The organism is Pseudomonas sp. MDT1-16 (assembly GCF_054898115.1).
Map to the genome: position 1 here is coordinate 287615 of NZ_CM142717.1, position 55243 is coordinate 342857.

56 protein-coding genes (2 of these 56 cut by a window edge) are annotated in these 55243 nt (G+C 58.4%); 23 read left to right on the top strand and 33 right to left on the bottom strand.

Translation table 11 applies throughout. The annotated features are described in order from the left end of the window. A protein-coding gene (locus ACYZT3_RS01275) for an ABC-type transport auxiliary lipoprotein family protein (RefSeq protein ID WP_282379656.1) crosses the window boundary here: on the top strand, window positions 1-439 show its 3' portion. Its footprint begins 188 nt before the window's first position; 439 of the gene's 627 nt are visible here — the last part of the coding sequence; the start codon falls outside the window, past its left edge; it ends in the stop codon at window positions 437-439. A gap of 52 nt (window positions 440-491) precedes the next feature. Here ACYZT3_RS01275 and ACYZT3_RS01280 read toward each other — a convergent pair whose 3' ends face one another. The 5 genes from ACYZT3_RS01280 to ACYZT3_RS01300 form a co-directional block, all read right to left on the bottom strand. After that, entirely contained in the window at window positions 492-1721 is a 1230-nt protein-coding gene (locus ACYZT3_RS01280) for a nucleoside recognition domain-containing protein (RefSeq protein WP_462031342.1), read from the bottom strand. Window positions 1722-1823: 102 nt separating this feature from the next. Next, a complete protein-coding gene (gene gltP, locus ACYZT3_RS01285; RefSeq protein WP_462031343.1) occupies window positions 1824-3155 on the bottom strand; it encodes a glutamate/aspartate:proton symporter GltP in 1332 nt (443 codons plus the stop codon). A 704-nt stretch (window positions 3156-3859) separates the two neighbouring features. Beyond that, complete coding sequence (locus tag ACYZT3_RS01290; protein WP_462031344.1) at window positions 3860-4324, bottom strand: inhibitor of vertebrate lysozyme family protein; 465 nt, start codon at window positions 4322-4324, stop codon at window positions 3860-3862. A gap of 2 nt (window positions 4325-4326) precedes the next feature. Continuing rightward, the gene (locus tag ACYZT3_RS01295; protein ID WP_282379648.1) at window positions 4327-4491 is read right to left on the bottom strand and encodes a DUF1328 domain-containing protein; all 165 of its coding nucleotides are present in this window, start codon (window positions 4489-4491) and stop codon (window positions 4327-4329) included. An 81-nt stretch (window positions 4492-4572) separates the two neighbouring features. Beyond that, window positions 4573-4860 carry a hypothetical protein gene (locus ACYZT3_RS01300; RefSeq protein WP_282379646.1) on the bottom strand — a complete coding sequence of 96 codons (288 nt, stop codon included), beginning with the start codon at window positions 4858-4860 and terminating at the stop codon, window positions 4573-4575. 433 nt (window positions 4861-5293) lie between these two features. Between ACYZT3_RS01300 and algB the strand changes: the two genes are divergently transcribed. Both algB and ACYZT3_RS01310 read left to right on the top strand, forming a co-directional pair. After that, entirely contained in the window at window positions 5294-6640 is a 1347-nt protein-coding gene (gene algB, locus ACYZT3_RS01305; RefSeq protein ID WP_282379644.1) for a sigma-54-dependent response regulator transcription factor AlgB, read from the top strand. Between the two features lie 10 nt (window positions 6641-6650). Continuing rightward, the gene (locus tag ACYZT3_RS01310; RefSeq protein WP_462031345.1) at window positions 6651-8441 is read left to right on the top strand and encodes a KinB sensor domain-containing domain; all 1791 of its coding nucleotides are present in this window, start codon (window positions 6651-6653) and stop codon (window positions 8439-8441) included. A 12-nt stretch (window positions 8442-8453) separates the two neighbouring features. Here the strand turns inward: ACYZT3_RS01310 and ACYZT3_RS01315 are convergent, their stop codons facing one another. The 7 genes from ACYZT3_RS01315 to ACYZT3_RS01345 all read right to left on the bottom strand — a co-directional run bounded on the left by ACYZT3_RS01315 (window position 8454) and on the right by ACYZT3_RS01345 (window position 15788). Then, window positions 8454-10064: an EAL domain-containing protein gene (locus ACYZT3_RS01315; protein ID WP_282379640.1), complete on the bottom strand. Its 1611-nt coding sequence runs from the start codon at window positions 10062-10064 to the stop codon at window positions 8454-8456. Between the two features lie 76 nt (window positions 10065-10140). Continuing rightward, a complete protein-coding gene (locus ACYZT3_RS01320; protein WP_282379637.1) occupies window positions 10141-10920 on the bottom strand; it encodes an N-acetylmuramoyl-L-alanine amidase in 780 nt (259 codons plus the stop codon). A 103-nt stretch (window positions 10921-11023) separates the two neighbouring features. Next, window positions 11024-13105: a GGDEF domain-containing protein gene (locus tag ACYZT3_RS01325; protein ID WP_462031346.1), complete on the bottom strand. Its 2082-nt coding sequence runs from the start codon at window positions 13103-13105 to the stop codon at window positions 11024-11026. Continuing rightward, a complete protein-coding gene (locus ACYZT3_RS01330) occupies window positions 13102-13980 on the bottom strand; it encodes an endonuclease/exonuclease/phosphatase family protein (protein ID WP_462031347.1) in 879 nt (292 codons plus the stop codon). The genes ACYZT3_RS01325 and ACYZT3_RS01330 overlap by 4 nt, the downstream gene beginning before the upstream one ends. 14 nt (window positions 13981-13994) lie before the next feature. Beyond that, window positions 13995-14639, bottom strand: coding sequence for a thiol:disulfide interchange protein DsbA/DsbL (locus ACYZT3_RS01335; RefSeq protein WP_282379631.1), 645 nt, complete (start codon window positions 14637-14639; stop codon window positions 13995-13997). A gap of 200 nt (window positions 14640-14839) precedes the next feature. Next, window positions 14840-15451, bottom strand: a complete 612-nt coding sequence (locus ACYZT3_RS01340) for a c-type cytochrome (RefSeq protein WP_282379629.1) — start codon at window positions 15449-15451, stop codon at window positions 14840-14842. Window positions 15452-15497: 46 nt separating this feature from the next. Beyond that, window positions 15498-15788: a c-type cytochrome gene (locus tag ACYZT3_RS01345; RefSeq protein WP_282379627.1), complete on the bottom strand. Its 291-nt coding sequence runs from the start codon at window positions 15786-15788 to the stop codon at window positions 15498-15500. Between the two features lie 191 nt (window positions 15789-15979). On the opposite strand from ACYZT3_RS01345, the gene yihA reads away from it, so the two are divergent. Further along, the gene (yihA, locus tag ACYZT3_RS01350; protein ID WP_046044882.1) at window positions 15980-16621 is read left to right on the top strand and encodes a ribosome biogenesis GTP-binding protein YihA/YsxC; all 642 of its coding nucleotides are present in this window, start codon (window positions 15980-15982) and stop codon (window positions 16619-16621) included. 303 nt (window positions 16622-16924) lie between these two features. On the opposite strand, the gene polA is transcribed toward yihA, so the two are convergent. Continuing rightward, window positions 16925-19696, bottom strand: a complete 2772-nt coding sequence (gene polA, locus ACYZT3_RS01355) for a DNA polymerase I (protein ID WP_282379622.1) — start codon at window positions 19694-19696, stop codon at window positions 16925-16927. 74 nt (window positions 19697-19770) lie between these two features. Between polA and ACYZT3_RS01360 the strand changes: the two genes are divergently transcribed. Then, window positions 19771-20061 carry a DUF2782 domain-containing protein gene (locus tag ACYZT3_RS01360; protein ID WP_282379620.1) on the top strand — a complete coding sequence of 97 codons (291 nt, stop codon included), beginning with the start codon at window positions 19771-19773 and terminating at the stop codon, window positions 20059-20061. Between the two features lie 58 nt (window positions 20062-20119). After that, the gene (locus ACYZT3_RS01365) at window positions 20120-21070 is read left to right on the top strand and encodes a homoserine kinase (RefSeq protein WP_282379618.1); all 951 of its coding nucleotides are present in this window, start codon (window positions 20120-20122) and stop codon (window positions 21068-21070) included. Window positions 21071-21162: 92 nt separating this feature from the next. Here the strand turns inward: ACYZT3_RS01365 and ACYZT3_RS01370 are convergent, their stop codons facing one another. Continuing rightward, on the bottom strand, window positions 21163-22083 hold the full coding sequence (locus ACYZT3_RS01370; RefSeq protein ID WP_462031348.1) for a zinc ABC transporter substrate-binding protein: 921 nt from the start codon (window positions 22081-22083) through the stop codon (window positions 21163-21165). Window positions 22084-22149: 66 nt separating this feature from the next. Here ACYZT3_RS01370 and zur point away from each other — a divergent pair, with 66 nt between their 5' ends. From zur to ACYZT3_RS01390, 4 genes are read left to right on the top strand one after another with little or no spacing between them, the layout of a single operon-like run. After that, the gene (gene zur, locus ACYZT3_RS01375; protein ID WP_282379614.1) at window positions 22150-22632 is read left to right on the top strand and encodes a zinc uptake transcriptional repressor Zur; all 483 of its coding nucleotides are present in this window, start codon (window positions 22150-22152) and stop codon (window positions 22630-22632) included. Next, complete coding sequence (gene znuC / locus ACYZT3_RS01380) at window positions 22632-23417, top strand: zinc ABC transporter ATP-binding protein ZnuC (RefSeq protein WP_462031349.1); 786 nt, start codon at window positions 22632-22634, stop codon at window positions 23415-23417. The genes zur and znuC overlap by 1 nt, the downstream gene beginning before the upstream one ends. Further along, entirely contained in the window at window positions 23410-24198 is a 789-nt protein-coding gene (znuB, locus tag ACYZT3_RS01385; protein WP_056738429.1) for a zinc ABC transporter permease subunit ZnuB, read from the top strand. Before znuC ends, znuB begins: the two co-directional genes overlap by 8 nt. Before the next feature lie 37 nt (window positions 24199-24235). Beyond that, the gene (locus ACYZT3_RS01390; RefSeq protein WP_462031350.1) at window positions 24236-24952 is read left to right on the top strand and encodes a PA5502 family lipoprotein; all 717 of its coding nucleotides are present in this window, start codon (window positions 24236-24238) and stop codon (window positions 24950-24952) included. 120 nt (window positions 24953-25072) lie between these two features. On the opposite strand, the gene katE is transcribed toward ACYZT3_RS01390, so the two are convergent. Continuing rightward, a complete protein-coding gene (gene katE / locus ACYZT3_RS01395; protein WP_462031351.1) occupies window positions 25073-27262 on the bottom strand; it encodes a catalase HPII in 2190 nt (729 codons plus the stop codon). A 214-nt stretch (window positions 27263-27476) separates the two neighbouring features. Here katE and ACYZT3_RS01400 point away from each other — a divergent pair, with 214 nt between their 5' ends. The 3 genes from ACYZT3_RS01400 to ACYZT3_RS01410 all read left to right on the top strand — a co-directional run bounded on the left by ACYZT3_RS01400 (window position 27477) and on the right by ACYZT3_RS01410 (window position 30005). After that, on the top strand, window positions 27477-28484 hold the full coding sequence (locus ACYZT3_RS01400) for a methionine ABC transporter ATP-binding protein (protein WP_462031352.1): 1008 nt from the start codon (window positions 27477-27479) through the stop codon (window positions 28482-28484). Further along, a complete protein-coding gene (locus tag ACYZT3_RS01405; RefSeq protein WP_462031353.1) occupies window positions 28484-29158 on the top strand; it encodes a methionine ABC transporter permease in 675 nt (224 codons plus the stop codon). Before ACYZT3_RS01400 ends, ACYZT3_RS01405 begins: the two co-directional genes overlap by 1 nt. 73 nt (window positions 29159-29231) lie before the next feature. Next, a complete protein-coding gene (locus ACYZT3_RS01410; RefSeq protein WP_462031354.1) occupies window positions 29232-30005 on the top strand; it encodes a MetQ/NlpA family ABC transporter substrate-binding protein in 774 nt (257 codons plus the stop codon). A gap of 173 nt (window positions 30006-30178) precedes the next feature. On the opposite strand, the gene ACYZT3_RS01415 is transcribed toward ACYZT3_RS01410, so the two are convergent. From ACYZT3_RS01415 to ACYZT3_RS01435, 5 genes are read right to left on the bottom strand one after another with little or no spacing between them, the layout of a single operon-like run. After that, entirely contained in the window at window positions 30179-30814 is a 636-nt protein-coding gene (locus ACYZT3_RS01415) for an SCO family protein (RefSeq protein ID WP_282379595.1), read from the bottom strand. Next, on the bottom strand, window positions 30811-31710 hold the full coding sequence (gene cyoE / locus ACYZT3_RS01420; protein WP_282379593.1) for a heme o synthase: 900 nt from the start codon (window positions 31708-31710) through the stop codon (window positions 30811-30813). Before cyoE ends, ACYZT3_RS01415 begins: the two co-directional genes overlap by 4 nt. Then, entirely contained in the window at window positions 31698-32777 is a 1080-nt protein-coding gene (locus tag ACYZT3_RS01425) for a COX15/CtaA family protein (RefSeq protein ID WP_462031355.1), read from the bottom strand. The genes cyoE and ACYZT3_RS01425 overlap by 13 nt, the downstream gene beginning before the upstream one ends. Window positions 32778-32787: 10 nt before the next feature. Next, window positions 32788-33381 (bottom strand): hypothetical protein, encoded by a 594-nt coding sequence (locus tag ACYZT3_RS01430; protein WP_462031356.1) that lies wholly within the window; start codon window positions 33379-33381, stop codon window positions 32788-32790. After that, window positions 33347-34087, bottom strand: a complete 741-nt coding sequence (locus ACYZT3_RS01435; RefSeq protein ID WP_282379588.1) for an SURF1 family protein — start codon at window positions 34085-34087, stop codon at window positions 33347-33349. The genes ACYZT3_RS01430 and ACYZT3_RS01435 overlap by 35 nt, the downstream gene beginning before the upstream one ends. Window positions 34088-34157: 70 nt before the next feature. Between ACYZT3_RS01435 and ACYZT3_RS01440 the strand changes: the two genes are divergently transcribed. Beyond that, window positions 34158-34361, top strand: coding sequence for a twin transmembrane helix small protein (locus ACYZT3_RS01440; protein ID WP_282379586.1), 204 nt, complete (start codon window positions 34158-34160; stop codon window positions 34359-34361). A 4-nt stretch (window positions 34362-34365) separates the two neighbouring features. Here ACYZT3_RS01440 and ACYZT3_RS01445 read toward each other — a convergent pair whose 3' ends face one another. The 4 genes from ACYZT3_RS01445 to coxB all read right to left on the bottom strand — a co-directional run bounded on the left by ACYZT3_RS01445 (window position 34366) and on the right by coxB (window position 38660). Then, entirely contained in the window at window positions 34366-35253 is an 888-nt protein-coding gene (locus ACYZT3_RS01445; protein WP_282379584.1) for a cytochrome c oxidase subunit 3, read from the bottom strand. 25 nt (window positions 35254-35278) lie between these two features. Beyond that, the gene (locus tag ACYZT3_RS01450) at window positions 35279-35830 is read right to left on the bottom strand and encodes a cytochrome c oxidase assembly protein (protein WP_282379582.1); all 552 of its coding nucleotides are present in this window, start codon (window positions 35828-35830) and stop codon (window positions 35279-35281) included. 27 nt (window positions 35831-35857) lie between these two features. After that, window positions 35858-37450 (bottom strand): cytochrome c oxidase subunit I, encoded by a 1593-nt coding sequence (gene ctaD / locus ACYZT3_RS01455; RefSeq protein ID WP_461975856.1) that lies wholly within the window; start codon window positions 37448-37450, stop codon window positions 35858-35860. An 82-nt stretch (window positions 37451-37532) separates the two neighbouring features. Next, window positions 37533-38660: a cytochrome c oxidase subunit II gene (gene coxB, locus ACYZT3_RS01460; protein WP_282379578.1), complete on the bottom strand. Its 1128-nt coding sequence runs from the start codon at window positions 38658-38660 to the stop codon at window positions 37533-37535. Between the two features lie 371 nt (window positions 38661-39031). Between coxB and ACYZT3_RS01465 the strand changes: the two genes are divergently transcribed. After that, a complete protein-coding gene (locus ACYZT3_RS01465) occupies window positions 39032-39682 on the top strand; it encodes a hypothetical protein (RefSeq protein WP_462031357.1) in 651 nt (216 codons plus the stop codon). A gap of 108 nt (window positions 39683-39790) precedes the next feature. Here the strand turns inward: ACYZT3_RS01465 and ACYZT3_RS01470 are convergent, their stop codons facing one another. Beyond that, entirely contained in the window at window positions 39791-41317 is a 1527-nt protein-coding gene (locus ACYZT3_RS01470) for a SulP family inorganic anion transporter (RefSeq protein WP_282383013.1), read from the bottom strand. A gap of 82 nt (window positions 41318-41399) precedes the next feature. Next, window positions 41400-42131 carry a carbonic anhydrase gene (locus ACYZT3_RS01475; protein WP_282383015.1) on the bottom strand — a complete coding sequence of 244 codons (732 nt, stop codon included), beginning with the start codon at window positions 42129-42131 and terminating at the stop codon, window positions 41400-41402. Between the two features lie 411 nt (window positions 42132-42542). Here ACYZT3_RS01475 and ACYZT3_RS01480 point away from each other — a divergent pair, with 411 nt between their 5' ends. Further along, window positions 42543-43127, top strand: coding sequence for a hypothetical protein (locus ACYZT3_RS01480; RefSeq protein ID WP_282383018.1), 585 nt, complete (start codon window positions 42543-42545; stop codon window positions 43125-43127). Window positions 43128-43250: 123 nt separating this feature from the next. On the opposite strand, the gene ACYZT3_RS01485 is transcribed toward ACYZT3_RS01480, so the two are convergent. Continuing rightward, complete coding sequence (locus ACYZT3_RS01485; protein ID WP_282383020.1) at window positions 43251-44309, bottom strand: PA0069 family radical SAM protein; 1059 nt, start codon at window positions 44307-44309, stop codon at window positions 43251-43253. A 240-nt stretch (window positions 44310-44549) separates the two neighbouring features. Between ACYZT3_RS01485 and ACYZT3_RS01490 the strand changes: the two genes are divergently transcribed. Together ACYZT3_RS01490 and ACYZT3_RS01495 are read left to right on the top strand one after the other, a co-directional pair. Next, on the top strand, window positions 44550-44855 hold the full coding sequence (locus ACYZT3_RS01490; protein WP_282383023.1) for a hypothetical protein: 306 nt from the start codon (window positions 44550-44552) through the stop codon (window positions 44853-44855). A 295-nt stretch (window positions 44856-45150) separates the two neighbouring features. Beyond that, on the top strand, window positions 45151-45795 hold the full coding sequence (locus ACYZT3_RS01495) for a phosphatase domain-containing protein (protein WP_462031358.1): 645 nt from the start codon (window positions 45151-45153) through the stop codon (window positions 45793-45795). Between the two features lie 9 nt (window positions 45796-45804). Here the strand turns inward: ACYZT3_RS01495 and ACYZT3_RS01500 are convergent, their stop codons facing one another. From ACYZT3_RS01500 to prlC, 3 genes are all read right to left on the bottom strand, one after another. Next, the gene (locus ACYZT3_RS01500; protein ID WP_462031359.1) at window positions 45805-47847 is read right to left on the bottom strand and encodes a M3 family metallopeptidase; all 2043 of its coding nucleotides are present in this window, start codon (window positions 47845-47847) and stop codon (window positions 45805-45807) included. A 114-nt stretch (window positions 47848-47961) separates the two neighbouring features. After that, on the bottom strand, window positions 47962-48249 hold the full coding sequence (locus ACYZT3_RS01505) for a YheV family putative zinc ribbon protein (RefSeq protein ID WP_462031360.1): 288 nt from the start codon (window positions 48247-48249) through the stop codon (window positions 47962-47964). Next, entirely contained in the window at window positions 48246-50324 is a 2079-nt protein-coding gene (gene prlC, locus ACYZT3_RS01510) for an oligopeptidase A (protein ID WP_462031361.1), read from the bottom strand. Before prlC ends, ACYZT3_RS01505 begins: the two co-directional genes overlap by 4 nt. A gap of 62 nt (window positions 50325-50386) precedes the next feature. Here prlC and ACYZT3_RS01515 point away from each other — a divergent pair, with 62 nt between their 5' ends. From ACYZT3_RS01515 to ACYZT3_RS01525, 3 genes are all read left to right on the top strand, one after another. Then, window positions 50387-50932, top strand: a complete 546-nt coding sequence (locus ACYZT3_RS01515) for a gamma carbonic anhydrase family protein (RefSeq protein ID WP_282383035.1) — start codon at window positions 50387-50389, stop codon at window positions 50930-50932. Between the two features lie 26 nt (window positions 50933-50958). Beyond that, window positions 50959-51609 (top strand): HAD family hydrolase, encoded by a 651-nt coding sequence (locus tag ACYZT3_RS01520; RefSeq protein WP_282383038.1) that lies wholly within the window; start codon window positions 50959-50961, stop codon window positions 51607-51609. A gap of 204 nt (window positions 51610-51813) precedes the next feature. Further along, the gene (locus tag ACYZT3_RS01525) at window positions 51814-52272 is read left to right on the top strand and encodes an REP-associated tyrosine transposase (RefSeq protein WP_462031362.1); all 459 of its coding nucleotides are present in this window, start codon (window positions 51814-51816) and stop codon (window positions 52270-52272) included. A gap of 129 nt (window positions 52273-52401) precedes the next feature. Here the strand turns inward: ACYZT3_RS01525 and ACYZT3_RS01530 are convergent, their stop codons facing one another. After that, window positions 52402-53493, bottom strand: coding sequence for an aminopeptidase (locus tag ACYZT3_RS01530; protein WP_462031363.1), 1092 nt, complete (start codon window positions 53491-53493; stop codon window positions 52402-52404). Window positions 53494-53552: 59 nt separating this feature from the next. Here ACYZT3_RS01530 and ACYZT3_RS01535 point away from each other — a divergent pair, with 59 nt between their 5' ends. Continuing rightward, window positions 53553-53975 (top strand): PA0061/PA0062 family lipoprotein, encoded by a 423-nt coding sequence (locus ACYZT3_RS01535; protein WP_462031364.1) that lies wholly within the window; start codon window positions 53553-53555, stop codon window positions 53973-53975. Window positions 53976-54015: 40 nt separating this feature from the next. Beyond that, the gene (locus tag ACYZT3_RS01540; RefSeq protein WP_282383049.1) at window positions 54016-54438 is read left to right on the top strand and encodes a PA0061/PA0062 family lipoprotein; all 423 of its coding nucleotides are present in this window, start codon (window positions 54016-54018) and stop codon (window positions 54436-54438) included. A 6-nt stretch (window positions 54439-54444) separates the two neighbouring features. Here the strand turns inward: ACYZT3_RS01540 and ACYZT3_RS01545 are convergent, their stop codons facing one another. Both ACYZT3_RS01545 and ACYZT3_RS01550 read right to left on the bottom strand, forming a co-directional pair. Beyond that, window positions 54445-54678 (bottom strand): DUF1161 domain-containing protein, encoded by a 234-nt coding sequence (locus tag ACYZT3_RS01545; RefSeq protein ID WP_282383052.1) that lies wholly within the window; start codon window positions 54676-54678, stop codon window positions 54445-54447. A 157-nt stretch (window positions 54679-54835) separates the two neighbouring features. After that, window positions 54836-55243: the 3' portion of an OsmC family protein gene (locus ACYZT3_RS01550; RefSeq protein WP_282383054.1), read on the bottom strand. It continues 24 nt past the right edge of the window; the window shows 408 of its 432 coding nt (coding positions 25-432); the start codon falls outside the window, past its right edge; its stop codon occupies window positions 54836-54838.

Sequence of the window (55243 nt, forward strand, 5' to 3'; positions counted from 1 at the left end):
CAGCCCGAAGATCGCCGTGATCCCTCAGGGGGATCTGATCAGCAGCTACAAGGCCTCGCGCTGGAGCGACCCGGCACCGGTGTTGCTGCGCAATCGTCTGTTGGACGGTTTCCAGCGTGATGGTCGAGTTTCATTGCTGAGTACCGATGACAGCAACTTCCAGGCAGATCTTGAACTGGGCGGTAGCCTGCAGGCGTTCCAGACCGAGTACCAAGGCACGGCTGCAAGCGTGGTCGTGCGTCTGGATGCACTGCTGGTGCGCGGTTATGACCAGCGAATCCTCGCCAGCCGACGCTTTGAAGTACGCCAGCCATTGAGCGATGTGAAGGTGCCGGCGGTGGTGGCCGGGTTCGGACAGGCCAGTGATCAACTGACGGCGCAGGTGGTGGCTTGGGCGGTTGAGCAAGGACAGAAAGTTGCGCCGCCCCTTAGGCCCTGAGGCCAACGCAAACCCAATGTGGGAGCAAGCTCGCTTCCACAGGGGATCTCGGCTAGCCGAAGAACCAGTAGCAAACCCCGATGGCGCCTAGAACGCCAGCAAGCTCCGCCAGCAACGCACACCCCACCGCATGCCGCGCCCGCTGGATCCCCACTGCGCCGAAGTACACCGCCAATACATAGAAGGTCGTTTCGGTACTGCCCTGAATCGTCGCCGCCACCAGCGCCGGGAAGCTGTCCACGCCAGACGTTTTCATGGTTTCGATCAGCATCGCCCGGGCGGCACTGCCGGAGAACGGCTTGACCATGGCGGTCGGCAGCGCATCGACGAAGCGCGTGTCCCAACCGGCCCATTCCACAAAATGCCGAATCCCGTCCAGGCCAAAGTCCAGCGCTCCGGATGCCCGCAGCACGCCGACGGCACACAGCATCGCCACCAGATACGGCAGCAGGTTCTTGGCCACGTCGAAGCCTTCTTTGGCGCCTTCGATGAACGCTTCGTAGACCTTGACCTTACGTAACGCGCCGATCACCAGAAACAACATGATCAGCCCGAACAGCGTCAGGTTGCCGAGGATCGATGACAGGCCGGCCAGAGCGGTCGCCGAGAGCGTCGCCAGCAGCGCCATGAAGCTACCGAGGGCCAGGGCACCGGGAATCAAGTACGCGAGCACCACCGGGTCCCACAGGCGCAGACGCTGCATGAACGCCACCGACAGCAGGCCGACCAATGTCGAGCAACTGGTGGCGAGCAGGATGGGCAGGAACACCAAGGTCGGATCGGGCGCACCTTGCTGCGCGCGGTACATGAAGATCGTCACCGGCAGAAGGGTCAGGGAGGAGGCGTTGAGCACCAGGAACAGGATCTGCGCATTGCTGGCGATGGTGTCGCTGGGGTTGAGTTCTTGCAGCGCCTTCATGGCTTTAAGGCCGATCGGCGTGGCGGCGTTGTCCAGGCCCAGGCCATTGGCGGCAAAGTTCAGCGTGATCAGGCCGATGGCCGGGTGACCCGCCGGGACTTCGGGCATCAGGCGCAGAAACAATGGGCCGAGCGCCTTGGCCAGCCACTCGACGATCCCGGCCTTCTCGGCAATCCGTAGAAAGCCCAGCCACAGGGTCAGGGTGCCGAACAGCAGGACCATCACCTCGACCGACAATTTGGCCATGGCGAAAATGCTTTCCACCATCGCCGCGAAGATCCCGGCGTTACCGCCGATCAGCCATTGCGCCAGCGCCGAGATGGCGGCCACGATGAAGAAGCTTAGCCACAGGCCATTGAGCATCAGTTAAATCCCCCGAAGAATGCGGCGAATGATAGCGGGGTAGCCAGAAACGACAAACCCCGGATTTCTCCGGGGTTTGTTTTGGCTCTAATGCAGGATGACTCAGTGGCTGGTGACTTCACCGACCGGCAACTTTTCCTTGCTGCGCCAGTGCGGCAAGGAGTTCCAGTAGCGTTCGCCCTTGGCATCGTCGTACATGCCTTCCCAACGGGAGATGACCAATACGGCCAGGGCATTGCCGATCACGTTCAGCGCGGTTCGCGCCATGTCCATGATGCGGTCGACACCCGCGATAAATGCCAGGCCTTCGAGTGGAATGCCGACGCTGCCCAGGGTGGCCAGCAGCACCACGAAGGACACACCCGGTACGCCGGCGATGCCTTTGGAGGTGACCATCAAGGTCAGCACCAGCAGCAATTGCTGGCTGATGGACAGGTCGATGCCGTAGAGCTGGGCAATGAAGATTGCCGCGATGCTCTGGTACAGGGTCGAACCGTCGAGGTTGAACGAGTAGCCGGTCGGCACCACGAAGCTGCAAATGGCTTTCGGCGCGCCGTAGGCTTCCATCTTCTCGATAACGCGCGGCAGCACGGTTTCGGAACTGGCGGTGGAGTAGGCCAGCACCAGCTCATCCTTGAAGATGCGCATCAGCTTGATCACCGAGAAGCCAAACAGGCGAGCGATCAGGCCCAGCACCACGAAGGCAAAGAAGGCGATGGCGACGTAAACCAGGATCACCAGTTTGGCCAGCGGCAGCAGGGAGGCGAAACCGAAGTTGGCCACGGTCACCGCGATCAATGCGAAAACGCCGATCGGGGCGTAGTTCATGATCATGTGAGTGACTTTGAACATGCTTTCCGACACGCCCTGGAACATCTTCACCAGCGGCTCGCGCAGGTCCGATTGCAGGCTCGACAGACCGAGGCCGAACAATACGGAGAAGAAGATGATCGGCAGCATCTCGCCGCGTGCCATGGCCGCGAAGATGTTCGACGGGATCAGGTTGAGGAGGGTTTGGATGAACGCATGTTCATGCTGAACTTCGGCGGCAGTGGCCTGGTACTTGGAAATATCCACGGTGCCCAGGGTGCTCATGTCGATGCCGGTGCCCGGATGGAACACGTTGGCCAACACCAGACCGACCACGATGGCGATGGTGGTGACGATCTCGAAGTAAAGGATGGTCTTGAGGCCGATACGCCCAAGCTTCTTCGCGTCACCGACGCCTGCAATACCGACGATCAACGAAGAGATCACGATCGGGATCACAATCATCTTGATCAGACGGATAAAGATATCGCCTGCTGGTTGCAGGACGTTGCTGATCCACCAGGCTTTTTCGGCACTGAAATGGTTGAGCAGCGCACCGATTGCAATCCCCAATACCAGACCGATGAGGATCTGCCAGGCGAGGCTAAGCTTTGCCTTCTTCATATCTTTACCCTTACTTGCGTTTGACTCAGGCACATGCAAAAACTGGAACGCTTGTGGCGAAAAAGTCTTGTGCATCTACCCCCGTATAAGGTGCCCCGAAGCGATTGTTATCGGCTCTCTGGCAGGCGAAAAAGGCGCAACTATTCAGATGCAAGGACGCAACGTCTAATGCTGTAAACGCCTACCCTATGCCGAATCGGCATGAGATTTTTTTACTGAAACTCGCGTCCCAACCGGTTCGAATGCGACATTTCGGCAGGCATAAGTGCCGTGAACCGGCCATCACAGAGGAGGTTGGTTGTTTTTTAAGCGAGGGATTCGGGCAAAAAATTGGGAAAAAGCCTACGTTTAAACGCGAAACTTCTCTGTTTTTTAGGCGCAGCTTTCTCGATACACGGTCACAAAAAAAACACCGCGAAATTGTTTTGCGAGGGATTGACAGAGGTGCAGCGGGGATGCAAGCAGACGCTCTAGGACAACGGTTTGCACTGAAAAAGCTCTTCGCAAGTTCGTCTAGTCATGAGTGACCAGCGAACTTGCGTCGCAGCTTTTGCCTGACCCGGCCCTTGCGCAGGTACTCCCTGTACCCGTAGGTCACTCCGCCCCTGAAACAGACAGAACGTCCCGACCCCTTGGTCATGCGTCTACCTTCCTCGGGTAGCGCAGTTGGAAAGAAGCCATGCTGCTTCTTTCATGTTACGAATTCAGTACCAGTGTGGATCTTTCTTGAGTTGTTCCATCAACAGGTCCTGCATGCCCTGATCCGGCTTGCCGAGAAAGCGGTAGTCGGCATGTCGCGTGGGCGACTTGTCGGCCGGCAGTCCCGCAGGCACTTCAACTAACATGGCGTAGGCATTCTTCTTGTCGAAGCTGACGGCAACGATCAAGCGCTTGGTGAGGCATGTCGCCTGCGATTCGCAAAGCGGCCCGACAAGATACTTCTCACCCTCTTCTTCAACGGCATTCATTTGCTCGGCGTCGCCGGACAGGTTCATGACCCATTCCGGCAGGCGTTCTTCCTTCTGCACCACGCCTTGCCAGGTTTCGCGGTACTGCGGATCTGCATTGACCAGTTCATTGACCCGTGCCTGGCCGTCATTGGCCGCCATCGCCATGGCACAACCGCCCAGAAGCAGGGCGGCTGCCAGTGTTTTTAACGAAACGCTCATACTCAGCCTCGACCGCGACGGCCAAAGAAGAAGGAAGCAATAAACATCACCAGGAACACGACAAAGAGAATCTTGGCGATACCCGTGGCGGTGCCCGCGATACCACCGAAGCCCAATACCCCAGCGATGATGGCAATGATCAAGAATGTGATTGCCCAGCTCAACATGGTGATTCTCCTTACGCTTTTATTTAGAGATGTGACTTGTGGTGCTTTTCCCGGCGCATCGAACGCGCCAAGTTCGTGTGTTTAGAACACCCAACGTTCCTGACGAGGCATCTCATCCACAGGCTGAGCCTGGTCGACGTCCATCATTCGCATCGGGGCGCTGTCAGCCTGGTTATTGCTGGCCGCACTGAAATGGGTTTGGGTCGGATGCTGAATCGAGAGGCGTGGCGCTTCTTGCTGCTGGCTTTGCTCCCAACGCTGAAACTGCTGGCCGCCGATCAAGGTGATCAGTAGCGCCATAACAGCAAACAGACCTTGCTGGATATGCAGTGGCGAGAAACGCAATTGGGCGGCACGTTGGCGACTCATCCTGAAGCTCCTCCCACACTGGGGTGATCTTGTTGGGCGCCGTTTAAGTGCCCTGGGTTAATCAGACTGTTGCAGCCTGCATGCCAGCTTTTCATGATGATAAAAATTAATAAAATCAATTGGTTATGAATGAAGCGGAATTCGGATCGGACGCATCCTGCACGATGGTCCTTTTGAAGTCGTGCGTAATGCACGATAGTTTCGTAGGAGATTTCAATATTTTTGAATTGCGAGGAGGGCATGGATGTCACAAGGGGACACCGGTAACTGCCTGCGAGCCGGCTATCTGATAAAAAAACAACAAAATCAGGCGATTAGCCGTAGGGTGCTGAGAGAACTACGCTGCTGTAGCTGGAATCGACCAGAATCAACCATGCAACTTGCCCGATTTTTCCGGGACTAACCAAGATCATTCATTAAGGAGCGTAGGAAAATGGAATCAGCCACTGAGCATCAAGGCCGCATTCTGCTGGTGGACGATGAGTCTGCCATCCTGCGTACTTTTCGCTATTGCCTCGAAGATGAAGGCTACAGCGTCGCTACCGCCAACAGCGCCGCCCAGGCCGATGCGCTGCTTCAGCGCCAAGTCTTCGACCTGTGCTTCCTCGACCTGCGTCTGGGTGAAGACAACGGCCTCGATGTGCTGGCCCAAATGCGCATTCAGGCACCCTGGATGAGGGTGGTGATCGTCACCGCTCATTCGGCTGTGGACACCGCCGTGGATGCCATTCAGGCCGGTGCCGCCGACTATCTGGTCAAGCCTTGTAGCCCCGACCAATTGCGTCTGGCCACCGCCAAACAGTTGGAAGTGCGGCAACTGTCGGCACGTCTGGAAGCCCTTGAAGGCGAAGTGCGCAAACCCAGGGATGGCCTGGACTCCCACAGCCCGGCCATGAAGGTAGTGCTTGAGACCGCCCGCCAAGTGGCCAGCACCGATGCCAATATTTTGATTCTCGGCGAGTCCGGCACCGGTAAAGGTGAGCTGTCCCAGGCCATTCACGGCTGGAGCAAGCGTGCGAAGAAATCCTGCGTCACGATCAACTGCCCGTCCCTGACCGCCGAACTCATGGAAAGCGAGCTCTTCGGCCATAGCCGTGGCGCGTTCACCGGTGCCAGCGAAAGCACCTTGGGGCGAGTCAATCAGGCCGATGGCGGGACGCTGTTTCTTGACGAGATCGGCGATTTTCCCCTGACGTTGCAACCAAAGTTGCTGCGTTTTATTCAGGACAAAGAGTACGAGCGCGTAGGCGATCCGGTGACCCGCCGCGCCGATGTGCGAATTCTCGCGGCCACCAACCTCAACCTCGAAGACATGGTGCGCGACGGTCGTTTCCGTGAAGACCTGCTCTACCGCCTGAACGTCATCACCTTGCACCTGCCGCCTCTTCGCGAGCGCCGGGAAGATATTGTGAATCTGGCCGATCGCTTTCTGGCCCGTTTCGTCAAGGAGTACGCGCGTCCGGCTCGTGGCTTCAGCGACGAAGCCCGCGAAGCGCTGCTCGGCTACCGCTGGCCGGGGAACATCCGGGAGTTGCGCAACGTTGTGGAGCGGGCAAGCATTATTTGTCTACAGGAGCGGGTCGAGATCAGCCACCTGGGCATGGCCGAAACCCCGGTCAACAACGCACCACGCATCGGCGCTGCGCTGAGTCTGGATGAGTTGGAAAAAGCCCACATCGGAGCGGTCCTCGCCACCGCAGACACACTGGACCAGGCCGCCAAGACCCTGGGTATCGATGCCTCGACGTTGTACCGCAAACGCAAGCAGTACAACTTGTGAGCTGTCTGCGATGAAACTGGCGATGAAGTTGCGCACCCGGCTGTTTCTGAGTATTTCCGCACTGATCACCGTGGCGCTGCTTGGGCTGTTGCTCGGGCTGGTCAGCGTCATGCAGATGGCGGGTACCCAGGAAGCGCTGATTCGCAATAGTTTCGTCACGCTAGACCTAGGGCTGAAATTGCGTCAGACCCTGGGCGATCAACTGATCATCATGCTCAGCGAAAAGCCAGATCCTGCGGCGTTCGAGGCGTCCAGGCAGCATTATTTTCAGTTGCTTGATGACGGTGTTGCCCATGCCCGGACGGGTGATGAGCTCCAGTACGGCTTCGAGCAGGCCAAGGCTGACTACCAGAGCTTTCTGCAAGCGTACGACTCGTCACGTGACTCGACGCACGTGTTGAGTGGCAACGAAGTACTCACCGAAAAATTCAATGCACTGCGCAATGGTTTGATCGCCGAGCACAAGCGTGCGCTGGATAACATCAATGCCACCGAACGGCAGGCTCGGGAGAGGGCGTTGCTGGTTGCCGGCCTGCTCGGGCTTGTGGGGCTGGCGGTGCTGATCATCGGCTTCGTCACCGCCCACGCTATTGCTCGGCGTTTTGGTGCACCGATCGAGGCCTTGGCTCAGGCGGCGGACCACATCGGCCAAGGTAATTTCGAAGTGACGCTGCCGATTTCCTCGGCAGTGGAAATGAACCAGCTGACCAAACGATTCGGGATCATGGCCGAGGCCTTGCGCGAGCATCAGGCCACCAATGTCCATGAGCTGCTCGCAGGCCAGCAACGTTTGCAGGCCGTGCTTGACAGCATCGATGATGGGTTGCTGATGATCGACCGCGATGGTCGTTTGGAACACCTCAACCCCGTGGCGCAGCGTCAGTTGGGTTGGGACACCGATCGTCTCGGTCAAGGTCTGGGGACGGCGCTTGAGCGTCCCGAACTCGATGAACAGCTGCAACTGGTGCTACGCGGCGGCACCTTGGAGCGAGCGCCGGAAGACCTGAGTATCGAGGTCGACGGTGAGTCGCGGTTGCTGACCTTTAGCCTGACACCGGTCAGCCATACACAGGGCCATATTCTCGGCGCCGTGATGGTGCTGCATGACGTCACCGAACAGCGTGCATTTGAACGGGTGCGCAGCGAGTTCGTACTGCGCGCCTCCCATGAATTGCGAACGCCGGTCACTGGGATGCACATGGCGTTCGGCCTATTCCGCGAGCGCGCGCACTTTGCCGAGGACTCGCGTGAAGCTGATTTGCTGGATACCGTGAACGAAGAGATGCAGCGCTTGATGCAGTTGATTAACGATCTGCTGAACTTCTCCCGCTATCAGAACGGATTACAGAAACTCACGCTGGCGCCGTGCGCCATCGAGGAGTTGCTGGAACAGGCCCGGGAGCGTTTTGCCGGCCCTGCAAAAGAGCAGCGCATCGACCTGTCGGTGGAGGTGCAAGGGCCGTTACCGCGATTGCAGGCTGATCAGCCGCAGCTGGACCGGGTGCTCGATAACCTGATCGACAACGCAATGCGCCACACTGCCCCCGGCGGGCAAATACGTTTGCAGGCTCGACGCCATGGAGAGCGAGTCATTATTAGCGTCGAGGATAACGGTGAAGGCATTGCCTACGGCCAGCAGGGGCGGATTTTCGAACCCTTTGTACAGGTGGGTCGCAAGAAGGGGGGGGCCGGGCTCGGTCTGGCACTGTGCAAGGAAATCGTGCAGTTGCACGGCGGACGGATGGGCGTTTATTCGCGGCCAGGGCAGGGCACCCAGTTCTATATGGCGCTGTCGGTATAAGCCGCAGCAGCTTCAGGCTTCGTCATCGAGGCGTCGAGCGGCCAATCGGCGGCCACCGGTAATCAGCTCGATGAACTGCACCGCACTCAACGCACGGGCGAAGAGCCAACCTTGGCCGAACTTCACGCCTTCACTGCTCAGAAACGCCGCCTGGGATTCATGTTCGATGCCTTCGGCAATGACTTTGAGTTGCAGGGCCTGGGCCATGTGAATGATGTGCGGTGCGACACCGCTACTCGCAGCGTCATGACCCAGCGCATCGATAAACGCCTTATCGATTTTCAGGCAGTCGACTGGCAGGGTTTGCAGATAGGCGAGGCTGCAATAGCCGGTGCCAAAGTCATCAATCAGCACCTGATGCCCCACATCCCGCAAGGCTTGCAGGTTTTCCCGAGCGACGACGACATCGATCAATCCTCGCTCGGTGACCTCAAAGGCAATTTGCTTTGCTGCGACGCGGTGCAAGGTCAGCAGGCGCGCCATCACCTGGCCAATACGCGGCACCATGACGTCGCAGGCCGCCAGATTGACCGAAATGTACAGTTGTGGATTGGCCCGCAACAATTGACCCAGTTGCTCAAGCAGGCGTTGCAGGACGAAGTCGGTCATTTGGCGGATCTGGCCGGTGTTCTCCGCCATCGGAATGAACAGGTCGGGGCTGGTCAGGGTGCCGTCCGGCCTTCGCCAGCGCAACAAGGCTTCTGCTCCGACACAGTTGCGACTGTCGAGGTCGAAGATCGGTTGGTACAACACCTGCAACTCGCCTCGCCGTATGGCGCCACTGAGTTCGGCGTCCAGCGACTGTCGCTGGCGCACTAACAGAAGCACCAGAAAGCCCACACACACCGCCAGCACCAGGCTGGCCGGTAGCAACCACCACCAAGCCGCAGGCACATGCATGCCGGTGCGCGGGCTGATCAGCACCAATTGGTATTCCGGATTGTTGGTGGGCATGCGGTAAATCAAGCGGGACTGCGTGATCTGTAGCGCGTCGCTGCTTTTCGGGGGCCAGGGTTCGGTCGGTGGCCAGACCTGTGAGACACCCAGTACCGGAATCGCGCGCGTGCCGTCGAGTACCACCAGCAGGCTGCTTCCCGGTGGCAAGTCGACCATGTCAGTCAAGTGTCCGCGAGACGTCGCGACACGAAAATTACCGCGCCCGAGCATCAGTGCGGCACGGTTTTCATCGGGTTCGGTGGTGGTGTTCAGCCAGTAACTGTAGGTCGGGCCTTTGATGTCCGGCGGTCTTGTCATCGACAGCCCTTCCTGGCGGGGGCGGTTGGAGCAGATCCGCGAGGCATCCATATAGGCGGCTTCGTAAACGAAACGGTAATTGAAGCTGACCTGCTGCAAGGTTGCGATCATTTCGTCATCGCAGCCCCGTAACGGCTGGGCTTCCAGGTCGTCGAGGCTTTCACGCAACTGCCCGAACAGTTGCTCCAGACGAGCAAGGAAGCGCTCGCCTTGGGCATTCATCTCTTCGCTTTCGCTCTGCTCGACTTGATGCATGGCCACGAACAGGCTGCCGGCCATCAGGAGTGTCGCGCTCAAGGCAGCAGCCAGTATCGCCAAAAACCATGGGCGACAGAACCAACTACGTAATGTCTCTCGAGCAGCAGGCATAGGGAATATCCGAAGAATTACCAATGAGTTATAGCTGCTGATTGGAAAAAAAGCCCTGACCGTCGGGCGGGCGTCATTATTTTGTCTGATTCAAGACTTGTAGAAGCGCCGCGGTTTGCGCATCCGGTGTGCCATCGAAACGAGACGGTCGGAAATGCATCTGAAAGGCCGTAATCACATGACGCGTCGCAACATCCAGTTCGCCGGTTTGCGGCGTGGGATAACCCAGACGGGCCAGCTGTGCCTGAAACCAACTGATGGTTGGCGGCTGTACTTCGAACTGTGCCTGCTGACGCGTTACGGCCTGCTCGTTCGGCCAGATACCAAGGCCTTCGGCAGCCAGACGCTTCCAGGGAAACATCGGGCCCGGATCCAGCTTGCGCAGCGGTGCGATGTCGCTATGGCCGATGATGTTGCGGGGGCTGATGGCGTAACGCTTGCTGATGTCTTTGAGCAGAATGATCAAGGACTGGACCTGGGCTTCGCTATAGGGGTACCAGAGACGCCCTGTTGGGATGATTTTGAAGCCCGGATTGACGATTTCGATGCCAATGGAGCTGGAGTTCAACCAGGTTCGGCCTTCCCATTCGCTTTCCCCTGCATGCCAGGACCGGAGATTTTCATCCACCAGCTTATAGATAGTGGCGTTTTTGTCGTCGCCAATCAGGTAGTGGCTGCTGACCTCGCCATGGGTCAGCAGTTGCAGCGAACGTTCCAGTGACGCGGAGGTGTAATGCACCACCACGAACTGAATGCGGCTGTCGTGATTGGCTGAAGGGTGACGGGTGTCAAACCGTGGGCCGCTGGCACAACCGGCCAACAGAATCAGCGACACGACGAGGGCTAGGTATTTCATGGCAGAAGGCAACACACGCAAGTCAGTAATGCAACAGTGTAACGTACTGCCTTGCACTCAGACGGCCAGCGCGAAGTTTTAAACAAAATGGAACAATTGACCGTCAGCCCAGTTCCACCCGGTTGCGGCCTGCATGTTTTGCCCGATATAGCGCCTGATCGGCTCTTTTCAGCACCAGATCGCTATGTTCGCCGGGCTTGAACGCAGTCAGTCCCATGGAAGTGGTGATGGTCACCGGCTCACCCTTGAAGTGGAACGGGCAGGCTTCGATCGACGCGCGCAGGTTTTCCAGCAGTTTCGCGCCGACAGCCGGTACTGTCGCGGGCATCAACAGGACGAACTCCTCACCACCAAACCGGGCAATGAAATCCGTCCCGCGCAGGCGCTTGCGGAGCACGCTGGCGATGATTTTCAACACTTTGTCGCCCGCCAGGTGACCATAGTTATCGTTGATACGTTTGAAATGGTCGAGGTCGAGCATTGCCAGCAACAGGGAGTTGCCCTGTTGTTGCCATTGGCTGATTTCCTGATCCAGCTGTTCACTCCAGGCAGCCCGGTTAGGCAGGCCGGTCAGTGGATCGATCAAGGCTTTCTGGCGTTGCTCTTCGAGATGCTCGCGGTAGCCCAAGGCTTCCTGCTCCATGTGCGCAACGCGTTCGGCCAGACCATGAAGGCGGGCCGCGACCTCCTGCTCGCGCTCGTCACGCTGCCTCTGGTGTTGGTCCATGGTGCCGAGCAGGCCTTCCAGATGGTTTTCCAGGACGTGCTTGAGATCGTCCAGGTCGGCCGCGTCCTGCATGCTGTTCTGCAAGCCGTCGACCTGCTCGCGGATCTGGGTGTCCATCTTGCGTGCGGCAGAACGGTTGTCGGCATGGCCCTCGCTGGCGGCTTGCAAGTTGCTTTGGAACGACTCGAGGCGTTCGTTGAGCTGCTGCAAATAGGCTTCGAATTCGTGCTGGCCGCTGTCGGTGATGGCTAGCATCAAGGTTGCCAGATCATCGAGGATTGGCAGCAATTCATACCAGTTCAGGCCATTTTTCAGTCGATCACGCATGGCTTCGGCTTGCGGACGATGACGCTCGGGGAGCGTCAGGTCGTCGAGTAAGCCCAGAAGCGTGTCTTCGATGTGCTTGGCCACCGAGCTATAAGACGGTTCGGGTGAGTCCGGCAGGGCGTAGAGAGTATCCGGCTCGGATTGGTCTGGACCTGCGGTGGCCAACATTTGGGCCATGGCCGGGGGCAGCGGCAGGCTGTCGAGGTAGACCACCGGGGTTAATTCGTCGGGATTGAGTGCCGGTTGAGCCTGAGTTGCTGGCTCGATAATCAAAGGAGCCAGTTCTTCTGGAGGTTCAAGGCCCGGTTGCGGTGGCGTCTCTGGTATCGGGTCGGGTGCTTGCTGCGGCTCAAGCACTGGCGGGATAAACGCTACAACGGCAGGAGAAGGCGCTGCTGCGGGCGATTGTGTCTCGATCGTCAGTCGCTCGGGTGCAGCAACGGGAGCGGCGACGTGTACGACCGCCACTTGCGGCTTATCGACGTCTGGCGCGAGATCGACGTTTACCTGTGGTCTCTCGGCATGAGGCACCGCCATCGATTCGGTATACTGCGTGGCGGGCGTCGGAATAGCGGCGGGGGTGACCTGGAATGCCGTTTCATCCGTTTCACGGCTACCAAACAGCCGCTGCAGCAAACCTGGGCGGCCGGGTTCCGCGGGGTTTTCGAGCTGACCCAAGGCTTTGCCTTGCAGGCCACTCAGTTCGCTGAGCAGCAACGGAATTTCGCGCGCCTGCCCGACCCTGGTATCCAGATGCTTGGCGAAGTTTTTCAGCGGCCGGCTTATTTCCCGGGGCAGTGGTAATGTTTGCAGCTGGGAGACCAGCGCGGTCAGTGCGACGCTGGTCTGATTGACCCGTGTTTCCCGGCGCTGTTCGGAGTCGAGCACGGCTTTTTCCAGCCGCGGAAGTAGGGCGGCCAGGCCGGCGTCCATGTCATCGGAGCGCAGGATTTCGCGCATTTCCTTCATGCACTGGTCAACAGCGCGATCGGTGCCCTCTGCGGCCAGGGTACTGCGCACCAGGCCGCGGCGCAGCAGATCGAGCCGGGCGTCCCATCGACGCTCGAGCTTTTCCTGTTGTTCGATGCTTTTGAGGTATTTCTCTTTCCAGCGCTGTGCTTCGTCGCTCATTCATGGGATCCGCGAGGGGCAGGACTCAACGCGGGCAATGCATCAGCCGTGAGCGAACCCGGCAGACGAATCTCTACCGCGACCGGCAGGTGATCGGAAATGGGTTGTGCCAGCACCTCGACCTTTTCAAGGGTCAGGGTCGGGCTCAGCAAAATATGGTCCAGGCAACGCTGCGGACGCCAGCTGGGAAAGGTCGCTTCCAGTTGCGGCGCGAGCAGGCCGAGGTCACGCAATGGAGAGTTTTGCAGCAAGTCACTGGCGTGGGTGTTCATGTCACCCATCAGCACCTGGTGTTTATAGCCGCCGATCAACTCGCGGATGTACGACAGCTGCATCGTGCGCGTGCGCGCGCCCAGCGCCAGGTGCATCATCACCACCACCAGCGCTTCCGGACCTTCGCCGAAGCGCACCAGAATTGCCCCGCGCCCCTTGGGCCCCGGCAGCGGATGATCTTCAATCGCCCACGGGCGCAGGCGGCTGAGCACGCCATTGCTGTGCTGGCCGAGGCGACCGAGGTTGCGATTGAGTTGTTGATACCAGTAGGGGAATGCACCGAGCTGGGCGAGGTGTTCCACCTGGTTGACGTAGCCTGATCGCAGGCTGCCGCCATCGGCCTCCTGCAAGGCGACCAGATCGAAGTCGCCCAACAGATTGCCGATCTTTTGCAGATTGTCGGCACGCCCGGTGTGCGGCAACAGATGCTGCCAGCCCCGGGTCAGGTAGTGCCGATAGCGCTCGGTACTGATGCCGACCTGGATGTTGAAACTGAGCAAGCGCAGACGGCTGTCTGCGGGCAAGCCCGTCGATTCCAGATGATGCTCGTTGACCCGCGGACCATGCAGGCCAACGACGCGTTCAGTACCCCAGCGGCGCATGGCAGGGGCCGGGCTTAGTTGGCAGCAGCCTTGTTAGCCGCTCGCTCTTGGTCGACCAGTTTGTCGGCCAGTTTCAGGGCTTGCTCGGCACCGCCGGCAGAACCTACGTCGAAGCGATATTTACCGTTGACGACCATGGTTGGAACGCCGGATATCTCGTACTTCTTCGCCAGCTCTTTGGCCTGGACGATTTTGCCTTTGATGGCGAAAGAGTCAAAAGTGGCCAGGAACTTGTCCTTGTCTACACCTTGGGTCGCCAGGAAGTCTGCCATCTCATCCTTGTCGACCAGCTTCTTGTGTTCTTTCTGAATGGCGTTGAACACCGCAGCGTGAACCTTGTTCTCGACACCCATGGCTTCGAGGGTCAGGAACATTTGACCGTGAGCGTCCCATGGGCCGCCGAACATGGCCGGAATACGCACGAAGTTCACGTCCGAAGGCAGCTTTTCAACCCAAGGATTGATCACCGGCTCAAAGGCGTAGCAGTGCGGGCAGCCGTACCAGAACAGCTCCACGACCTCGATCTTGCCAGGTACAGCCACCGGGACAGATTTGCTCAACTCGACATAAGGCGCTGCTGGTGCTTCGGCGGCTTGGGCGGCGTTCATGCCGAACAGGCTGGCAGCGACGAGAGCGGCGCTGATGATCAGATTACGCATGCTTTACTCCTGGACAATTTGGGTCGCCTCGCGCGACCTGTTTTCAGACAGATCCTGGCGGGCTTGAGTTCTGTAGTGTAACGGCAGCGGCCACAAAAAAGGGCGGCCAAAGCCACCCTTTTTATGCTTGCATCGACGGATTAATCGAGCGTTAACGTTGCAGGAGATGTGCACCTCTCGCAACGCCCGATTCGCCGGCCTTAGTGCAGGCCTTGAATGTAACTGGACACCGCTGCGATATCCTCGTCGCTCAGCTTTTTAGCGATGGTCTGCATGGTTTTGACGTCGCCATCGTTTGTGCGGCCGCCTTCTTCCTTGCGGAAGTCGGTCAGTTGCTTGGCGATGTATTGAGCGTGTTGGCCGCCCAGGTGCGGGAAACCGGCAGCCGCGTTACCCTTGCCGTCCGGCGAGTGGCAGCCGGTGCAGGCTGGCAGGCCTTTGGCCAGGTCGCCACCACGGAACAGTGCTTCACCGCGAGCCACGACTTTCGGGTCGGCGGCGCCAACACTGCCTTTCTGGCTGGCGAAGTAAGCGGACATATCGGCCAGGTCCTGATCGCTCAGGTTGGTCAGCAGGCCGGTCATTTCCAGCACCGTGCGTTTGCCGGACTTGATGTCGACCAGCTGCTTGTTCAGATAACGTTCGCCCTGGCCTGCCAGTTTCGGAAAGTTAGGCGCCATACTATTGCCATCCGGGCCATGACAGGCGCCACATACTGCGGCTTTCGCCTGACCAGCAGTCGCATCACCTGCAGCATGGGCAATGCCGGAGATCCCCACGGTCAACAGCAGACTCACGATCAATTTGTTCATCAGCTAATCCAACTACGGCTAAGGGTTAAAGAGTTATGGGCCTGGATCACTCGCTCATCCACTGGATGATTGCTCGGTAATCCTCGGCACTGCAGTCCATGCACAAACCACGCGGCGGCATCGCCTTGAAACCCTGGGTTACGTGTTGCACCAGCGTCCCCATACCTTTCGCCAACCTCGGCGTCCAAGCTTCCTGATCGCCCTTTTTAGGCGCCATGGGTAGTTGGCCGGAATGACAAGCAACACAAACACGGTTGTACACAGCTTCCGGATCCTGTGTAGCCTGAGCGCTGTAAAGCGGCATCAAGACACCGGCAGCTAGCAGCCATTTCGTCATAAAACGACCTTTTCAGGGTTGAGAGCGTGCTGCGTTCTAGTGCGCAATCAAGGTCAATCGCTCTCGTGAACTTCATCCTACGCTGGGACAAAGCGCACACAAAATCTGCGGCATTATATACTGGCGTCACTGAAACGGAAACGACACTGCTCGCCGCGTCCATTCCCGGCGCCGCCCACATCGGAAATCCCATGCAACTCAAGAACCCCATCCTCGGTCTGTGCCAACAGTCCACCTTCATGCTCAGCGCCGCCAAAGTCGACCAATGTCCCGACGACGAAGGCTTTGAAGTGGCCTTCGCCGGGCGTTCCAACGCCGGCAAATCCAGTGCTCTGAACACCCTGACGCACGCCAGTCTGGCGCGAACCTCGAAAACTCCGGGGCGCACGCAGCTCTTGAACTTCTTCAAGCTAGACGATGATCGCCGTCTGGTCGACCTGCCGGGTTACGGTTACGCGAAAGTACCCATCCCGTTGAAGCTGCACTGGCAGCGTCACCTGGAAGCGTATCTGGGTGGTCGCGAGAGTTTGAAAGGTCTGATTTTGATGATGGACATCCGTCATCCAATGACCGACTTCGACCTGTTAATGCTTGACTGGGCCGTCGCCAGCGGCATGCCGATGCACATTTTGCTGACCAAAGCCGACAAGCTGACTTACGGCGCGGCGAAAAACGTCCTGCTCAAGGTTCAGGCAGACATCCGCAAGGGCTGGGGTGATGCGATCAGTATCCAACTGTTCTCGGCACCAAAACGCATGGGCCTGGAAGACGCCTACACTGTACTGGCGGGCTGGATGGAACTTGCGGACAAGGGCGCGGAGCTTGCCGAGTAAGCTGTCCACACAAAAGCAGCAGACAAAAAAAACCCCGGACTTCTTATGGGGAGGGGGAAGTTCCGGGGTTCAAGTTCCGAACCGCTAGGGCGGGGTCCAGATATCTGCCAACACTTAACACAACATTAGGAGCATCGAAGGGCTTCACCACCCATTCAGTAACTCTGAGTGGCGATTCCGGAGATTAGTTCAGAATTTTTTAAAAAGCCTTTGGAATAGCCCAGCGAGTTTACCGAACTAAGAGCCCCTTCGCCCTCTCTGCCGCGGCACTATGCCGCAGCGGAAGTCGTCTTTTCAGACGGCTCAGTGAGCCTCATCCCAATTATTTCCTACGCCAACCTCGACCAACAGCGGCACATCAAGCTTCGCTGCATCGCTCATGTGCACGCGAATTTCATCACGGACCTGGTCGACCAAATCTTCCCGCACTTCCAGGACCAATTCATCGTGCACCTGCAGGATGACTTTGGCATCGAGGCCTGACGCTGTCAGCCAGCTGTCCACGGCAATCATGGCTTTCTTGATGATGTCCGCGGCGGTGCCTTGCATCGGGGCGTTGATCGCTGTGCGTTCGGCACCTTTGCGCAGGGCCGGGTTTTTTGCGTTGATCTCCGGCAGGTACAAGCGACGACCAAAGATGGTTTCGACGAAACCTTGTTCGGCGGCTTGGGTGCGGGTGCGCTCCATGTATTCCAGCACGCCCGGGTAACGGGCGAAGTAACGGTCGATGTAGGCCTGGGATTGCTTGCGATCAACGCCAATCTGCTTGGCCAGGCCAAACGCGCTCATGCCATAGATCAAACCGAAGTTGATCGCCTTGGCGCTGCGCCGTTGGTCGGTGGTGACGTCCCCCAGTTCAACCCCGAAGACTTCCGCTGCGGTGGCTTTGTGCACGTCCAGATCGTTGCGGAAGGCGTGCAGCAAACCTTCGTCCTTGGCCAGGTGAGCCATGATCCGCAGTTCGATCTGTGAATAGTCGGCGGCCAGCAGCTTGTAGCCTTTGGGTGCGACGAACGCCTGACGAATCCGACGACCTTCGGCGGTGCGGATCGGAATATTCTGCAAGTTCGGATCGCTGGACGACAAACGCCCGGTCGCCGCTACGGCTTGGTGGTAAGAGGTGTGAATCCGTCCGGTGCGCGGGTTGATCTGCTCTGGCAGGCGATCGGTGTAGGTGCTTTTCAGCTTGCTCATCGAGCGGTACTGCATTAGCACTTTGGGTAGCGGGAAATCCTGTTCGGCCAGTTCCGCCAGCACGGCTTCGGCGGTGGACGCCTGGCCCTTGGCGGTTTTGCTGAGGATCGGCAGGCCGAGTTTTTCATACAGGATCACGCCCAATTGCTTCGGCGAGCCGAGGTTGAATTCTTCCCCGGCGATGGCGAACGCCTCACGCTCGAGGGCGACCATTTTCTCGCCCAGTTCCACGCTCTGAATGCCCAGCAGGTTGGCATCGACCAGCGCACCTTGGCGTTCGATTCGTGCCAGCACCGGCACCAACGGCATTTCGATTTCGCTCAGAACCTTGCTCAGGCTCGCAATTGCGTTGAGCTTTTCCTGCAAGGTTTGATGGAGGCGCAGCGTCACGTCGGCGTCTTCGGCGGCGTAAGGCCCGGCCAGCTCCAGGGAGATCTGGTCAAAGGTCAGTTGCTTGGCGCCCTTGCCAGCGATGTCCTGAAAACTGGTGGTGGTGTGATTCAGGTACTTCAGCGCCAGGCTGTCCATGTCGTGACGGGTCGCGGTGGAGTCCAGTACATAGGATTCAAGCATCGTGTCGAAAGCGACGCCTTGGACGGTGATGCCGCAGCTCTGATCGCCACCGATGGCGCAGTTGGCCAGGATGTTCATGTCGAATTTGGCGTGTTGGCCGACCTTAAGCTTGTTCGGGTCTTCCAGGATCGGTTTCAGTGCCCGCAGCACGGTGTCGCGATCAAGTTGGTCGGGCACGCCCATGTAGGAATGGGTCAGCGGGATGTAGGCCGCTTCGTTGGCTTGTACAGCGAAAGACAGACCGACCAGTTGCGCCTGCTGCGCATCGATGCCAGTGGTTTCGGTGTCAAAGGCAATCAGCTTGGCGTCGTTGAGCTTCTTCAGCCACAGGTCGAAGTCTGCCTGGGTGAGGATCGTTGTGTACTTGAGCTCAGTCTCGACAGCGGCTTCTTCAGCCACCGGAGCAGTCACTTCCTGGCCGGAACGCTTGGCGTCGCGCTGGTTATCTTCGAACCAGCTCTTGAACTCCAGCAGGGTATAGAGCTCGGCAAGTTTGTCGTGATCCGGCTTGCCCATTTGCAGGTCGTCGAGGCCGATATCCAGCGGCACGTCGATCTTGATGGTGGCCAATTGATAGGAGAGAAACGCCATCTCCTTGTGCTCTTCGAGCTTGGCCGGCAGGGTCTTGGCCCCGCGAATCGGTAGGGTTGGGACGATGTCGAGCTGCGCATAGAGCTCAGTCAGACCACCATTTACACCGACCAACAGGCCGGAAGCAGTCTTCGGACCAATGCCCGGAACGCCCGGAATGTTGTCGGAAGAATCGCCCATCAGTGCCAGGTAATCGATGATCTGCTCGGGAGCGACGCCGAATTTCTCCTTCACGCCCTCCACGTCCAGCGCGCTACCGGTCATGGTATTGACCAAGGTAATGTGGCCGTCGACCAATTGCGCCATGTCCTTGTCACCGGTGGAGATCACCACCGGGCGGTCGGCCGCCGCGCTGCTGCGGGCCAGGGTACCGATCACGTCATCGGCCTCGACGCCTTCGACGCACAACAGCGGAAAACCCAGGGCGATCACGCTTTGGTGCAGTGGCTCGATTTGCACGCGCATGTCGTCGGGCATGCTCGGACGGTTGGCCTTGTATTCGGCGTACATGTCATCGCGAAATGTCCCACCCTTGGCGTCGAACACCACGGCGAACGGACTGTCCGGGTACTGCTTGCGCAGGCTCTTGAGCATGTTCAATACGCCCTTGACCGCACCGGTCGGCAGGCCTTTGGACGTGGTCAGCGGAGGGAGGGCGTGAAAGGCGCGGTACAGGTAAGAAGAACCGTCCACCAGGACGAGGGGGGCTTGGCTCATGAGCAGGATCAACCTTTTCGGCGGGTCCGGCGCTAGAATAGCGGGACCGTTGACGACAAAGGGACAAGGTTATCATGCGCACACTAAATCGCTTGCTGCTGGCTGGCTTGTTTGCAATCGCACCATTGGCCGTCATGGCGGCGGACGATGCGCCCTCGTCGGACCCAGATGTCACCATTCGCACGGAAGGCGATAAAACCATCCAGGAATACCGCCAAAACGGTTTCCTGTACGCGATCAAGGTCACACCGAAGGGCGCACCGCCTTACTTTCTGGTGCGCGCGGACGGGACGGATGCAAACTTCATCCGCTCGGATCAGCCGGATATGCTGATTCCGTCATGGAAGATTTTTGAGTGGAAGTAGTTTCTTAATTTCAATCGGCGCTGGCTCAAGCAGCGGCGCCCGTACTGGCAGTTCAAACATGTCTGTGTTCACCCCGCTGGCTCGGCCCGAGCTGGAAACCTTTCTCGCCCCTTACGGGCTCGGCCGCCTGCTTGATTTCCAGGGGATTGCCGCTGGTAGCGAAAACACCAATTTCTTTATCAGCCTGGAGCAGGGCGAATTTGTCCTGACCCTCGTTGAGCGTGGTCCGGTGCAGGAGATGCCGTTCTTCATTGAACTGCTCGACGTGCTGCATGACGCTGACCTGCCAGTGCCTTATGCATTGCGCACCACCGACGGCGTCGCCTTGCGCGAACTGGCCGGCAAACCTGCGCTGTTGCAGCCGCGTCTGGCCGGCAAGCACATCAAGGAAGCCAACGCGCAGCATTGCGCTCAGGTCGGCGAGTTGCTCGGTCATCTGCACCTTGCAACCCGGGCCAACATGATCAAACGCAAGACCGATCGCGGCCTGGACTGGATGCTGGAGGAGGGCACGCAGTTGCTGTCGCACCTGAATGCCGAGCAGAGCGATCTGCTGCAACGGGCTCTGGACGAAATCACACAGCAGAAGACGAAAATTCTGGCGCTGCCGCGAGCCAACATCCACGCCGACCTGTTCCGCGATAACGCGATGTTCGAAGGCACTCACCTGACCGGGCTGATCGACTTCTACAACGCCTGTTCGGGGCCGATGCTCTACGACGTGGCGATTGCGTTGAACGACTGGTGTTCAGACGAGGACGGGTTGATCGTCGGACCACGAGCGCGGGCGTTACTCGGCGCTTATGCGGCGTTGCGGCCGTTTACCGCAGCCGAAGCCGAGTTGTGGCCGACCCTGTTGCGGGTGGCGTGTGTGCGGTTCTGGTTGTCGCGGTTGATCGCGGCGGAGTCTTTCGCCGGGCAGGACGTGTTGATTCACGATCCGATGGAGTTTCAACAGCGTCTGGCGCAGCGTCAGAAGATCAGTACGCCGTTACCTTTCGCCCTTTAAAAGCTTCGCGGGCAAGCCTCGCTCCCACGGGATAGTGCAATTCCCTGTAGGAGCGAGGCTTGCCCGCGAATGGGGCGCCGCAGATCCTGCGCTTACAACGACTCCAGACACCCCGCCAAATCGTTCCCCAACTTCTCCAGCACCTGCTCATACCCCTGAGCGGTCGCCGGCGTGTACCCGCCCAGCGCGTCCAGTTCCGCGAGTTTCACCGGCAGACCCGCCACCAGGGTTTCCGCCAGGCGCGGACGCAACGGCGGCTCGCTGAACACACAGGTTTTGCCGACTTCCTGCAGTCGAGTGCGCATCGCCGCGACATGCTGGGCGCCGGGTTGTACCTCGGCCGCGACGCTGAATACGCCGGCATGCTTGAGGCCGTAGGCGTCTTCAAAGTAGTCGAAGGCCTCGTGGAAAACGAAGTACGGTTTTCCTGCGATGCCGGCCAGACGCGCCTTCAAGCGAAGATCCATCGCATCCAGACGCTCATCGAACGCCTTGAGGTTGCTCTGATAGCGCGCCGCATTGGAAGGATCGGCTGCACTCAGGTCTGCGGCCATTTTGTTGGCGATGACACGAGCGTTGACCGGCGAAAGCCACAAGTGCGAGTCGAGATTGCCGGGGCGGTGGTCGTGATCATGTTCGTCGGCTTCTTCTGCATGAGAGGGGCTATCTTTGGCGAAACGTCGCAGTTTAAGGCCCGGCAGGTCTTGCACAGCGACGCTTGGCAGCGTACGACCTTTCAACACGCGAGGCAGGAAACCTTCCATGTCCGGACCGATCCAGTAAACCAGGTCCACCGATTGCACCTTCCGTACGTCGGAGGGGCGCAAGGCATAGTTATGAGGCGAGGCGCCAGGCGGCAGCAAGACTTCCGGAATCGCCACACCGTCCTGCACCGCAGCGGCGATCAGCTGTAGAGGCTTGATACTGGTGAGAACTTTGACGTCGGCATGAGCTGAACCCATCAGCAGAAAACTTGCGACAAATGCGACAAAGATAGAAAAAAGTCGGGACACGATGACCACTCAAAGAGGCGAGAACGGGTAACATAATAACGTCTCTCACAAAACTCGTCGCCGCTCATGCCTAAAACACCGATTGCCAGCCGTCCCCACGACCACTCTCATTGCGTCCACAGCGCATTGTCTGAGGCCGATAGTCTGTGCGCACGTCAAGGCCTGCGCCTGACCGCCTTGCGCCGGCGGGTGCTGGAACTGGTATGGCAAAGCCACAAGCCGTTGGGTGCCTACGACATTCTCGCGGTGCTCAGCGAGCAGGACGGCCGCCGTGCGGCGCCGCCGACCGTGTACCGTGCACTGGATTTCCTGCTGGAAAACGGCCTCGTACACCGCATCTCCTCGCTGAACGCTTTCGTCGGCTGCAATCACCCGGGACACGCCCACCAGGGCCAGTTCCTGATCTGCCGTGAATGCCACGCCGCGATTGAACTTGAACAAAAATCCATCAGCGACGCGATTATCAATAGCGCAAAGGATGTCGGGTTCGTCGTCGAAGGCCAGACCGTTGAAGTAGTCGGCCTCTGCTCGGGTTGCCAGGGGGTTTGATGAGCAATGCGCTGATCCGCCTCGAGCAGGTTGTCGTGACCTTTGCCGGGAAAAACGTGCTGGACAACATTGAGCTGAGCGTCGAGCCCGGGCAGATCGTCACCCTGATCGGCCCCAATGGTGCCGGCAAGACGACTCTGGTTCGCGCCGTTCTCGGTCTGTTGAAACCGGACAGCGGCAGCGTGTGGCGCAAGCCGAAACTGCGGGTCGGTTACATGCCGCAAAAACTTCACGTCGACCCGACGCTGCCACTGTCGGTGCTGCGCTTCTTGCGTCTGGTGCCGGGCGTAGAACGCGCCACGGCCTTGGCGGCACTCAAGGAAGTCGGCGCCGAACAGGTGATCGACAGCCCGGTGCAAAGTGTTTCCGGTGGCGAAATGCAGCGGGTGCTGTTGGCCCGGGCATTGCTGCGCGAACCGGAATTGCTGGTGCTCGACGAACCTGTGCAAGGCGTCGACGTGGCCGGTCAGGCCGAGCTTTACAGCCTGATCACCCGATTGCGTGACCGTCACGGCTGCGGCGTGTTGATGGTGTCCCACGATCTGCACCTGGTGATGAGCACCACCGACCAGGTGGTCTGCCTCAACCGTCACGTCTGCTGCTCCGGGCACCCCGAGCAGGTTAGTGGCGATCCGGCTTTCGTCGAGCTGTTCGGAAAGAATGCACAAAGCCTGGCGATTTATCACCACCATCACGACCACGCCCATGACTTGCATGGTTCGGTGGTCAGCGCGGCCCCGTTGGCCCCTACCCACGTTCACGGAGATGGCTGCAAGCATGGCTGATTTTCTGCTCTACGCCCTGCTTGCAGGTCTGGCCCTGGCGTTGGTCGCGGGCCCGCTGGGTTCGTTCGTGGTCTGGCGGCGCATGGCCTATTTCGGCGACACCCTTTCCCATGCCGCGCTGCTTGGCGTGGCACTGGGCTTTCTGCTGGATGTCAGCCCGACCGTTGCGGTCACCGTAGGCTGTTTGCTGTTAGCCGTGCTGCTGGTGACCTTGCAACAGCGCCAACCACTGGCGTCCGACACGCTTTTGGGAATTCTCGCACCGAGCACGCTCTCTCTGGGCTTGGTCGTACTAAGCTTCATGCACGAAGTGCGGATCGACCTGATGGCCTATCTATTCGGCGACCTGCTGGCGATCAGTCCGACCGATCTGGCCTGGATACTCGGCGGCAGCGCGGCCGTTCTGGCCTTGCTGGTGACGTTGTGGCGGCCATTGCTGGCGATCACGGTGCACGAAGAATTGGCCAGGGTTGAAGGTCTGCCGGTGGCGGCGTTGCGCTTGACCCTGATGTTGCTGATCGCTGTGGTGATCGCGGTGGCGATGAAAATCGTCGGTGTATTGCTGATTACCTCACTGCTGATCATCCCGGCGGCTGCGGCACAACGTCACGCCCGGTCACCGGAGCAGATGGCATTGGGCGCGAGCCTGCTGGGTATGCTCGCGGTCTGTGGCGGGCTGTCGCTTTCATGGTTCAAAGACACCCCGGCGGGCCCATCGATTGTTGTGACGGCCGCCGCACTGTTTCTGCTGAGTTTTGTCCTGCCCCGTCGAGGGGTGTAGACTTGCTCGTTTTTTGCGCAAATAGAGAGTCGCAGGAATGAAGTCGTTCGCCTCCCGTTATCTGCTCCTTGTCGCATTTTCGCTGCTACTGGGCGCTTGCCAAAGCACGCCACCGGCGGCCACCGAGGCTACCGGTGCACGGGCCACGGCCATCGCACAGCTGGAAAAAAACCTCGCCAGCAGCGAACTGGCGACTGCCGAAGATCAACTGGCTGCCTTGCAGGCCGAGTCGCCCAATGATCAAGCCCTTGAGCAATACCAGCGGCAACTGGCCGAAGCCTATCTGCGCCGCAGTCAAATCGTGCTGCAGAAAGGCGACGTGAATGCGGCTGCCACGGCGCTAAGCCGCGCCCGGGCGTTGATGCCCAAGGCGCCGGCGCTGACGGGTGGGGTCAACAACGCCATCGTTGATGCCCGCAAAGCTGAACTGGATAGAGCCGAAGCGGCGCTCATGGCAGCCGAAGCCAAGCCACAGGCCAACGTCATAGATCCGACGGCTGAAAGCACCACAGTTGCGTTGAGCCTGACGGATATGACGAAGCTTCGTCGCCAATTGGATGCGATCGCCGCTGATGTGGTGAATTACCAATGCGACGTGAGTATTCAGGCGCCACGCACCCAGGACTACCCTTGGTTGGCCACGTTGCTGACCAAGCGCGTGAAGAAGCTCGATGCGGATTTTGATCTGAACCTGAAGAAGCAGATTCTGCGCAACGTTCCTGCGCAGATGGTTTTGAGCCCGCGTAAACCTTAAAAGCATCGCGGGCAAGCCTCGCTCCTACAGGATTTGTGTCGTTCGCTAGTGGTATGAACGACGCAATCCTGTAGGAGCAAGGCTTGCACGCGAAGGCGCCCTCGCTACCAATAAAGGTCCTTAAGCCGGAATCGCCTTGGCTTTTGGCTCCCTGTCCCACACCCGATGCTGCCCGATCGCGGCAAAAAACGGTTTGATCAACTTCGCATCCGTACCCACGATCAACCCCGCATCAGCCTCCAGCTTCAACACATTCAGCAACTGTTGGGCCTCGCCCTGCAGTGCAATCGCCTTCAAGTGCTTGTACGCCTCCAGCAGGTAATGCAGCGCCACGCCGTCGGTGCTTAACGCCTTGATCGACGCCGCGCCACCGGGCACAAACACCGCATCGAACGCCACCGAAGGCATGCCTTCCATCGACGCATCGACCGGCAGTGTCTTGCCATCGGCGGTCGTCACAGGCGCAGACGTCGGGCCGAGCAATTTGGCGTGCGCACCTTCGACCTTCAGCGCTTTCTTCATTGCATCAATCGCTGCACCATCGACGCCGTTAGCTGCCAGGATTGCCACTTTGCGGGTTTTGATATCCGCCGGCAGCAAGTTGGCCTGACTCAGGGCCGGCGAACGATCCAGCGAGGTCTTACGCACCTCGACCGTCCCGGCCTTCGGCGCAGGCAGGCCCAGGTTTTGCGCCACGCGCTTGGCGAGGTCCAGATCAATGTTGGCCAAGATCTCATTGACCTGACGTGAACGAATAAACACTCGCTCAACCTTGCCCAGCTCGAAGCTGTAAGCCGAGATGATGTGTTCCTGCTCGTGCTTGCTCATGCTATGGAAGAACAGCCGCGCCTGGGAGAAGTGGTCGCTGAACGACTCGCTGCGCTGACGGATCTTGTTGGCGTCGATGCGCTCTGGATAACTTTCAAAGCCGCCATCCTGTGCTGCCGGCGGTGTTTCTTTCGGCCAACCGCTATCAATGGAGTTTGGCTCGTAGGACGCGCGGCCCTTGTCGATGGTGCTGCGATGCAACGCATCCCGCTGGCCGTTGTGGAATGGTGCCACCGGGCGGTTGATCGGGATCTCGTGAAAGTTCGGCCCGCCGAGTCGGCTGATTTGCGTATCGGTGTAGGAAAACAGCCGACCTTGCAGCAATGGGTCGTTGGAGAAGTCGATCCCCGGCACGATATGCCCAGGGCAGAAGGCGACCTGTTCGGTTTCGGCGAAGAAGTTGTCGGGGTTGCGGTTGAGGGTCATTTTGCCCAGCGGGGTGATCGGCACCAGTTCTTCCGGGATCAGCTTGGTCGGGTCGAGGATATCGAAGTCGAATTTATGTTCGTTTTCCTCCTCGATGACCTGTACGCCAAGTTCCCATTCCGGATAGTCACCCATCTCGATCGACTCCCAGAGATCGCGACGGTGGTAATCGGTGTCTTTACCGGCGAGTTTCTGCGCTTCATCCCACACCAGCGAACACGTCCCGGCAGTGGGGCGCCAGTGGAATTTGACGAAACGCGATTTACCTTCGGCATTGATCAGGCGGAAGGTGTGCACGCCGAAGCCTTGCATGCTGCGCAGGCTTTTCGGGATCGCCCGGTCGGACATGGTCCAGATCACCATGTGCGCCGACTCCGGTACCAGAGAGACAAAATCCCAAAAGGTATCGTGAGCGGAGCCGCCGGTGGGTATCTCATTGTGCGGCTCGGGTTTCACCGCGTGCACGAAGTCAGGAAACTTGATCGCATCCTGAATGAAAAACACTGGCATGTTGTTACCCACCAGGTCGAAGTTGCCTTCGTCGGTGAAAAACTTCACCGCGAAACCTCGCACGTCCCGCACGGTATCGCCCGACCCACGAGGGCCCTGCACCGTGGAGAAACGGACGAAAACCGGGGTTTTTTGGCTTGGGTCTTGTAGGAACCCAGCCTTGGTCAGCACGGAATGGGTTTCATAGGTCTGGAAGTATCCGTGAGCACCCGTGCCGCGGGCGTGGACGATGCGCTCGGGAATGCGTTCATGGTCAAAGTGCGTGATTTTTTCACGCATGATGAAATCTTCCAGCAACGATGGCCCGCGCGCGCCGACTTTCAACGTGTTCTGGTTATCCGAGACTTTCACGCCCTGGTTGGTACGCAGGGCCTTTTCAGTGGCGTCGGAGCGAAATTGTTCCAGGCTGTCGAGCTTGGCATTGGTGTTGCCGCGGTCCAGGGTATCGGTCCCGGCCAATGCGCTTTTGGTTGCGGCAGGTTTTTTAGTACTCATCAGACAAAACTCCTCGTTGCGATTCCCGCCGTAGCCAGGACTCTTGAGCAATTCCCCCCGGCACGGCACCAGGGGCGTTTTCGAGTTGCCTAATTAGTGACTGATGAGGTTTTGTGCCGTTCCTTTTTTCTAACCTTTGATCGCGTTATTGCCAAATGGAAGGTTGAATGCGGAATAAATGCTAATAACCTCTATACGGACAGGCTAAAATGCGCGCCCGGCTAACCGCTGATCCTTTTCCAACGCGCCCCACAAGGTTCGCTACGTGATCGAGTTTCAAAACGTCCACAAAACCTACCGCGTCGCCGGTAAGGATATTCCCGCCCTGCATCCGACCAGTCTGACGATTGAGAATGGTCAGGTCTTTGGTCTGATCGGCCATTCCGGTGCGGGGAAAAGTACTCTGCTGCGTCTGATCAATCGCCTGGAAGAGTCCAGTGGCGGCAAGATATTCGTCGACGGCGAAGAAGTCACCGCGCTTGACGCCAACAGCCTGCGGTGCTTCCGTCAGCAGGTCGGGATGATTTTCCAGCATTTCAACTTGCTGGCGTCCAAGACCGTGGCCGACAACGTCGCGCTACCCTTGACCCTCGCCGGCGAACTGTCGCGCAGCGACATCGACCGGCGTGTGGCCGAGTTGCTGGCGCGGGTCGGCCTGTCCGACCACGCCAAAAAATACCCGGCGCAATTGTCTGGCGGTCAGAAGCAGCGTGTCGGCATCGCCCGCGCCCTGGCAACCAAGCCGAAAATCCTGTTGTGCGACGAAGCCACCAGCGCGCTAGACCCGCAGACCACGGCGTCGGTCCTGCAATTGCTGGCCGAGATCAATCGCGAACTGAAGCTGACCATCGTGTTGATCACCCACGAGATGGACGTGATCCGCCGGGTCTGCGACCAAGTGGCGGTGATGGACGCTGGCGTGATCGTCGAGCAAGGTTCGGTGGCCGAGGTGTTCCTGCATCCGAAGCACCCGACCACCAAGCGTTTCGTGCAGGAAGACGAGCAGATTGACGAAAGCGAACAGCGCGATGACTTCGCTCACGTGCCGGGTCGCATCGTGCGTCTGACCTTCCAGGGTGAAGCGACCTACGCGCCGTTGCTGGGAACCGTCGCTCGGGAAACGGGTGTGGACTACAGCATCCTGGCCGGTCGTATCGACCGCATCAAAGACGTGCCCTACGGGCAGTTGACCCTGGCCGTTACCGGTGGCGACATGGAGGCGGCGTTTGCCCGCTTCACCGCAGCGGATGTCCACATGGAGGTACTTCGTTAATGGACGGCTTGTTGCATTACTTCGACAAGGTTGACTGGGCTGATATCTGGGTTGCTACCAGTGACACCATGGTCATGCTCAGCACCTCCCTGTTCTTCACCGTGCTCGTGGGCCTGCCGCTGGGTATCCTGCTGTTCCTGTGCAGTCCACGGCAATTGCTTGAGCAAAAAAACGTCTACTCGGTACTGTCTTTCGTGATCAACGCGATACGTTCACTGCCGTTTATCATCCTGCTGATCGTGATGATTCCAACCACCATCTTCATCACGGGCACTTCCCTGGGTGTGGCTGGCGCCATTCCACCATTGGTGGTCGGTGCTTCGACGTTCTTCGCTCGACTGGTGGAAACCGCCTTGCGTGAAGTGGATCGCGGCATTATCGAAGCGACCCAGGCCATGGGCGCAACGACTCGGCAGATCATCATGAAAGCCCTGTTGCCCGAAGCCCGTCCTGGAATCATTGCGGCGATCACAGTGACCGCTATCGCGTTGGTGGGCTATACCGCCATGGCCGGTGTGGTAGGCGCTGGCGGCTTGGGCGACCTGGCTATTCGCTACGGGTATCAGCGGTTTCAGGACGACGTGATGGTTGTCACCGTTGTGCTGCTGATCGTGCTGGTGCAAATTCTGCAAACCATCGGCGATAAGCTGGTTGTCCACTTTTCCCGTAAATGATCAATGAGCCGGCCATTCGCTGGCAGGCGCCGAAACAGGCGCCGCAAGCGGGCACCCACAAGGAGTTAGCTGAATGAAAAAACTACTCGTCGCGTTCGCAGCCATTGCAGCGTTCTCTGCTCAGGCCGATGAAACCCTGACCGTCGCAGCCACCCCGGTCCCGCACGCAGAAATCCTCGAATTCGTGAAACCGGCCCTGGCCAAGGAAGGCGTGGACCTGAAGGTCAAAGTCTTCACCGACTACATTCAGCCGAACGTGCAAGTGGCCGAGAAACGTCTGGACGCCAACTTCTTCCAGCACCAGCCGTACCTCGATGAGTTCAACAAGGCCAAGGGCACCGACCTGGTGGCCGTTGCTGGCGTGCACCTGGAACCACTGGGCGCTTACTCCAGCAAGTACAAAGCGCTGACCGAGCTGCCAGGCGGCGCCAACGTAGTAATCCCGAACGACGCCACCAACGGCGGCCGTGCGCTGTTGCTGCTGGCGAAGGCTGGCCTGATCAAGTTGAAGGATTCGAACAACATCCTCTCGACGGTCAAGGACATCACCGAGAATTCCAAAGACCTGAAATTCCGTGAACTGGAAGCCGCGACCATTCCGCGTGTGCTGACCCAGGTCGACCTGGCGCTGATCAACACCAACTATGCACTGGAAGCCAAGCTTGATCCGGCCAAGGATGCGTTGGTTATTGAAGGCAACGACTCGCCTTACGTGAACATCCTCGTTGCCCGACCAGACGATAAGGACAGCGAAGCGATGAAGAAGCTGATTGCTGCCCTGCACAGCCCTGAAGTGAAAGCCTTCATCCTCGAGAAGTACAAAGGCGCGGTATTGCCGGCGTTCTGATCTAGCCCTCTACGCTGATCGTTCCCACGCGCAGCAAAGGAATGCCTCACCGGACGCTCCGCGTCCGCTTTGGGGACGCAGAGCGTCCCTGGCTGCATTCCCACGCGGAGCGTGGGAACGATCAGGTACAAAAAACCACAGTCATTGGCTGCGGTTTTTTTTGGCCTGTCGACTTATTTGCGTTTGAGCATCACCGGCAATTGCGCCACCAGTTTCACGTTGTTCAACGGCGCCCGAATGAACCCACGTTGCGTTCCGTCCGGCCCGATCACTGCCAGGTTGCCGCTGTGGTCGACGGTGTAGTTCGGCTTGCTGGTGTCCGCCGGAATGAACGGAATGCTGACCGCATTGGCGAGCTTCTGGATGTCCTCGACCGAAGACGCCGTCAGTCCTTTGAACTGCGGATCGAAGTAGCCCAGGTACTGCTTGAGCTGCTTGGGTGTGTCGCGGTTCGGGTCGACGCTGACCAGAATGATCTGCAACTTATCCACCGCTTCCGGCGGCAGCTCGCTTTTGATCTGGCGCAACTGGGCGAGGGTAGTCGGGCAGATGTCCGGGCAGAAGGTGTAACCGAAGAACAGCAGCGACCACTTGTCTTTCAGCGCGTTGACCGCCACCGGCTTACCGTCCTGATCGGTCATCGTCACGTCTGGAAGGTTGCGACTTTGCGGCAACAGGATGATCCCGGCGTCGATCAACGCGGTCGGGTCGCCCTGGCCTTTGCCGGACAGCACTTTGTTGATGGTCAGGCCCATGACCAGCGCGATCAGGGCGACGAGGATGAAGACAGTTTTATGGGTTCGAGTCATAGGTTCAACAGTAAGTAGTGGTCTACGAGCAGCGCGATAAACAGCAGGAACAAGTAATAAATAGAGTACTTGAAGGTGTGGATCGCCGCGTGCGGCCGAGTGCCACGGTACAGCACCACGGCCCATTGCAGAAACCTCGCGCCCAGTCCCAGCGCGCAAATCAGGTAGAGCACGCCGCTCATGTGGATCACGTAAGGCATCAGGCTCACGGCCAGCAGCGCGAAGGTATACAGCAGGATGTGAACCTTGGTGTAGTGCTCGCCATGGGTCACCGGCAGCATTGGAATGTCGGCCTTGGCGTATTCCTCTTTGCGGTGAATGGCCAGGGCCCAGAAGTGGGGCGGGGTCCAGGCGAAGATAATCAGCACCAACAGCAAGGGTTCGGCGCTGACGTGACCGGTGGCGGCGGTCCAGCCGAGCAGTGGCGGGGCGGCACCGGCCAGTCCGCCGATGACGATGTTTTGCGGCGTCGCGCGCTTCAGGAAACCGGTGTAGACCACCGCATAGCCGAGCAGCGAGGCCAGGGTCAGCCATGCCGTGAGTGGATTGGTGAAGGCCAGCAGTATGGCTTGCCCAAGCACTGCCAATACCAAGGCAAAAGTCAGCGCGGCCGCCGGTGACACTCGACCCTCTGCCAAGGGTCGTTTGTGCGTGCGGGCCATGACCGCATCGATCCGTCGGTCCACGACATGGTTGACCGCCGCTGCACCGCCGGCACACAAGGCGATCCCCAGATTGCCGAACACCAGCACCGTCCACGGCACCCCGGCGCGGGTCGCGAGAAACATCCCCACCAGCGAGGTGATGAGCATCAGCACCACCACTTTCGGCTTGGTCAGCTCCAGGTAGTCACGCCAGATTGCCTGACTGTGACGTTCGCCGATCAGAGTCGCCATGGCATCTCTCCTTTTATTGTTATGGGCCCGGCTGAGTGTTTACGCGGGCTGAAGCGCCAGCGCGCAAGGGTTTGCTGCTTGACCCGAACCAGACTGGTTCGCGCGTGATAATTGACCAGCACCAACGTCAGCAACAGTGCCGCGCCCCCCGCGTTGTGAGCGACGGCCACGGGCAGCGGCAGATGAAACAACACGTTGCTGATGCCCAACGTGATCTGCGCCGCGAGGGCGATCAGTACCAGCCCCGCAAGGCGCGTCATGCCGACGACCTTCAGTTGCCAGGTCAGGCCCAGCAACCCCAGAGTCACGAGCAATGCGCCGATACGGTGAGTCAGGTGAATCGCGGTGCGGGCATCGCTGTCCAGCTGCCCGCCGAGGTAATTGGGGCCGATGTGTTGGGTCAAGTGAAAGCCGTTGGCAAAATCAGCCGGGGGCAGCCATTGCCCGTGGCAGGTCGGAAAGTCGATGCAGGCCACGGCGGCATAATTGGAACTGACCCAGCCACCCAGGGCGATTTGTCCAATCACCAGCAGCAAACCGGCAGTCGCCCAGTACTGTAAACGCCGTGGCACGGTCAGCGCCGGCAGCACGCCGGACAGTCTCAACGTCAACAAAAACAGCAGGCTCAACGTCGCAAAACCACCGAGTAAATGCCCGGTGACCACCTGCGGCCAGAGCTTGAGCGTTACCGTCCACATACCAAACGCCGCTTGGGCAATCACCACCGCCAGCAGAAACAACGGTAACTTCACCGGTTGCCCTGGATGACGACGATGGACCCAGGTGCGACCGGCCAATACCGAGATCAACAGCCCCAGCGCGCCGGCGAAATAGCGGTGGACCATCTCGTTCCAGCCCTTGTGGGCTTCCACCGGTGCGTCAGGGAAATGCAGTTCGGCATGGGCCAGTTGGGCTTCGCTTTTCGGCACGCTGATAAAGCCATAGCAACCCGGCCAGTCCGGGCAACCGAGCCCGGCGTGGGTCAGGCGGGTGTAGGCGCCGAGCAACACCACAATCAGTGCCAGCAAGGTGGCAAACAGCGCGAGGCGAAATCCAGGTTTGGCCATGACGATGCCCTTATCCGATGTTCGACAGTTTCAGCAGATGGCGCAGGTCGTTGAGCAGATCCTTACCCTTCACCGTTGGGTCGTAGCGCAGCACCAGATTGCCGTGAGGGTCGATGATCCACAGTTGAGGTACGGCCTTGTCCCCTATGGTTTTACTGAAGGTGGTCAGGTCCATGGGATAGCGCTGAAGTTGCGGGTATTCGCGCGTCAGCTTGGCTTCGTACTCGCTGCTCAGCGGTTGCGCGGCGGCCAGTGCGTGGCTGGCGCGAGACGCATCGCGACCGAGGCCGATCTGAATCTGCCGCGCCAGATACACCAGTTGCTGGCAGTCCACCGAACACTCCTTGGGCGCCGTGACCAGGATCTGCCAGCGGTCTTCCTGCGCCTGCACGCCGAGGTCGGCGCGGGTCTGGCCGGTGCCGATCAGTTCGCCGTGGTAACTGCGGCCCTCCGGCACCCAGAACTGCCATTTGTACATGCCGGTGGCGAGGATCATCGGACCGATCACCCCGAGCAGGATTAACAGTAACTGCAAGCGACCCTTACGCCGGTTCGCCGGCGTTTTCGCCTCAGACATGCTGGGTGGATTCATGGCCGCTCCCATGGTGTTTCTCCTTTGCGTTGTGCCAGCCGAGATAGAGATAGAGGCCGAACAGGGCGATCGACATGGCGAACCACTGCACGGCATAAGCGATGTGTTTTTCCGGCCCCATGGCCACCACCGGCCAGTCGGCCTGGTAGGACGCCGGACCGGTTTCTGCGCGTAATTCGTAGGCAAAACCTTCACGATCGAGCGCTGTCCAGAGCTTGGCCGGCTCGACTGCAGTGATCAGTTGTGGCCAGGTCGTGGTGCTCGGGTCGGCGTGCAATTGGAAGGTGGCGCCGGGGGAGACGTAGACCCAGGCATCGAGACTCAACGCCTCTTTGGGTGTAGTGAACTGCGGCGGGGTGCGCCGATCCGGCCACGGCAGCCAGCCGCGATTGACCAGCAGCCACAGCCCGGTCGCTTGATCCTGAAAGGGTTGCAGTAGCTCGACGCCGACCTTGCCGTCACGCTGGCGGTTATCCAGCAACAGGCTGTGCGCGGCATCGAACTGGCCGTGCAGGCGAACGCGGCGGAATGCCGGATCCTCGGTGTGTTGCAGCTCGGCGCTGGCCATCGGTTCAGCCGCCCGACGCTCGGCGTAGCTTTGCAGCAGCGCACTTTTCTCCGCGCCCCGGCTCAGTTGCCAGAACCCGAGTGACACCAGCATAGGCAGCAACAACGCGACCACCACGGTTGGCACGATGCCCGGCCGGAAGCGCTTCATGGCATCGCCAGAAAGTCGCTGATCGCGATAGCTATACTCAAGTGCATCGCCTTTCCCCCGGAGTCTCACCATGCTCAAAGCAGCCATCGTCCTGATGCTGATTGCCACGGTTGTCAGCCTGTTCAGCGGCCTGTTTTTTCTGGTCAAGGACGACAGCAGCTCGAACCGCCTCGTCATTGCCTTGAGTGTTCGTGTCGCACTGGCCGCCATTACCGTCGGCTTGATCGCCTGGGGTTTTTTCAGCGGCCAGCTGGCCTCTACGGCGCCTTGGTGAAGCCTCAGAGCACGTAGACGAAAACGAACAGCCCGATCCACACCACGTCCACGAAGTGCCAATACCAACTGGCCGCCTCGAAACCGAACTGATGGTCGTTGTCGAAGTGCCCGCGCATGACCCGCATCAGCATCACGAACAGAATGATGGTGCCCATGGTGACGTGGGCACCGTGGAAACCGGTGAGCATGAAGAACGTCGCGCCATAGATGCCCGAACCCAGGGTCAGGCCCAGTTCGTTGTAAGCGTGGATGTACTCTTCAGCCTGGAAGCCGAGAAACGCGCAGCCCAGCAACACGGTGATCGCCAGCCAGATTTTCAGCGCGCCGCGATGGCCCTTTTTCAAAGCGTGGTGGGCAATGGTCACGGTGACGCTGGAACTGACCAGCAGCACGGTATTGAGCAGCGGTAGGCCCCACGGGCTGATAACGTCTTTGGGCGCCGGAAAGAGTTTCGGGTCTGGGTTATTCAGTAATGGCCAGGTGAATTCGAACGTCGGCCACAACATGTGGGCAAGGCCTTTAGCACCTTCACCGCCGAGAGCCGGTCCGGAGACCTGCCGCACATAAAACAGTGCACCGAAGAAGGCAATGAAGAACATCACTTCCGAAAAGATGAACCAGCTCATCCCCCAGCGAAACGAGCGATCCATCTGCGCGCTGTATAAGCCACTGCGACTTTCTTTGATGACCGTGCCGAACCAGCCGAACAGCATGTACGCCAGCAGCAGGCTGCCAACGAAAAAGATCAACGGGCCGTGGGATTCGGGCCGTGCGGCTTTCAGATCGTTGAACCAGGTGGCCAGGCCGAACACGGTGGTGAGCATGCCGACCGTGGCAATGATCGGCCATTTGCTCTGTGCCGGAACGTAATAATGTTCATGAGTTGCCATTTATTGTTCTCCTTATCGGGCACGCTCAGCCGCCAGTATTTACAGCCACCGGAGGATGTCGGGCGGTGATATCGAACAGCGTGTAGGACAGCGTCAGGTGCTTCACATCCTTGGGCATGTCACGGTCAACGATGAAACGTACCGGCATCTCGATCCGTTGACCGGGCTGCAGCACTTGCTGGGTAAAGCAGAAGCATTCGGTCTTGTGAAAGTACGCCGCCGCGTTGCTGGGCGCGATGCTCGGAACCGCCTGGGCGCTCATCGGCCGATCGGTCGGGTTGTGCGCGATGAAGATCATCTCGTTCACCGCCCCCGGATTCGCCACCAGTTCATCGCCCTTGGGATAGAAGTCCCAGGACATGTCGGCGGCATTGGTGGACAGAAACTGCACGCGGACCTGCCGCGAAGTGTCGACCGTTTGTTCGCCCTCGTACTGCCCGGCCGTCTTGCCATTGATGCCGAACGCCTTGCACATCACGTCGTAGATCGGCACCAGGGCAAATCCGAATGCAAACATCGCCACCACCACCATCAGCAGGCGCGTAACCAGCTTCTTCATCGACATCGAATCAGCCATGATGGTGGGCCTCAAGGGCTACAGCGTTCATTTCACTTCCGGCGGCGTGGTGAAGGTGTGATACGGCGCCGGTGACGGAATGCTCCATTCCAGGCCTTCCGCTCCATCCCACGGCTTGGCCGGTGCCGGCTCGCCGCCGCGGATGGTTTTGATCACGATGAACAGGAAGAAGAGCTGCGTGGCGCCGAACATGAACGCGCCGATCGACGACACCATGTTGAAGTCGGCGAATTGCAAATTGTAGTCCGGAATTCGCCGTGGCATGCCCGCCAGCCCCACGAAGTGCATCGGGAAAAACGCCATGTTCATGCCGATGAACGAGAGCCAGAAGTGCAGCTTGCCAAGGGTTTCGTCGTACATGTGGCCGGTCCATTTCGGCAGCCAGTAGTAAGCCGAAGCGAAGATCCCGAAGATGGCCCCCGGCACCAGTACATAGTGGAAGTGCGCGACCACAAAATACGTATCCTGGTATTGGAAGTCCGCTGGGGCGATGGCCAGCATCAATCCGGAGAAACCGCCGATGGAGAACAGGATCACGAACGCCACCGCGAACAGCATCGGCGTCTCGAAGGTCAGCGAGCCTTGCCACATGGTGCTGGCCCAGTTGAACACCTTGACCCCGGTGGGTACGGCGATCAGCAGCGTGGCGTACATGAAGAACAACTCGCCCACCAGCGGAATGCCGACCACGAACATGTGGTGCGCCCAGACGATGAACGACAGGAACGCAATGCTCGCCGTGGCGTAGACCATCGAGGTGTAGCCGAACAGCGGCTTACGCGAGAAGGTCGGAATGATCGAGCTGACGGCACCGAAGGCCGGCAGGATCATGATGTACACCTCGGGGTGACCGAAGAACCAGAACACGTGCTGGAACAACACCGGGTCACCGCCACCGGCGGCACTGAAGAAGCTGGTGCCGAAGTGGATGTCCATCAGCATCATCGTCACGCACCCGGCCAGGACCGGCATCACCGCGATCAGCAGGAACGCAGTGATCAGCCAGGTCCAGACGAACAGCGGCATTTTCATCAATGTCATGCCGGGGGCTCGCAGGTTGAGGATGGTGGCGATCACGTTGATCGCCCCCATGATCGAACTGATCCCCATCAAGTGGATGGCGAAGATGAAGAACGTCACGCTTTCCGGCGCGTAGGTCGTCGACAGCGGGGCGTAGAACGTCCAGCCGAAGTTCGGTCCGCCGCCGGGGGTGAACAGGGTCGACACCAGCAGAATGAACGCCGCCGGCAGCAGCCAGAAGCTGAAGTTGTTCATCCGTGGCAGGGCCATGTCCGGCGCGCCGATCATCAGCGGGATCATCCAGTTGGCGAGGCCGACAAACGCCGGCATCACCGCACCGAAGACCATCACCAGACCGTGCATGGTGGTCATCTGGTTAAAGAATTCCGGCTGGACGATTTGCAAACCCGGCTGGAACAGCTCGGCGCGAATCACCATCGCGAACGAGCCGCCGAGCAAGAACATGGAGAACGCGAACCACAGGTACAGCGTGCCGATATCCTTGTGGTTGGTGGTCAGCACCCAGCGCATCAGGCCTTTGGCGGGGCCGTGGGCGTGGGCGGTGCCGGTATGAACATGGTCATCGACTACAGCAGTCATGTCCTGTCTCCTGCAAACAGATGGGCTGGGCAGGCCGGGGCGCGATGCCCCGACTGGTTCCTTACGTGCGCAATAGACCGGGTCATTTGCTTTCCGCCTGTTTCAGCTCCAGCACTTCTTTAGGGGTGACCATGTCGCCCTTGTTGTTGCCCCAGGCGTTACGTTCGTAGGTCACGACCGCCGCGATATCGACTTCCGAGAGCTGCTTGCCGAACGCCGCCATGGACGTGCCAGGCTTGCCGTGGAAGACGATGTTCAGGTGATCCTTGATCGGTCCGGTGGCGATTTTCGAGCCCTTGAGCGCCGGGAACATCGGCGGCAGACCCTGCCCTTCGGCCTGGTGACAGGCCACGCAGGTGGTGTGATAGACCTTGTCGCCGCGCTCTTTGAGCTCGTCGAGCGTCCATTCCTTGCTGGTCAGCTCTTTGAGCTGCATCGCTTCAGCCTTGCGCTCGCCCAGCCATTTTTCGTAATCGGCCTTTTCCTTGACCTCGACCACGATCGGCATGAAGCCGTGGTCCTTGCCGCACAATTCAGCGCATTGACCGCGGTAGATGCCGGGCTTGTCGACGCGGGTCCAGGCTTCGTTGACGAACCCCGGAATCGCATCGCGCTTGACCGCAAAGGCCGGCACCCACCAGGAATGGATGACGTCGGCGGAAGTCACCAGGAAGCGCACCTTGGCGCCGATCGGCAGCACCAAAGGCTTATCGACCTCAAGCAAGTAGTGCTCGCCCTTGGCTTCCTTGTTATGGATCTGATCGGCGGGCGTGGTCAGGTTGCTGAAGAACTCAACGTCCTGGCCCAAATATTTGTAGTGCCACTTCCATTGATAGCCGGTGACCTGGATATCAATATCCGGCTCACTGGCGTCGTACATCTTGATCAGGGTTGCGGTTGCGGGAACCGCCATGGCCACCAGGATCAGGAAGGGCACGATGGTCCAGAGAATTTCGACGGTGGTGCTTTCATGAAATTTTGCGGCCACCTGCCCGGTCGAGCGGCGGTGGAGAATCATCGACCAGAACATGGCGCCGAAGACGATGATGCCGATCACTACACAGATCCAGAAAATGGTCATGTGCAGGTCAAATACTGCGTGACTGATTTCAGTCGCTCCCGGCGCCATATTCACAGTCCAGGCGGCTTGCGCCTGACCGAAAATCGACCACAACAGGAGGCCCATCCAGACGTGTGGATGTCGCATCATTGCGGGTTCCCCTTATCGTTCTTGTTATCCCGCCGGCTTTCACCTGCGGCAAGGGAGCGGCTTTTTCAGACTACGAACTTGAATCGCCGGGCCTTGCTACGTGTGCAGTCGGGCGTCATCAGCTAACTCCATTCCCACCCGAGTATAGACAGCGACCGCCACCTCGCAACGTGATGGCGTAAATGATCTGAAACAGCTGGGACTTGCGTTCTAGGTCACGAATGGAGAAGGATGCAGACGAGTGGTGGCAAATCGATATAACTTCGATGACTCAAGGATGAAATAATTATGACAAATGCGTCTTAGCATTTTTCGTATGCCAGCTAAGTTATGCCTTCCCTATTTCATTGCCTTTGTTTCCTGGAGTTTTCATGAACACCGCCGCATTGCGCGAGCAGATCCAAAAAGCCCAACAACACGAGGCCGAGACCGGCCTGTTAACTCGTCAACTGGAAACCCAACTGCCGCACCTGCATGCCGCCATCCAATTACCGGATGTTGACGCCAAGGGCGTGATGACCCGTTTTGTGGCCGCTTATATAGAGCAAGTGCCGGACCTGTTGGACGCAGCCAATGATGTCGCACGGGAAGCGGGCATCGAATCGCAGATCAAACCGGTGCTGAAAATCGCCGAGCAGTTCTTCCTCCAGCCGCCGGCGATCATGACCGGGCATATCGGCCTGGACAGCCTGCTGGACGAAGCTTATCTGGCGCATCGGTTGGTCGAAGAGGTCAATGACCTCTACATCAAGCATTTTGGCCAGCCGCTGATCCCCTTGGACACGACTGTTGCCAACCTGATTGCCCACCATTTGATCGGTGAGGAGTTCGCCAATCAACTGGATGAGGCGGTGCATCACGCCGTGGACGAGATGCTCAACGAAGACAGCTTCGCGCTGGAATCGGTGGAAGCCTACCGCGAGAAACTCAACAGCCCGGACACCGGCGCTGCGTGGAAGCGCTGGCCGTGCCTGTCGCGCCAGCTGGGCGTAGGCCTGGAGCTGGATCAGCCGGCGGCTTAAACGACACATACCCTGTAGGAGCGAGCGGTGCGGCGATCCGACTTGCCCGCGAAGGCGTTCTCAAGTACGCCAAAAGCTTCGCGAGCAAGCTTCGCTCCTACAGGTTATCTATCCGGCGGAACCGACGCCCGTCGTGGTTCGTAAGCGCCCTTCCAACCTGCGCTTCAACCCCCGCGCTTCAATCAACAGCTTCGAACCCTTCGCCGCATTGGCCCGACCCCATTCCTCCAGCAACTCCAAACACGAGTGATCGATGTAGCTCAGGTTATTGAGCGGCACATGCACCGTCGCGCCCGGTGGAATAGTCCCCAGCACTTGAGTCAGCGCCGGGACTTTGAGGAAAGTAGCTGCACCCATCAATCGCAGTTCCATCTCGCCGTCCTTGGGCAGGTCGATCAGGCTGATTTTCAGCCGCGAAGCCTTCCAGGCCAGTTTGGCCAGGGTCAGACCGAAGCCGATCAGCACGCCGGTCAGCAGGTCGGTGAAGATGATTGCCAGAGCGGTCGCCGCGTAAGTAAACATCGGCATCCGGCCATAACGGCCGAGGCCGCGAAAGGCCTTGAGGTCGACCAGTTTGAAACCGGTGTAAACCAGCACACCCGCCAGGCTCGCCACCGGAATGCTTTGCAGCACGCTGGACAGCAGCAACACGAAAGCCAGTAGCCACAGGCCATGGAAGATCGTCGACAGTCGCGTGGTGGCGCCGGCCTGGACGTTGGCCGAACTGCGCACGATCACGCCGGTCATCGGCAGCGCGCCGAGTAAACCGCAGAGCATGTTGCCGACACCTTGAGCTGACAGTTCGCGATCGAAGTCCGAACGCTGGCCGCTGTGCATGCGGTCTACCGCAGCGGCCGAGAGCAGGGTTTCGGCGCTGGCGATAAACGCCACGGCAAACGCCGCAATCAGCAAGGTCGGGTCAGCCAGATTGAGCAAGTCGGCGGGTTTCAGCCAGTCGATGGCTTCCGCTAGGTTGGCCGGGACCTCCACTCGTTTAACCTGCAAGGCGAGTACCAGGCTGGTGACAGTCGCCAGACCTACGCCGAGGAGTGCACCGGGAATGAAACGCAGGGAGTGAGGGCGGAATTTTTCCCACAGCCACATCACTGCAATCGTCGAGAGCCCGAGCAACCCGGCTTGCCAGCCAAAGGAGGGCAAGGCCTGGACGACCGCCGCCGGGAAGGCTGCCAGATTATCCAGCCCCGAGGGCTTGGGCACGGCGTCGAGCATCACATGCACCTGTGACAACACGATCAACACGCCAATCCCGGCGAGCATTCCGTACACCACCGCAGGCGCCGTGACCCGAAACCAGCAGCCCAGTTTCAAGCGTCCGGCCACCAACTGCAGAAAACCGGCCAGCAGCAGGATTGGCCCGAGCATGGCGATACCATGCTGGCGCACCAGTTCGAACACCAGAACAGCCAAACCGGCCGCAGGGCCGCTGACTTGCAGTGGCGAACCGGCAATCCAGCCCACCACCAAGCCACCGATGATCCCTGTGATCAAACCTTTGGACGGCGGCAGTCCCGAGGCGATGGCGATGCCCATGCACAAGGGCAGGGCGACGAGAAACACAACCACGGACGCCAGCAGCTCCCGTGGCAGTACAGCTTTAAGTTGAGCAGCACGCATGGTGACTCTCCCGAAGTTTTCTTCAGGCGTGGCGAAGCCAGGCTGCTTGATCAGCAGCCTCGGCTAACCCACACAGGGATTTTTAGAAGCGCGCTTTGGGCGTCGCCACCGGAATCGGATGGCTGCCATCGAGCGGCAGGAAACACCCCTTGTCCGCGTCGTAAGCTTTGATTTCGCTGGTTTCGATGTTGTAGATCCAACCATGGATAAACAGCTGACCATTGGCCATGCGCGAGGCGACCGACGGGTGCGTGCGCAAATGCTGCAGCTGGGCGATCACATTTTCCTCGGTGAGGACGTGCATGCTTTCGTTTTCGTCAGCGCAATGGCAGTTTTCCTGGACCATGGTTTTTGCCACTTCGGCATGACGCAACCAGGCTTTGACCGTCGGCATCTTTTCCAGGCTTTGCGGGTTGAGCACTGCGCGCATCGCGCCACAGTCGGAGTGCCCGCAGATGATGATGTGCTGCACGCCGAGGGCCAATACTGCGTATTCGATTGCCGTGGAAACACCACCGTTCATTTGCCCATAAGGCGGCACAACGTTGCCGACGTTACGGGTCACGAACAGGTCGCCGGGGGCGCTTTGGGTGATCAGTTCAGGAACGATGCGCGAATCGGCGCAGGCGATGAACATCGCTCTGGGGCTCTGGGCCGTGGCGAGTTTTTTGAAGAGTTCTTCCTGCTGTGGAAAAACCTCGTGATGAAAATGCAAAAAGCCGTCAACGATATGCTTCAGCGCTGCATCGGCGGTTTCCGCCTCGGGTTGGGCTGAAGCCGACGCAGCCAACGGCTGTTTATCCTTGTCACTCATGATTCATCCTCTTTGGCGGGGGGTGAGGGGATTTTCCCGTGGTCACCCGTTTTAGGCCAGCAGTTGATTACAGAATACTCAGTTTTTCACTGCGTGACCGCTGGGTCACTCGAGATGCAAGGTAACGTCCGAAACTTAACTGAAACTGAATCGGAGGCTCTAGGACAATGGTTTCACTGGTGAGTTGAGCTTTTTGGATGCAGCGCCACGTGGCTACATTTATCTGCGTATTCCTGGCGTTTTATTTAATAAAACTTTAGATGTTAATTAGCGTGGTGCGGCAGAACATGTTGTTGCTTGAAAGGAATTATTATTTATTTGAAACAACTAACTAGTTGTATGAACGTTAAAGTTTGTTAGTGTTGAGGTGAGCCAGGTTGAGCTCTTTAATTAATTTCAAGGAAAGAAGATATGACGATTGAAACTTCATTTGTTACGACCATGAACGCACTGCGCACCTACCATAAAAACCAGTGTGACCACACTCCGGGTGCCCGTCGCCAAGCGTTGGTTAAACCATCCTATGCAACTTTGTCGACTATCCAGACTGCGCTGACGCCTGAAGAGGCTGCCGCTGTCGAGGGTGTTAAAGTTACCTCGCAAGAGGTTGCAACGGTTAGCACCACTGGTATTCAGGAGCAGATTGCGTCTGATACCGAGCAATACAAGGAGAGTGGCGGCGGCGAAGTAGCGTCCGATGAGTTCAGGAAGCGTATGGAGCAGAAGCGCAAAGCGCAGAAGGATTCTTCGAATAAAATGATTGATGATATGTACGATAAAGCAATCGAGGTCGGTGAGAAGTATCCAGCGACTCAGGATGTTATTCTGTCTCTATCGGATAAGATCATGGAGTTTTTCACCAAGCTGTACAACGAAGTTTATTTTTGGATCAGCAACATCGTTGAGAAATTTGTAGAGTGGGTAAAAAATGCTATTGAAAATATCAAAACCGTTTTCAATCGTCTTGCCAACTGGATTGGTGGCTGGTTCAAGTAACACGGGTTGAACGTTGGCGCTGTGGCTCGAAAGCCAACCAACGTGAGTAACAAACATCCCCTTTAAACCGTCTGATGAAGATCACTTCAGCAGACGGTTTTTTCGGCTAAGTCAATGCGCATTTTACAGTAACGACATCTGTGCTCCGGGTGGACAAAAAGCAGCGCAGTCCAGACTAAAACCTTCGCGGTGATTGAGCCCCAGGCGTTTGATGGTTTTGCCGAAGCGTTGCGCCAACAGATCGGCAAACGGCCCTTCACCGCGCATCCGCGCGCCAAACCGACTGTCGTAGAGTTCCCCGCCACGGCTTTGTCGGATCAAGCTCAGTACATGCGCGGCACGTTGAGGATAATGGGCGCCCAGCCATTCTTCGAACAAAGGCGCCACTTCGAGTGGCAGACGCAACATCATGTAGGCCGCACTTTGTGCGCCAGCGGCGTGGGCCTCGGCGAGCAGGCCCTCCAGTTCGCTGTCGTTGATCATCGGAATCATCGGCGAACACAGCACACCCACCGGGATTCCGGCTTCACGCATCACGCGGATCGCTCGCAACCGGGCTTTCGGCGCCGCCGCACGCGGTTCGAGAATGCGTTTGAGTTCATCGTCCAAAGTAGTGAGGCTGATCATCACCGCCACCAGCCTCTGCTCGGCGAGTTCGGCCAGCAGGTCCAGATCCCGAAGAATCAGCGAGCCCTTGGTAATGATGGTCACGGGATGGCGAAAGCGCAGCAGCACTTCAAGCGTCTTGCGGGTGATTTTGTGTTCGCGTTCGATCGGCTGATAAGGGTCCGTGTTGGAGCCCAGATTGATCGGCGCGCATTGATAGCCGCGCTTGGACAGTTGTTCTTCCAGCACATCGGCGGCGTTGGTCTTGGCGATCAGTTTGGTTTCGAAATCCAACCCTGGCGACATGTCCCAATAAGCGTGGCTGGGCCGCGCGTAGCAATAGATGCAACCGTGCTCGCAGCCGCGATAAGGATTGATCGAGCGATCGAAGGGCAAGTCCGGGGAGTTGTTACGAGTAATGATGGTTTTCGCCGTTTCGATGCGCACCTCGGTGCCTTGGGTGATCGGCGCTTCCTGATACCAGCCGTCATCCTCGGCCACCGAGCGATTCGGCGCGAAGCGGTTGTGCGGGTTGGTGGCGGTGCCGCGACCGCGAGGTGGCAGAGGCGTGTTCATCGATGGGCTTCCGTTAGCTGTATGTTCATACAGTATCTGAGTGACTGATGATAGGCCAGTGCCGTTCGGCAGCTTGATGTTTGCTTTTTAGTTAACTCATTTAAGAACGAAGTTGTTATCTGGATCTTCGTTTAGTCATCATGAGAAACATATAGCGAGTAGCGTTTTTATATAAACTGTCAGTACTATTCATGCCGCACGAAGTTGTCGTTATTATCAATAAATAAATGGATTTAATTAATGTCGTTTTTCAATCTGCGCGGTATTTTTTTGCAACTATTGGCTCCGAGCATTACCAACCCACGGGAAGCGCAGGTTTCGATGCAGCTTGCTCGTAAAGAGTCGACTTGGGACGCGGTTAATCAGATGGAAACCGATGCACTGGTCGACTCGGTCTATGTAACGGCAGTCTCCAGCGATGGAGGCCGCTCCTTCAGCATCGGCACGATTAGCAGTGATGTAGATGGTGATCGTGATATCGACGGTGATGACAAGGCCAAATTACTGGCCCTGGCCACGGCTTACTCCAGCATCGTAAACCCGTAAGCGTTGCTAATTAAACCTGCATGAAACTTCAGGCAGGTTTAATTTCAGTTGTTCTCTTATTGGTGCTTGGTTAGTTGTACACGGTCGTCGCTTGAAGTTATTCTCATGTCACTTTTACGTAACTTGGCAACCTCTCCAGATTCTACGGAGACGCATTCAGTTAAAAACTTCGGCTTAGCGACGAAAGCGATCGGCTGATTCACGATTCTTTGACAGACGGCTCACAGGCCTTTGACCGCTCAGGGTTGAAGCTGGGTGTCATCTTCCCGCCTCTTCCTGAACGGTCGCCTCGAGCATGTCTCTACCGCGTTGTATCCCAGCGATCTGCTTATCGCTGGCCGCACTTTTGAACCTCACTCGGGCCGTCGCCGACGACAGTGCCTTGTCCCGACCTGCGGAGTGGGCTCAATCGGTCGAGGTGCAATACAACCTCTTCCGAATGTCCCCGACGCTCTATCGCAGTGCATTGCCCGACCGAGGCGTGGTGCCGTTACTGGAAAAACTCAAGGTCGGGACGGTGATCACTTTCCTGCCCGAGTCGGATTCAAGCTGGTTGTCGACGCCAGGTATCGCACAGGTACATCTGCCCTACCGCACCAACCATGTGGATGATGCGGAGGTACTCAAGGTTCTTCGTGCGATCCAGACTGCCGAAGCCATGGGACCGGTGCTGATGCACTGCAAGCATGGTTCGGACCGCACTGGCCTGATGGCGGCCATGTACCGGGTCGTGGTGCAAGGCTGGAGCAAGGAAGACGCCATGAACGAAATGACCCAGGGTGGCTTTGGTGACAGCACCCATTTCAAGGACGGCGTCCGTTACATGATGCAGGCCGATGTCGACAAGCTTCGCACCGCGCTGGCCGACGGCGATTGCAGCACAAGTCCGTTCGCCAGCTGTTCGATGAAGAGTTGGTTCAAATCGGCCCATGTCGAGTAAACCGCTGCGTCAGCGGGCAACGGCCTCTGACGAAAGCTCGAAAAGATCTTCGGCGATCGGTGGTTCAAGAAACGCTTCCAGGGCGGTGAGCAAGGAGCGCGAATCGCCCGGAGAAAAAAACGCCTCGCGAAAGGCTCGCCCTGTTTTCGCATTGAAGACCCAGTCTTGGCGAAAGCGCTTGAAAGCTTCGTTAGCCAATACGCCTGACCACGTGTAGGCGTAAACGGAGGCTGCGTAACCGGTCACCATGTAGTCAAAGCTGTTTGCGAACCGGCAGTAGGACGGCCATTGCAAGTGGGGAACCTCCCGCTGTACGTCTTCAAAAATTTGCTGAACGCTGCGTCCATCGCCCTGGCAGCGGTGCAATTCGAAGTCGAACAAGGCGCCCGTCAGCCACTGCGCGGTTTGCCAGCTGTTCTGGGTTTGAATGGCGGTCAGCGCCACCTCGACTCGCTCCTCGGTCAAGCGCTCACCGGTCTGATGATGGGCGGCCAGCCACAGCAGAAACTCCTGTGACAGGCACCAACGTTCGAACAACTGCCCGGTGAACTCTGCTGTATCGCGTCCCAGTTCAGAAATGCCGGAAAGGGTGTAGTGAGGCGAACGCGTCAGAATATGCTGCAAGCAATGACCAAACTCATGGAACAGTACACGCAGGTCCAAGTGCGCGAGGAGGCAAGGATGATCGGCGTTTCCAGGTGTGAAGTTGCCGTGAAGAACGGCGATGGGCAGCGTCAATTGACCTTCGGCGCTTACTCGCCGATTGCGGCGCGCGGCGGTCCAGGCGTAGTCCGCTGCCTCCTCTCGGTGGAAAGGATCAAGGTAAACATGTCCGATCACCTGCCCATGCTCGCTGATTTCAAACAGACGCACGCTGTCATGCCAGCGGCTGAATGTTTTCTGCTCGACGATCTGTATGCCGAAGATGCGCTCGCTGAACAGGCACAGTCGGTGCAACGTTCCGTCCAGTGGAAAAAAGGCCCGCAGGTTTTTCAGGGCGCCACCGAGGCGGTGCTGACGTAATTGCTCGATAAGAAACTCGCGGTCCCACGGTTGAATCTCAGCAATGCCCCGTTCGAGGGCAAACGCCTTGAGTTCCTGTGCGTCCTTCTCGACATCCGGCGTTGCCAGCGTTACTTGTCGCCGCAGGAATCCGCTGACTTGCGCGGTTGATTCCGCCATTTTCGTCACCAGGCTGAGTTGTGCGAAATTTTCATACCCGAGCAATCCGGCTTTTTTGTGACGCTGGGACAACAGCAACTCCAGTACGGGGCCATTATCGAATTGCCCGGCGTGCGGGCCTTGATCGGACGCTCGCGTGGTGTACGCAACAAAGTATTCTTCGCGCAGCGCTCGATTTTCGGCATAGCTCATCACCCGATTGTAGGTGTCCTGCTCCAGGAGAATCAGCCAGCCCTCATGTCCTGCCTGCTGCGCGTTGAGCGCCAGACGTTCCTTTGTTGCCTGGGATAAACCGTTGAGTTGCGTAACGTCATCAATGCGTTTGGTCCAGGCCGCAGTGGCGTCTTCCAAATGGCTTAGAAACAGGCTTTCGAGCAGGCTGATGTGCAGATTCAGGCGAGCAAGCTTCTGCTGTTGCTCGGAGGGCAAGTGGATTCCCGACAAGTGGAACCTGCGCAGAATCTTGGTCAGCACCGCTTTGCGGGACTCATCGAAACTTCGGGCAATCGGGCTTTGCGCCAGACATTGGTACGCTCGGAACAGCGTTTGATTGCTCATCTTTTCAGTCTTGTACCGCGCCACGGCATCGACACACATGGCGCTCGCCAAGTCCCAGGCGTTGCCGTTGTGTTCCACCATGCCCAGGGTTTCGATGACGCCCATGGCCTCAGCCAGACGCGCGTCGGTTTCATCGACCGCAATCACTAGGTCATCCCAGGTCGGGAATGCGGATTGGGAGGCGATGATTTCAACTATGGCCTGACGGTTGTCAGCAATGATGGTGTCGATGGCCGGCACAAGATGCTCGGCGCGAAGCGCCGAATAAGGTGGCAGATCCCAGGCCTGCAAAAGCGGATTGGTGTTGGGCATGGCGTCTTCCTTGAGTAGAGGCTGGTTTCGGTCAGCCTATAAAGGGAGCGCAGGGCAAAGGTGGTAGATAGATACCACCTTCCAATCTGTTCAGGAGTGGAAGGTGGTGTTGACTCAGTGTTGCTCGTCAGGCTTTTTCTTCAGCTTCGGGTTCGGAAAAAACTGCACGGCCTGAACCTTGGCGTCCGGCACCTTCAGCGCCGAGGTGTTGACCCGCGTACCCAATTCCTTGGGCACTGAAAGGCCTTGTTCATTCAGCGTGTCCGAATAACCGCAGGCCACGCACTCGCGGTGCGGGACTTCGTCTTCGTTCCACATCATCAACTTGTCCGGCTCGCTGCAGGCCGGGCAGACCGCCCCGGCGATAAAGCGTCTTTTGGTAATCACAGGCCGCTCACTCATGCTGCTGCAACCTCACTCAGGCCGCTATGGCGCAAGAGTGCGTCAATCGACGGCGGGCGTCCCCGGAAGTCGATGAACAGCACCATCGGCTCCTGGGAACCGCCGCGCGCCAGGATCGCTTCACGGAATGCGCGACCCGTGTCGGCGTTGAGGACGCCGTCTTCTTCGAACTTCGAGAAAGCATCGGCCGACAGCACTTCAGCCCATTTGTAGCTGTAGTAACCCGCCGCGTAACCGCCGGCGAAGATGTGGGCGAAGCTGTTAGGGAAACGGTTGTAGGCCGGTGAACGCATGACCGAGACCTCGTCACGCACACCTTCGAGTACTTGCAGCACGCTGCGACCGTCGCCGTGAGTTGCATGCAATTCGAAGTCGAACAACGAGAATTCCAATTGGCGAACCATCATCAGGCCGGACTGGAAGTTCTTCGCCGCGAGCATCTTCTCCAGCAAGTCCTGAGGCAGTGGTTCGCCGGTTTCGTAGTGACCGGAGATCAGCGCCAGACCTTCCGGCTCCCAGCACCAGTTTTCCATGAACTGGCTTGGCAACTCGACCGCGTCCCAGGCCACGCCGTTGATGCCGGACACGCCGGCGTGTTCGACGCGGGTCAGCAGGTGGTGCAGGCCGTGGCCAAATTCGTGGAACAGGGTGGTGACTTCGTCGTGGGTCAGCAGGGCTGGCTTGCCGCTGTCGGCCGGGGTGAAGTTGCACACCAGGTTCGCCACCGGGCTCTGCAGTACGCCTTCAGCCGTGCGGCGATGGTCGCGGGCGCCGTCCATCCAGGCACCGCCGCGCTTGTTGGCGCGGGCGTAGAGGTCGAAGAAGAAGCGACCGACGTGCTGGCCGTTTTCCTTGATTTCGAACAGGCGAACATCCGGGTGCCAAGTGTCGAAGCCTTTCTGCTCGGCGATTTCGATGCCGTACAGACGCTGGACGATAGCGAACAGACCGCCCAGCACTTTGTCGATCGGGAAGTAAGCGCGAAGGGCTTCCTGGGCGACGCTGTAGCGCTGCTCGCGAAGTTTTTCGCCGTAGAAACCGCTGTCCCAACTTTGCAGGTCCGGGCAGCCTTGTTCGGCGGCGTAGGCTTTGAGCTGTTCCAGGTCCTGGGCGGCGAACGGCTTGCTGCGCTTGGCCAGATCGCGCAGGAAACTGAGTACCTGATCGCTCGATTCGGCCATTTTGGTCGCCAGGCTCAGCTCCGAGAAGCTGGTGAAACCGAGCAGCCTGGCCAGTTCCTGACGCAGGTCGAGGATTTCTTCCATGACCGGGCTGTTATCGTTCTGACCGGCATTCGGGCCTTGGTCCGACGCACGGGTGCAGTAGGCGGCGTAGACTTCTTCGCGCAGGTCACGGGCGTGGGCGTAGGTCATCACCGCGTAGTAGCTCGGGAATTCCAGGGTGATCAGGAAGCCTTCCAGACCTTTGGCCTGGGCCGCGGCGGCCATTTGCGCCTTGGCCGAATCGGTCAGGCCGGCGAGGGCAGCTTCGTCGGTAACGTGCTTGGTCCAGGCTTGAGTCGCGTCGAGCAATTGGTTGGAGAAGCGGCTGCCCAGCTCCGAGAGTTTGCTCTGCACTTCGGCGTAACGCTTTTGCTCTGGCGCAGGTAGGTCGATACCCGACAGACGGAAGTCGCGCAGTGAGTGTTCGAGGATAGTTTTCTGCGCCACGTCGAAACCGGCAGCTTCGGGACTGTTGGCCAGTGCTTCGAACGCTTCAAACAGTTCGCGGTTCTGCCCCAGTTCTGTGGAGTAGGCGCTCAAGGCTGGCAGGCAGGATTCGTAGGCTTCGCGCAGTTCGGCGTTGTTGCACACGGCATTCAGGTGGCTGACCGGGCTCCAGGCCGCGCCCAGTCGATCATTCAGCTCGTCCATCGCCAGCACCAGGCCGGCCCAGGTCGGTTGTTTGCCCTGGGTTTTGAGGATCTCGATAATGGCGGCGCGGTTGTCAGCCAGGATCTGTTCGATGGCCGGTTGCACGTGTTCGGCACGGATCGCCGAGAACGGCGGCAGGTCGTAGGACTGCAAAAGAGGGTTGTTCACGCTCACGGTTGGCACCTTGGCTGGAAGAAACATTGCGCCATCTTAATTACAATCGACGCTCACCGCAGCTATCAGCAAAAGAGAGAGAGCCTATCGTGACCCTTCGCAAGTATCAGAACCATACGCCGCTGCTCGGCAAAGGCGCCTTTGTCGACGGTTCGGCGGTGGTGATCGGCGACGTCGAAATCGGCGAAGACAGCTCGGTCTGGCCGCTGACGGTGATTCGTGGCGACATGCATCGCATCCGTGTTGGCGCGCGCACGAGCGTGCAGGACGGTTGTGTGCTGCACATCACCCATGCCGGGCCGTTCAATCCCGATGGCTTTCCCTTGCTGATTGGCGACGATGTGACCATTGCTCATAAGGTCATGCTCCACGGCTGCACCGTGGGCAATCGGATTCTGATCGGCATGGGCAGCATCGTCATGGACGGTGCGGTGGTCGACGACGATGTCATCATTGGCGCTGGCAGCCTGGTGCCGCCGGGCAAACGCCTGGAAAGCGGCTTCCTTTATGTGGGCAGCCCGGTGAAGCAGATCCGGCCGCTGACTGACAAGGAAAAAGCCTTTTTCACCTACAGCGCGGCGAATTACGTGAAGCTCAAGAATTTGCATCTGGCCGAAGGCTACGACCCGCTCTGAGCCTGCGCCCTTATTCAGGATTCAACATGCATTACCCAACCGTATTGTTTGACCTCGATGGCACCCTGACCGACCCGCGCGAGGGCATCACCCGTTCGATCCAGTTCGCCTTGAGCAAACTGGGCATCGATGAACCTGACCTGACCAAGCTCGAACACTTCATCGGCCCGCCGTTGTTGCAGGCGTTCATGCAGTTCTACGACTTCGACGAACCCAAGGCCTGGGAGGCGGTGAACTTCTATCGCGAACGCTTCAAAGTCACCGGCCTGTACGAGAATCGTGTATTTGATGGCGTCACGCCGCTGCTGGAAACACTCAGCGGGCAAGGGCGACAGCTGTATATCGCCACGTCCAAGCCATGGATTTTTGCCCGGGAAATTGCCCGGCACTTTGACTTCTCCAAGCATTTCAAGATGATTTACGGCAGCGAACTGGACGGTACCCGGACCAACAAAGTCGAATTGATTGCTCACCTGATGGCTGAAGAAGGCCTGGACCCGACCAACACCCTGATGATCGGCGACCGTAAGCACGATTTGATCGGTGCGCGCAGCAACGGGCTGGATGCGGCGGCGGTGGGTTACGGTTTTGGCAGTCGGGAAGAGTTGAACGCTGAAGCACCGGCCTATCACTTCGAGACGTTGGAAGAGATGCATCAGGCGTTTTTGCAGCGCTGATCAAATCCATTCGCGGGCAAGTCGGATCGCCGCACCGCTCGCTCCTACAGAGACCGCGTAAATTCTGTAGGAGCGAGCGGTGCGGCGATCCGACTTGCCCGCGAAGGCGTCCGCCCAGACACATCCTGAGCAAAAGTCATCACTCCAATCCCATCTAATCGACCTAGCCTCAAAGACTGAGGCCACGATCAAGGAGGATCATCAATGTCGGAGTTAAAACATGCTCATCGATTACGTACTGGGCGATATTCGGAGACAGGGCAGATTTACCTATTGACTGCCGTGGTATTGAATCGGCAACCGTTATTCCGCGACTTCAAGAGTGGACGATTGGTAGTAGACGCCCTTAGAACCGCTGAGCGAGAAGGGTTTGCAACGTCGTTAGCCTGGGTCGTTATGCCCGATCATTTTCATTGGCTAATCGAACTGCAGAACATCAAGTTATCGACCTTGATGGCCCGGACGAAATCACGAACAACTGTCGCATTAAACCGTGAGATGAAGCGTGTAGGCCCAATCTGGCAGCCGGGATTCCACGATCGCGCCATTCGCAAGGAAGAAGATCTGCCGGCAGTCGCTCGATACATCGTCGCCAATCCATTGCGAGCGGGATTGGTCGAGAAGGTAGGGGATTATCCGCTGTGGGATGCTATTTGGTTGTGAACCAACTCAATTGAACACTTAAGGACGTCATCGCGGGCAAGCCTTGCTCCTACAGGATTTGCGGTGTGCAAATAATTGTACCTCCACACAAATCCTGTAGGAGCAAGGCTTGCCCGCGATGGCGTCGGTTCAGTCGTTGGAGGTCTTAACTCTTGTCAATACCTTCAGCGCCGCCTTGCGCTCATCTACCGGTAAGGCTCCGAGCTTCTCGACTGCCGCATAAAACTTCACCCAATCCCCACCCCCCTGACTGAACAACGCCGCAAACGCTGGCACCCATTGGTCGTACAGCCCAAATGGCAACAGCCGGGCATTGTTCATCGGCGCATTGATCCACGCGTCATAGCGTTTGTCCCCGGCCCACTGGCTATCGCGTAACTGCCGGTATTCACCCCGCAATCGCTCGAACTCGGCGGCTTTGCGCTGGCGCATCGGGTCGGCGGCCAAGGGCAGGGTGTACAGCCGTTCAAGTCGCGTGCGGGTATCCAGAACCAATTGAATGAACTGGTCCCGTTGCTGCACCTGCGCGCCGCTGTCTGGCGCCAGGTCGCGGAATGCACGCCATTGGCGGGTGCCTTCCTGTTCGACGAAGGTGGCAAAAGACTCATTGAATTCGGTGTCGTCTTTCACATAAAAGCGTTGATGCGCCAGTTCATGGAAGATCAGCGTGGCCAATCGTTCGTCGCCCCAGCCCATCATCGAACTGATGATCGGATCGTTGAACCAGCCGAGCGTCGAATAAGCCTCGACGCCACCGATCGACACGTCCATACCTTGCAGTCGTTGCAATGCTGCCTCACCGCGAGCCGCGCTCTGACTGTAATAGCCGCGATAGGCGACGCAACCGGCGATCGGGAAGCAATGGTTGTGCGGCGTCAGAGAAAACTCCGGCGTGGCGAAGACATTCCAGACGACGAACGGCCGGCCAATGTCGGCGTACAAACGGTAACTCTGGTTATCCGGCAGATGCAGCTGTTGGCTGGCGAACGTGCGGGCTTTTTGCGATTGAGTCAGGTGCGCACGCAATAGCTGATCGCGACCGGGATCGGCAATCACTCTGGAAACCGGCTCCCGTGCCCGCAGCAATTGCAGCTGACCACTGGCCAATTGGCCGTAATAGCTGACGCTGGCGCAACCGTTGAGCAACAAAAACAACACACCCGGAAACAAAATGCGTAAAACGCGATCAAGTAACCCAAGGCTTGGAAGCGGCCTGATCAAAATGAATCATCCCTGGAGAGTCTGCCCGCAAGACTATCCCGCCTGACTGGAGCTCCGCTATGCGCACGTTGATGCTGACAGGAAGCCTGCTGATGCTGGCAGGTTGTGCTGGATTCGGATTACCCCCCCATGATCCGGCTCAAGCGTGGATCGACCTGGATTCGAAGCAGGAAGACACCGCGCTGCAAGCGCTGGAAGTCGATGACAAGGCTTCCACCGACAAGCGCTATTTCGAGGTTCATCCGGGTAGCCATGAGCTGACGGTTCGTTATCAATTCCCGGTCGCGCCAACCAACATCGGACCCGACGCCGAGCCGCTATGGCGTGACTGCCAGTTGAACGTGAAATTCAAGGACTTCAACGCTGGCGAGCGGTATCAACTGCAGGCGGGGAATATCGGTTTTCGGCCGTGGGCAAAGCTCTATGATCAGCAGCGAAAAGTGATCGGCCAGGGTGTACCGGCAGGCTGCCAACGCACTTGATCGGCGCTATGCTGAATGACCAATCCTCGGGACATTCATCATGCGCAGGTTAATGCTATTGCTTGCTGCAAGCATTGTTGCTGGCTGTCAGAGCCCGTTACCAGCGGTGAATCCGCAGATGGCCTGGATCGAGTTCTCGACGCCATTCCCCAATGATAAGTTGCTGATGGCGGAGCGACTGGACAATCAGCGAATGCGCGACGGGCGTTTTTTCCAGGTCACGCCTGGCAGCCATGAGCTGATCGTCAGATTCGACTTTGAAGTGCCCGGTGGTGGGGGCATGGGCATGATGAGCGCTCCCACGGAACGCTTGTGCTACCTGACCATCAACTACGATCATTTCGAAGCCGGCCAGCGTTATGTGCTGGAAGGCCGTTCGATAGCGTTCACTCCCGGCGCCCGGTTGTACAACGCCAAGCGTGAAGTGGTCGCTGAAGACCGAGAGTCCTATTGCCTCATGTGAGGTGAATCAGCGGTCATTCTTCTGGTAGATGATTTTCTTGGTGCCGCTTTCGCACGAACCAACGACCATGTTCTGATCGTGCACTTCATCATTGGTGACGATCTCCAGGGTGTAGGACGAGACGTTATTGGCCTGGATCTTGGCTTCGATCTCGGACTTGAGTTCTTCACAGGATTTCGGTGCCGCCAGGGCCGATGTGGCCAGCGCGCAACAGATAATCGCCAAGGCAAAACGTTTCATGGTTGAAGCTCCTTTGAGGCAGCGCGCACGGTAATGCGCTTTAGCTGCTGTCATTTATTCGACCACAATCTCGCCAGCCAGGTTTTGTTTCAGGGCAAAAAAAGAACGCAGCCCGCCGAGGCTGCGATCTTTTATCGGGGCGCGCGACAACCCGCTATCAGCTGACCAGCGTTGCATCCAGACTGATTTTCGCATTCAGCACTTTGGAAACCGGGCAGCCCTCTTTGGCTTTATTGCTCAGCTCCTCGAACTGCGCCTGAGTCGCCCCAGGGATTTTCGCCTTGAGGACCAATTTCACCGCCGTGATCGCAAAGCCGCCGTCCACCTGGTCCAGAGTGACTTCGGCATTGGTGTCGATGCTGTCAGCCTTGAGGCCGGCATCGCCGAGAATCATCGAAAACGCCATGGAGAAGCAGCCCGCGTGCGCCGCGCCGATCAGCTCTTCCGGATTGGTGCCCTTGCCGCCTTCGAAACGTGCCTTGAAGCCGTAGGGTGCTTCTCTGAGTACACCGGTTTCCGTGGAAATCGAGCCGATGCCGGTTTTCAGGTCACCTTCCCAATGAGC

Excerpts from the sequence above, each read along its gene's own strand:
- ACYZT3_RS01280 (WP_462031342.1), bottom strand. The coding sequence starts at position 1,721 with ATGCTCAATGGCCTGTGGCTAAGCTTCTTCATCGTGGCCGCCATCTCG.
- gltP (WP_462031343.1), bottom strand. The coding sequence starts at position 3,155 with ATGAAGAAGGCAAAGCTTAGCCTCGCCTGGCAGATCCTCATCGGTCTG.
- ACYZT3_RS01290 (WP_462031344.1), bottom strand. The coding sequence starts at position 4,324 with ATGAGCGTTTCGTTAAAAACACTGGCAGCCGCCCTGCTTCTGGGCGGT.
- ACYZT3_RS01295 (WP_282379648.1), bottom strand. The coding sequence starts at position 4,491 with ATGTTGAGCTGGGCAATCACATTCTTGATCATTGCCATCATCGCTGGG.
- ACYZT3_RS01300 (WP_282379646.1), bottom strand. The coding sequence starts at position 4,860 with ATGAGTCGCCAACGTGCCGCCCAATTGCGTTTCTCGCCACTGCATATC.
- algB (WP_282379644.1), top strand. The coding sequence starts at position 5,294 with ATGGAATCAGCCACTGAGCATCAAGGCCGCATTCTGCTGGTGGACGAT.
- ACYZT3_RS01310 (WP_462031345.1), top strand. The coding sequence starts at position 6,651 with ATGAAACTGGCGATGAAGTTGCGCACCCGGCTGTTTCTGAGTATTTCC.
- ACYZT3_RS01315 (WP_282379640.1), bottom strand. The coding sequence starts at position 10,064 with ATGCCTGCTGCTCGAGAGACATTACGTAGTTGGTTCTGTCGCCCATGG.
- ACYZT3_RS01320 (WP_282379637.1), bottom strand. The coding sequence starts at position 10,920 with ATGAAATACCTAGCCCTCGTCGTGTCGCTGATTCTGTTGGCCGGTTGT.
- ACYZT3_RS01325 (WP_462031346.1), bottom strand. The coding sequence starts at position 13,105 with ATGAGCGACGAAGCACAGCGCTGGAAAGAGAAATACCTCAAAAGCATC.
- ACYZT3_RS01330 (WP_462031347.1), bottom strand. The coding sequence starts at position 13,980 with ATGCGCCGCTGGGGTACTGAACGCGTCGTTGGCCTGCATGGTCCGCGG.
- ACYZT3_RS01335 (WP_282379631.1), bottom strand. The coding sequence starts at position 14,639 with ATGCGTAATCTGATCATCAGCGCCGCTCTCGTCGCTGCCAGCCTGTTC.
- ACYZT3_RS01340 (WP_282379629.1), bottom strand. The coding sequence starts at position 15,451 with ATGAACAAATTGATCGTGAGTCTGCTGTTGACCGTGGGGATCTCCGGC.
- ACYZT3_RS01345 (WP_282379627.1), bottom strand. The coding sequence starts at position 15,788 with ATGACGAAATGGCTGCTAGCTGCCGGTGTCTTGATGCCGCTTTACAGC.
- yihA (WP_046044882.1), top strand. The coding sequence starts at position 15,980 with ATGCAACTCAAGAACCCCATCCTCGGTCTGTGCCAACAGTCCACCTTC.
- polA (WP_282379622.1), bottom strand. The coding sequence starts at position 19,696 with ATGAGCCAAGCCCCCCTCGTCCTGGTGGACGGTTCTTCTTACCTGTAC.
- ACYZT3_RS01360 (WP_282379620.1), top strand. The coding sequence starts at position 19,771 with ATGCGCACACTAAATCGCTTGCTGCTGGCTGGCTTGTTTGCAATCGCA.
- ACYZT3_RS01365 (WP_282379618.1), top strand. The coding sequence starts at position 20,120 with ATGTCTGTGTTCACCCCGCTGGCTCGGCCCGAGCTGGAAACCTTTCTC.
- zur (WP_282379614.1), top strand. The coding sequence starts at position 22,150 with ATGCCTAAAACACCGATTGCCAGCCGTCCCCACGACCACTCTCATTGC.
- znuC (WP_462031349.1), top strand. The coding sequence starts at position 22,632 with ATGAGCAATGCGCTGATCCGCCTCGAGCAGGTTGTCGTGACCTTTGCC.
- znuB (WP_056738429.1), top strand. The coding sequence starts at position 23,410 with ATGGCTGATTTTCTGCTCTACGCCCTGCTTGCAGGTCTGGCCCTGGCG.
- ACYZT3_RS01390 (WP_462031350.1), top strand. The coding sequence starts at position 24,236 with ATGAAGTCGTTCGCCTCCCGTTATCTGCTCCTTGTCGCATTTTCGCTG.
- ACYZT3_RS01405 (WP_462031353.1), top strand. The coding sequence starts at position 28,484 with ATGGACGGCTTGTTGCATTACTTCGACAAGGTTGACTGGGCTGATATC.
- ACYZT3_RS01410 (WP_462031354.1), top strand. The coding sequence starts at position 29,232 with ATGAAAAAACTACTCGTCGCGTTCGCAGCCATTGCAGCGTTCTCTGCT.
- ACYZT3_RS01415 (WP_282379595.1), bottom strand. The coding sequence starts at position 30,814 with ATGACTCGAACCCATAAAACTGTCTTCATCCTCGTCGCCCTGATCGCG.
- cyoE (WP_282379593.1), bottom strand. The coding sequence starts at position 31,710 with ATGGCGACTCTGATCGGCGAACGTCACAGTCAGGCAATCTGGCGTGAC.
- ACYZT3_RS01425 (WP_462031355.1), bottom strand. The coding sequence starts at position 32,777 with ATGGCCAAACCTGGATTTCGCCTCGCGCTGTTTGCCACCTTGCTGGCA.
- ACYZT3_RS01430 (WP_462031356.1), bottom strand. The coding sequence starts at position 33,381 with ATGGGAGCGGCCATGAATCCACCCAGCATGTCTGAGGCGAAAACGCCG.
- ACYZT3_RS01435 (WP_282379588.1), bottom strand. The coding sequence starts at position 34,087 with ATGAAGCGCTTCCGGCCGGGCATCGTGCCAACCGTGGTGGTCGCGTTG.
- ACYZT3_RS01440 (WP_282379586.1), top strand. The coding sequence starts at position 34,158 with ATGCTCAAAGCAGCCATCGTCCTGATGCTGATTGCCACGGTTGTCAGC.
- ACYZT3_RS01445 (WP_282379584.1), bottom strand. The coding sequence starts at position 35,253 with ATGGCAACTCATGAACATTATTACGTTCCGGCACAGAGCAAATGGCCG.
- ACYZT3_RS01450 (WP_282379582.1), bottom strand. The coding sequence starts at position 35,830 with ATGGCTGATTCGATGTCGATGAAGAAGCTGGTTACGCGCCTGCTGATG.
- ctaD (WP_461975856.1), bottom strand. The coding sequence starts at position 37,450 with ATGACTGCTGTAGTCGATGACCATGTTCATACCGGCACCGCCCACGCC.
- coxB (WP_282379578.1), bottom strand. The coding sequence starts at position 38,660 with ATGATGCGACATCCACACGTCTGGATGGGCCTCCTGTTGTGGTCGATT.
- ACYZT3_RS01465 (WP_462031357.1), top strand. The coding sequence starts at position 39,032 with ATGAACACCGCCGCATTGCGCGAGCAGATCCAAAAAGCCCAACAACAC.
- ACYZT3_RS01470 (WP_282383013.1), bottom strand. The coding sequence starts at position 41,317 with ATGCGTGCTGCTCAACTTAAAGCTGTACTGCCACGGGAGCTGCTGGCG.
- ACYZT3_RS01475 (WP_282383015.1), bottom strand. The coding sequence starts at position 42,131 with ATGAGTGACAAGGATAAACAGCCGTTGGCTGCGTCGGCTTCAGCCCAA.
- ACYZT3_RS01480 (WP_282383018.1), top strand. The coding sequence starts at position 42,543 with ATGACGATTGAAACTTCATTTGTTACGACCATGAACGCACTGCGCACC.
- ACYZT3_RS01485 (WP_282383020.1), bottom strand. The coding sequence starts at position 44,309 with ATGAACACGCCTCTGCCACCTCGCGGTCGCGGCACCGCCACCAACCCG.
- ACYZT3_RS01490 (WP_282383023.1), top strand. The coding sequence starts at position 44,550 with ATGTCGTTTTTCAATCTGCGCGGTATTTTTTTGCAACTATTGGCTCCG.
- ACYZT3_RS01495 (WP_462031358.1), top strand. The coding sequence starts at position 45,151 with ATGTCTCTACCGCGTTGTATCCCAGCGATCTGCTTATCGCTGGCCGCA.
- ACYZT3_RS01500 (WP_462031359.1), bottom strand. The coding sequence starts at position 47,847 with ATGCCCAACACCAATCCGCTTTTGCAGGCCTGGGATCTGCCACCTTAT.
- ACYZT3_RS01505 (WP_462031360.1), bottom strand. The coding sequence starts at position 48,249 with ATGAGTGAGCGGCCTGTGATTACCAAAAGACGCTTTATCGCCGGGGCG.
- prlC (WP_462031361.1), bottom strand. The coding sequence starts at position 50,324 with ATGTTTCTTCCAGCCAAGGTGCCAACCGTGAGCGTGAACAACCCTCTT.
- ACYZT3_RS01520 (WP_282383038.1), top strand. The coding sequence starts at position 50,959 with ATGCATTACCCAACCGTATTGTTTGACCTCGATGGCACCCTGACCGAC.
- ACYZT3_RS01525 (WP_462031362.1), top strand. The coding sequence starts at position 51,814 with ATGTCGGAGTTAAAACATGCTCATCGATTACGTACTGGGCGATATTCG.
- ACYZT3_RS01535 (WP_462031364.1), top strand. The coding sequence starts at position 53,553 with ATGCGCACGTTGATGCTGACAGGAAGCCTGCTGATGCTGGCAGGTTGT.
- ACYZT3_RS01540 (WP_282383049.1), top strand. The coding sequence starts at position 54,016 with ATGCGCAGGTTAATGCTATTGCTTGCTGCAAGCATTGTTGCTGGCTGT.
- ACYZT3_RS01545 (WP_282383052.1), bottom strand. The coding sequence starts at position 54,678 with ATGAAACGTTTTGCCTTGGCGATTATCTGTTGCGCGCTGGCCACATCG.